Below are 46,102 nucleotides of genomic sequence, written 5' to 3'. Positions count from 1 at the left end.
CCGCATCCGTTCGATTTGGGAGTGCAAAGGTAAGTACTTCGTTTTCTACTTTCCAAACCAGCTGAAAACTTTTTTTTCGAGCGGTTCTTCCAGTGTCTGTCGCCCCGCCTCCGTTCGATTTGGGAGTGCAAAAGTAGGAAAGAGCATGGAAAATCCAAATCACCAGCCCGTCTTTTTTCTGATTCTACTTGCAGTTTTTTTCTTACGCTCAACTACTGTTGGCGGAATGAGCTGACAATCAAAAAAGTAACATACCCTTACCGCTGTATGTACTTATGGTCAGCGGACCTTCTTTTTCAATAATGAGGATCTGTTCCAGTTCTGTAGCTCTGTAGGTAGTGGTGTGTAAAAAGCCGTCAGCCCCCGATTTAGTAGCTCAGGAGTACTAAATCGGAGGCTGACGGCTTTTCAATTTCGAGGGCGGAATCGATGATAATAGAGCCGTGGCCTATTAGACAGGGCTCTATTATAGTGGTAGGTCCTTAGAAATCGGCTTTAACTCCCAGGCCCAGCACCAAGATTTGGCCCAGACTGAGGCCTTTGGTATTGGTAAGGTAGCTGTGCAGGTACAGATCGTTGGAGCTTAGGTCGTAGTAGAGCGACACGTTGCGGGGGCGACCATTAGCCTTGGCAGGCCGAACGTAGGTGATGCGGCCGCCGGCTAGGGGGCCGTAACGGGTATCGGAAGAAAACCAGTAGTAGTCGCGGGTGTACTGGCCACGCTCTTCATCGTTGAGGGTGCCGTGGGTGTAGCTGAAGTAAGCACCCACGGAAACGGGCTTCAGCTGCCACTTATCGGAGAAGCGGATGGTGAAGGGCGAATACAGGAACTTGGCCGACGCCAGCGTAAGGGTGGACCCAGCGTACTTCTTGGGCACGTAGCCCAGCAGGATGTCCGTATCGACTTTGTCGTTGAAGTAGGTATAGCCCGCGCCGGCCGAAATCATGCCTAGGCCACCGGCCGTTTGGAGCACCACATGCCGGGGGCGGTACCAGGGCTGGGGATTGTCGGCGGGGGGAGCAGTGGGAGACTCGGGCTCGGAAGCCAGGACCAGGCTGGGGGCAAGCAGGGCAGCAGCCAGCGCAACGGGGGTAAAAAGGCGCGGTAGCATTAGAATTTGATCTGTTTTACGCGAAACTGCTTGTCGCCCCACACGGACACGACCATGTAGCGGCGCTCGGAGAAGGCATCGGAGTTGACGTACCACACGCCGTCGTTGTAGGGCTGGGTGACGCTGGAGCTGTGCCGGTGGCCGTTCATTTCGAAGACCAGGTTTTTGGCTTCGCGCAGAGCTTGCACGTAGGGAGCCCGCACGGCCGGATCAAAGTCCTCGTCCTGGGGTGGCACGTGCGTAATCATGATCTGGCGGCGGGCACCCTGCAAGTCGGCCAGCTGCTGGTTGACCCAGGGCATGCTGGGAATGTGCCCGTCGAAGTTGTACTCACGGCCGTTGGTGTCGGTCATGATGAACTTGGTGTCGCCGTAGATAAACGAGTAGTTCAGGGGGCCGAAAATCTCCTGGTAGGCTTCGCGGCCGTTGCCGACGGAGTCGTGGTTGCCGATAACGGTGACGTAGGGTACCTTCAGCTTGCGCAGCTTTTCATTAACCCAGCGCATTTCCTTGGCAAAGCCGAAATCGGAAATGTCGCCGGCTACTATAAGGAAGGAGATGCCGGGCTGCTGGTTGACGCTGGCGACCAGGTCGTCGGCATCGTCGTAGTAGCGCTGGGAGTCGCCGGTGAACACGAAGCGGAGCGTATCGCCGGCGGGCAGTGGCAGCTGGCGGAGCTTGTCCAGGTTTTTAGCCGTCAGGTCCCGCTCGTCGGCGGGGGCCCGGTAGTCGTTGGGGCTAAATTCGAGCAGGTCGCAGCTACTAATCGAGAAAGCAGCGGCTAATAAGAGGAGGGAAGAGTGGGTTCGGGAGCGTAGCGCTTGTAACATGGCCTCGGCACAGTAACGGCAAAAGTGGCCTGTTCAACGGCGAATAGGCACGGCGCTATATACTGCGGAACGCGGCGGCGTGTTTTGCCCCGGCAAGCTGAACCGTGCTGACCGGGGCAGACCGTTTCCTGCTTCCACCGGCTAAGACAAGCTTTAGGCCCGATAAAAGCCTTTTCTGGCAGTCGAACAGATTCTGTTCTTTTTCTGAGTTTCCTCGGAAAACCGCCGAGCCGGCCCTTACCAGGCCCTATGGTTTACTCATCCAGGTACTGGTGCACGAATTTGATGGCCATCGACCCTTCGCCCACCGCCGAGGCCACCCGGGCCATAGCGCCGGCCCGACTGTCGCCGGCGGCGAAGATGCCGGGTACGCAGGTTTCGAGCAGGTAGGGCTCCCGGCTGTGCTTCCAGCTGGTGGCGTAGCGCGGGTCGGCGACCAGGTCGCGGCCGGTGAGCAGGAAGCCTTTGGCGTCGCAGAGGGCCAGGTTGCAGATCCACTCGGTGCTGGGCTTGGCCCCGATGAACACGAAGAGGGCCCGGGCGGGGCGGGCTTCCACCTGCCCTTTGCTTTCCAGGACTACCTCCTCCAGATGATCCTGGCCGCGCACTTCCCGCACCTGAGTGAAGGGCAGAATCTCGATGTTGGGCGTCTGGCTGATCTGCTCGATGAGGTAGGCCGACATGGAGGCGGCCAACGACTCGCCGCGGATGAGGATAAACACCCGGCGGGCGTAGGAAGCCAGGTACATGGCCGCCTGCCCGGCCGAGTTGCCGCCCCCTACTATATATACGTCTTGCTGGTCGCAGGAGCGGGCCTCGGTGCGGGCGGCCCCGTAGTAGACGCCCGCGCCGGTGAGGTGGTCGATGCCGGGCACTTCGAGGGTGCGGTAGCTGACGCCCATCGTCAGGACGACGGCGCGGGTGCGCACCTCGCTGCCGTTGGCCAGGGTCAGGACTTTGTAGCCATCCTGCACGCACATGCTGACGACTTCCTGCGGGGCCAGCAGCTCGGCGCCCAGCCGGATGGCCTGGCTCCAGGCGCGGTGGGCCAGCTCGGCCCCGCTCAGGCCGGTGGGGAAGCCCAGGTAGTTTTCGATGCGGGAGCTGGTGCCGGCCTGCCCACCCGGCGACTGCCGCTCGATAATCAGGGTTTTGAGCCCTTCGGAAGCGCCGTACACGGCCGAGGCCAGCCCCGACGGGCCGGCGCCCACGACGACGACATCGTACAGATCTTGGGAAGCGGTGGCGGCCAGGCCCATGTGGGCGGCCACGTCGGCGCGGGCCGGGCGCGAGAGGGCCGTGCCGTCCTCGAACACCACGACGGGCAAGTCGGCGGACGTGAAGCTGGTCGTGCTCAGTAATATCTGGGCTTCGGGGTTGGCTTCGAAATCGAGCCACTGGTAGGCGGCCATGTAGCCGGCCAGGAAATCCTTGAGCTCGTGGGAAAGCGGCGACCATTGAAAGCCGATGAGGCGCAGGCCCTGAAACCGGGGCCTGTACTGGGCCTGCCAGGCGGCCAGCAAGTCGTGGAGGGTGGGGTAGAGCAGCTCCTGGGGCGGGTCCCAGGGCTTCATCAGGTAATGGTCGAGGCGGGCGTTGTTGATGGCCCGGATGGCGGCTTCGGTATCGGCGTAGGCCGTGAGCAGCACCCGCTTGGCGTCGGGGTAGATGCTACGGGCCTTTTCCAGCAGCTCCACGCCTTCCATTTCGGGCATGCGCTGGTCGGCCAGGATCAGGGCCAGGGGCTCTTCCCGGGCTTTCAGCTCGCGCAGGGTAGCCAAGGCCTCAGCCCCCGACGACGCCCGCAGCACCCGGTAGTCGCGCCGGAACTCGCTGCGCAAATCCCGGTCGATGGCCCCGAGTACCTGCAAGTCGTCATCGACGGCAAGGAGAATAGGTTTCTTTTCCATGGTAGGGCGGCTACTTGAAGTGCCGGTGGCTTTCTTGTTTTTGTTTTATTTCTAGCCTGTTGCGCAAGCTAATTCGGAAGAAAGGCTCCCGTATAGCTTCCGTATAGGCACTGTATAGGCACCCTTTACCCATTCTGGACTTATGCTGAACGGGGCCTATCGGGAAATTACTATTAAGACATCGTGTCATTGCGAGCAGAGCGAAGCAATGATACACCTTCACTCATTCACTATCTCACCACTTCACCGCTGGGCAGCCACACGCAGAACTCGGTGCGGCCGGGCTGGGAGTGGACCTCCAGGCGGCCGCCGTGGTTGCGCACGATGCGCTGGGCAATGTCGAGACCGAGGCCGGTGCCCTCGCCGGCCTGCTTGGTGGTGTAGAAGGGCTCGAAGATACGGGGCAGCACCTCGGGCGCGATGCCGGGGCCGTTGTCGATGACGAAGACCCGCACGAAATCACCTTCCACGGCGGTGCGCAGCGTGATTTCCCCGCCGCTGGGCAGCACGTCGATGGCATTGTCGAGCAGGTTGGTCCAGACCTGGTTGAGGCTGCTGACCTGCCCATGAATGGCGGGCAGCTGGGGGGCGTAGTCGCGCACGAGGCGGATGTTCTTGGCCCGCAGCGCGTAGCTGAGCATGTTCAGGGTGCTTTCCAGCCCGGCTTTTACGTCCAGCTGGGCGTAGTCGCCGCCCCGGTCCATGTGGGAGTAGGTTTTCACGTTCTGGACCAGCGTGCTGATGCGGGAGCCGCTTTCCTGCACGTCGTGAATCAGGCGCAGCATGGTGAGCTGGCCTTCCAGCCAGGCAAAGGCGGCGGGCAAAGCGGCCGGGGGCAGGGCCGCGCCCACGGGCCGGAGCTGCTCCAGGGTCAGGCCCGCCTCCATCAGGCCGGCGGCGAGGCGGTAGCCGTCGGGCACGCCCTGGGCTTCCAGCCAGTCGGCTATTTCGTCTTCCCGGTCGGCGCAGGCCAGTGCCGACAGCAGGCCCGTGGGCGACTGGCCCGGCACCGACAGGGCCGTAAGCGCCTGCAAGGCGGCGGGCGAGGGGCAGTGCCGCACCAGGTCGACGAGCAGGCCGGGCTTGGCGGCAGCCCGCTCGCGCAGGGCTTCGGCCCCGCGGGCAATGGCGGCGGCGGGGTTGTTGAGCTCGTGGGCCAGACCGGCCGAGAGCTTGCCTAGGGCCCGCAGCTTTTCGTCGCGCTCCTGGGCGCGGGCCTCGTCGCGGGCCCGGTCGCTCATCAGGCTCACCAGGCGCTGCACCAGCTCGGGGCTGGCCTGTTCGAGCTGGGGAAACAGGTCGCGGTGCAGCAAGTACAGCACCGTGGGGCCCACCGCCAGGCCATAGCCGCTGATGGTGCGCAGGCGGGAGTAGGGCAGCACCCCGCTCACGCTGCCCGCGTCGATGCGGAAGCGGGGCTCCCGGTTGCCGTTCAGCACCGAGTAGAACTGGATGCCGCCCTGCAGCACGGCCATCATGTACTCGGCCACGTCGCCGGGCTGCACCACGGCTTCGCCGTCGGCTACCTCGCGCCGCTCGCCGTGCGCCAGCAGCCAGGCCAGCGTGTCGGGCGGCAGGTCGTTGAAAATCGGAATGACCAGAAGGTCGGCCGGGGTGAGGGCAGCAGGCATGGCAGCGGGTCGTTAGCGGGAGGGAATATAGGAGAAACCACCTGGATGGGCCCCGGGTTTGGCCGCCCGCCGGTAGCCAAGCGCACAGCGAAACGCCCGCGGGGCGGGAGGCATTGGGCACGGTGCCGTTGCGTCGGCCGCCCCCGCCGGCCAGGACGGGAAAGCCGGCTAAAAACTCCGTTCTTGCCAAACTATTTAGCCGCGCCCCGCATTTCTTTAGTTTACCCTTCCGCTTCTTCTTCATGGCCAAACTCAAGACTCTTTATTTCTGTCAGAACTGCGGGGCCCAATCGGCCAAGTGGATCGGGCGCTGCCCCAGCTGCGGCGAGTGGAACACCTACGTGGAGGAGGTCATCCAGAAGGAAGACACCCAGGCGGCCGGCTCCTGGAAGCCGCCCACGTCGAGCCCCGGCGGCAAAACCGTGACCAAGCCCCGGCCCATCGGCGAGATTCACTACGAGGAGGAGTCGCGCTTCGACACCAACGACGGGGAGCTGAACCGCGTGCTGGGCGGCGGCCTCGTGCCCGGTTCCCTGGTGCTCATCGGCGGCGAGCCGGGCATCGGCAAAAGCACGCTGATGCTGCAGATTGCCATGAGCCTGCGGCAGATGAAGGTGCTCTACATCTCGGGCGAGGAAAGTGAGCAGCAGATCAAGATGCGGGCCGAGCGGCTCGGGCCCCAGCACCCGCAGTGCTACATCCTGACCGAAACCAACACCCAGAACATCTTTAAGCAGATTGATCAGCTCCAGCCCAACGTGGTCATCGTCGACTCCATCCAGACCCTGCACTCGGGGCTGGTCGAGTCGGGGGCGGGCTCGGTGAGCCAGGTGCGCGAGTGCACCGCCGAGCTGCTGAAGTACGCCAAGGAAACCGGCGTGCCGGTGCTGCTCATCGGCCACATCACCAAAGACGGCTCCATTGCCGGCCCCAAGATTCTGGAGCACATGGTCGACACCGTGCTGCAGTTTGAGGGCGACCGGCACCTCTCCTACCGGATTCTGCGCACCACCAAGAACCGCTTCGGCAGCACCTCGGAGCTGGGCATCTACGAAATGCAGGGCACGGGCCTGCGGCAGGTGAGCAACCCGTCGGAAATTCTGCTCAGCCAGCGCACCGAAAGCCTGAGCGGCATGGCCATCGGGGCCACCCTGGAAGGCAACCGGCCGCTGCTGGTGGAAGTGCAGGCCCTCGTGACGCCCGCCACCTACGGCACGCCCCAGCGCTCGGCCACCGGCTTCGACGCCAAGCGCCTGAACATGCTGCTGGCCGTGCTCGAAAAGCGCAGCGGCCTGCGCCTGGGCCAGCACGACGTATTCCTCAATATTGCCGGCGGCCTGCGCCTCGACGACCCGGCCCTGGACGTAGCCGTGTGCGCGGCCGTGGTGTCGTCCTTGAACGACTTGCCGATTCCGGGCAACGTGTGTCTGGCGGCCGAAGTGGGGTTGAGCGGGGAAATCCGGGCGGTGAGCCGGCTGGATCAGCGCCTGTCGGAAGCCGAGAAGCTGGGCTTCCGGGAAATGTACATCTCCCAGTTCAACGCCCGGGGCCTGGATCTGGCCCGCTACGGAATCAGAGCTCAACCGGTAGGCCGCCTGGATGAAGTCCTGAGCGGATTATTCGGGTAAAACCTTCAAAACGTTGGCTCTGAAGGTGCGCTACGAAAAAAGCCAAAATCTGGATTGGACTTTCTCAACCTGAATGCCGTATCTTCGGTATAAGAATTGGCTTTTCCCGCGAAAACCTATGGTTGCACGGTTTTTACCAACGCCGGCTGGGTTAAAGCTAATTCTTTGCATGACTAGCCCTTGATACCCCCCCCTACCGATGGCATATTCTTTCCGCTTCTATAAAACTGGCTTGCTCGCCGCGGCGCTGCTTGCGTTGCCCCTGGTGGGCCGGGCGCAGGGCACCGTGACGCTGACCGGCAAAATCAGTAGCAAGACCAACGACACGGTGGCCGTGTCCGTGCGCGAAAGTCCGCTGGACCCCAAGGAGCAGATTACCTACGCCCGGGTGGACAACCGCGGGGAGTTTCGGCTGGCCCTGACGGTAAACGGCCCCACCAAGGCCGACCTGGTGTACGGCGACGACGTGGCCAGCCTGTTTCTGGAGCCCGGCAACGCCATGGAAATCCGCTTCAAGGGCAAGGACATGTCCTCGTCGGTCAGCTTCAAGGGCAAGGGGGCTGAGGCCAATACCTACCTGGCCGAGCTGGATGAGCGGTTTGTGGAAAACGACGGTTTTCAGGTGCTGCCCGACAACATCAACCTCTACGAGGCCCCGTTCCTGTCGTTTCTGGACTACCGCCGCAAGGAGGAAAAGAAGTTTCTCGAGAACTACGCCCAGGACAACCCGCTGAGCCCCGCCTTTAAGGAGTATGCCAAGGCCGAAATCGAGTACAGCTACGCCAACGACCGGCTTACCTTCCAGGATCTGCGGGAGCAGGTGGTAGCTACCGAGGGCCGGCTGAAGATGACGCCGACCTACTACGAATTCCTCAACGACAAGGCCCTGGTGAACAACCCCGGCGCGCTGCAGAACGAGCAGTACCAAGAGTTCCTGATCAACTATATTCACTACCTGGCCGTTGCCAGCAACCACCAGCGCTCCGACCCGGACTTCTACCAGGTGTGCTACGACATGGCCAAGAAGCAGCTGGCCGACCCGGTGCGGGCCATCATCATGGGGCGGGTGTTGCAGGAGTCGTTCCGCTTTGGCCACGTGAAGCAGTCGGCGGCCATGCTGGAGAACTACCGCAGCATCGACGCCCAAAACCAGTTTTACCCCGTGCTGCAGCACGACTTCGAAACCCACAAGGCCTTTGCCATCGGCGCCCCGGCCCCGGCGTTCAAGCTCGTGTCGGCCACCGGCGACAGTGTGACGCTGCGGCAGTTTGCCGGCAAGCTGGTGTACATCAACTTCTGGCGCACCACCAGCGGCCTGTGCCTGCGCGACCTGCCCTACGCGGCCGACCTGGCGAAAAAGTTTGACGGCAAGAACATCGTGTTTCTCAACGTGGCCCTCGACGAAAACGAGCCGGCCTGGAAGCAGCTGGTTATCGGCAAGAAGCTGCCGGGCGTGCACGTGCGGGCCACGGGCGGCATGCGCTCCGCCATTGCCCGGGCCTACGCCATCCAGGACGTGCCGGCCTATTTCCTGCTGGCCGAGGATGGTACCTTCCTCAATACCAAGCCAAAGCGCCTGAGCAGCCGCGCCGCCGTCGACGAAATCAAGGAGTCGTTTGGCAAGGCCTCGACCTACAGCAGCACGCTACCGGCCTCGGCCGGCAAGTAACGCCCGGCGCCCTTCTCATCAGTCTTTAAAACGCCTTCCGGAGAAACTCCGGGAGGCGTTTTGCCTTTCCGGCCCGACGAATACCGGTTGGCGGCCAAACTCTTTTGCCCGCGCCGGAGTTACTTGCCGCACTTCGGCTGCTGTTGCCGACCTTTACCGCGCATGGCATCCACTCTCACCGACGGTCTGAATTTCCTTTCCAAGCTCACCCCGCGCCGGGCCCTGAATACGGCGCAGGTGGTGGGCGGCTACGCCCTGAGCAAGCTCACGGGCAAGGCCCGGCACTGGGGCCTGCCGCTGGCCCTGAGCTTTGAGCCCACCACCAGCTGCAACCTGCGCTGCCCGGAGTGCCCCAGCGGCCTGCGCAGCTTCACGCGCCCCACCGGCATGCTGCCCGACGCGCTGTTCAAGCGCACCATCGACGAGCTGCATAAGCGCCTGTGGTACCTGATTTTCTACTTCCAGGGCGAGCCGTACCTGCACCCCAACTTCCTGGACTTGGTGAAGTACGCCGCCGACAAAGGCATCTACACCGCTACCAGCACCAACGCCCACTACCTCAACGACCAGAATGCCCGCCGCACGGTGGAGTCGGGGCTCGACCGGCTGATTATCTCCCTCGACGGCACCACCCAGGACGTGTACCAGCAGTACCGGGTGGGCGGCAAGCTCGACAAGGTGCTGGAGGGCACCAAAAACGTGGTAAAGTGGCGGAAGGAGCTGAAGTCGAGCACCCCGCGCATCATCTTCCAGTTCCTGGTGGTGCGGCCCAACGAGCACCAGATTGAGGACGCCAAGCAGCTGGCCAAGGACCTGGGCGTGGACGACGTGTGGTTTAAAACCGCCCAGATCTACGATTACCAGCAAGGCTCCCCCCTCATCCCGACCATCGACTACTACTCGCGCTACGAGAACAACAACGGCACCTGGAGCATCAAGAACAAGCTGGTGAACCACTGCTGGAAGATGTGGCACAGCTGCGTCATCACCTGGGACGGCCTGGTGGTGCCCTGCTGCTTCGACAAAGACGCCGAGTACCGGCAGGGCGACCTGAAAACCGAAACCTTCCGCCAGCTCTGGCACGGCCCGAAGTACCAACGCTTCCGCGCCTCCCTGCTCAAAGGCCGGGACCAGATTGACATGTGCCGCAACTGCACCGAAGGCACGAAAGTGTGGGGATGAAGTGAGGTGGTGAGATAGTGAAATGGTGAGCCGACGTCCCGGCGGCGCAGGTGGCGCGCTCGGAATGTCAACTCACCATTTTATTAGGCAGGTATTAAGTCAAATAGGAAGTGGTGAGCCGATGTTCCAGTAGCGCAAATAGCGTATGCGGCACTGTAACTCACCATTTCACCACTTCACTACTTCACCTACTTGTGCGCCTTCTTCAGGTTCTTGCCCAGATCATCGACTTTGCGCAGGAACTCGTCCGTATCGGCGTCGGCGTAGGTGCCGAAGGAGTTGGAGATGGTGCCCCGCACGCCGTCGGCGCACTCAATGGCGTAGAGAATCGACATGTCGTCGGGGTCACTTTCTCCCTCGAAGCGGTAGAAGTCCACGATGGTTACTTCCTCGGGGCCGTAGCTTTTCTTGGAGTCGTTGTTGATGGTTTCCAGGCGGCCTTCGCACACGTTAAAATCCTGCGTGAAGCCGTCGGCATTCAGCTTTTTCTCCACGTTGATCAGCGAGCGTTCTTCTTCTTTGTCTTGCATGGTAGTAGGGGTTCGGGTTGGCAGGGCGGCGTTTGGTGGTTGGGAAAGGAACGGAAAAACAAAGCCCCCGTGCCCGCTATACGCAGCAGGCACGGGGGCAGGTTGTCCGAAGTTGAAAAGGCCGAAGCGGGCTAGTGAGCCGCGGTCTGAGCAGCCGCCTTTTCAATCGTTTTTTGCAGCCGGTCGACGTCGATGGTACCGCAGGCCCCGCCGCAGCCTTTGGCGCAGCCGGTAGCGGTTTTGACAAAGAAAGCCCGCCAGAAGATGCGGCCCACGTAGAACGTAGCCGCTAGGAACAGCAGGGCAATGATGGTGTATTGCAGAATCATAACGAGCACAAAACTACGATGCTGACGGAAAAGTTTGCGGGCAATATGCTAATGTGCTAATGTGGGAAATGTGCTGATGTGCTAATGTGGGAAATGTGCTGATGTGCTAATGTGGGAAATGTGTTTATGTGAGGAATGCGCTAATGCGGGGAATTAGCACATCAGCACATTCCTCACATTAGCACATTAAAAAACTACCGCCAGAACTCCCCGATGGTTTGCTGCATCTGCTCGTGCACGAGGCCGTTGCTGGCTACCACCTGGCGGCCGAAGAGTGGGTCGCCGTCTTCCAGGAACTGCGTGACGCGGCCCCCGGCCTCGCGCACCAGCAGGATGCCGGCCGCCACGTCGTAGGAGTTAAGGTTGAACTCGAAGAACCCCTCGAAGCGGCCGGCGGCTACCCAGGCCAAATCGGCGGCGGCCGAGCCGACGCGGCGCACGCCGTGGGTGCGCTGCATGAAGGCGCCCAGCACCTGTAGGTACTCGTCGAGCCGGCCGAACTGGGTGTAAGGGAAGCCGGTGGCAATGAGGGACTCGCCCAGCGTGGCCGCGTCGGAAACCCGGATGGGCTGCTCGTTGCAGAAGGCCCCGCCGCCGCGCACGGCCCGGAACGTCTCGTCGCGGGTGACTTCGTACACCACCCCGGCCGCCAGCTCGCCGTGGTGGAGCAGGGCCACGCTCACGCAGTAGCAGGGCAGGCCGTGCACGAAGTTGGTGGTGCCGTCGAGCGGGTCGATAATCCAGGTGTAGTCGGTGCCGGCGCTGGTGGCCTGGCTGCTGCCGCCGGTGGTGCCTTCCTCCGTGATAAAGCCCGCCTCGGGCAGCAGCTCGCGCAGGCCGGCCACCAGGCGCCGCTCCGTTTCCTGATCCACGTAGGAAACCAGGTCGTGCTTGCCTTTCGTTTCGACGCGGCTCCGGTCGAAGGCGGCGGCTTCCTGCCGGATAAACTGGCCGGCGCGGCGGCATACGTCGGCCAGGCCGAGGCTGAGTGGGGTGAAGTCGGTCATGAGGAAGCTATACTATTCCGGGCCGGAGCCGGCGGTTTGATGGAAGGCAAAGGTTAGCGCAGCTGCACCAGCAGCAGGGCCGAGTAGGCGGCCACGATGATGATTACGGCCCGGCGCATGGTGCGGCCGGTGGTGGCCCGCCACTGGTCGTCGACGTTCGGCCGGGGCTTACCCAGCAGGTCTTTGCCCTCGGCCATGCGGTAAAACCAGAACATGAGGGTGTAGAAGAACAGCGGCAGAAAAGGCTCCATCGGGGGCGCGGAAAAACGAGAAAAGAGAAAGACGCAGCCGGAAACCCCGTCTACGCCGGCCGGGCCACCGACTCCTGAGCCTCCACCGGCTTGGTGCCAAACCGCCGGTTCAGCGCCATTACCAGCAGGCCGATGAGCAGCAAGACGGCCAGTACCTGCGCGGCCGGCCCGATCAGCTCGCCGTGCCGCACGTAGAACGTCTGCTCGGTATTGAGGTGCACCACGCCCCGGCTGGCGGCCGGCACCCAGGCGGTTTCGCGCTGAAACAGCTCACCCTTCTGGTTGATAAAGCCGGTGAAGCCCGTGTTGGCGGAGCGGGCCAGGTCGCGGCGGGTTTCGATGCAGCGCAGGGCGCCGTAGCGCAGCAGCTGCCGGTAGCCGGGCGAATCGTGCCACCAAGCGTCGTTGGTAAACAAGCCCAGCAGCGTAGCGCCGCGCTGCACGTATTCGGCCGTGAAGTCGCCGTAAATCGACTCGTAGCAGATCAGCGGGGCCACGCGCAGGTCGGGGGCGCCGGCGGGAGCGGCAAACACGGTGCGCTCATCCTGGCTGCCGTAGCTGCCCACGGTGCCGCCCAGGTCGATGTGGGCAATGAGGGAGGTGAGCAGGGGCGGAATCTTCTCCACGCCCGGCACCAGGCGCGACTTATGGTAAAACTCGATGGGGGCCACCGCGTCGCGGAAGTAGGCCCCGCTGTTGAACACGTCGTAGTAGCCCATGTCGTCGCGGTGCCGGGCTGTGACGCTGGCCGCCGCCGCGTTGGGGTACATCACCACGCTAGTAATGCCCGTGAGCAAGGCCACGCCAGGGTGCTGCGCCAGCCACTGCCGCACCCGTACGATCTTGGGGTTGGCTTCAATCTGCTGCTCAAAGTAATATTCTTCCAGCGCCGTTTCGGGCCAGATAACCAGCCTAGTGTTGGGCGTGAGCTTCTGCTCGGTGAGGCGCAGCAGGCGGGTCAGCTGCTCGTCGTAGGGCACGAAGTTGGCCTTGCCCTGAAACTTCTCAGTGTAGGGGTCCACGTTGGGCTGCACCACCACCACTTCCAGGGCCGGGCCTTCTTCCTGCCAGCGGCTCCCGATAAACCACGACAGCAGCAGCGGCAGCCCCGCGGCCAGCGCCGCCGCGCCCAGCAGACCGGGCCGGAAAGACCGGGCGGCGGGCACGTTGCCCGACCGGCCCCAGATACCCAGAAACACCAGCAGGTTCACGGCCCAAATCCAGACGGAGCCGCCCAGGAAGCCGGTGTACTCGTACCACTGCACGAAGGCCGTGGCCTCGGCAAAGCCGTTGCCCAGCGTCAGCCAGGGCCAGGTGAGGTCCCAGTGCAGGTGCAGCTGCTCGAAGGCAATCCAGTAGATGGGCAGCGACAGGTAGCCCAGCCGGGGCCCCAGCAGGCGCTTGGTGTGGTAAAAGGCCATCAGCGGCGCGCTCATCATCAGGGCGTTGCAGACGACGGCCGTGATGCCCCCGCCCAGCGTGGCGTAGCTGACCCACCACGTCACGAAGGCGTTCCAGAGCACCAGCGTGAGGTAGCTGTAGCGAAACACCTTCCAGCCGCTACTCCCCCGCGCCACCAGCAGCTGCTCCAGGCGCAGGTAGGGCACCCAGGCCACCAGCAGCAGCAAGGCCAGCGGGGCCGGATGCACCGGCCAGCCAATCCACAACAACACGGCCGTGAGCAACGCCAGCCCCGCCGGCGCCCACGGGCTATTCCCGGTTTCCTTGTACGACAACAACGATTTCGCCTTTAATAGAGGTACGACCCGCAAACTCGGCGGCCAGCTCGGCCAGCGTCCCGTTCACGGTTTCTTCAAATAGTTTGGTCAGCTCCCGGCTCACGGAAGCCAGTCGCTCGGGCCCGAACGCCTCGCTGAGCTGCTCCAGCGTCTTGACGATGCGGTGGGGCGACTCGTAGAAAATCATGGTGCGGGTTTCGGGCTGCAACTCCCGGATGCGGGTCTGCCGGCCTTTCTTCACCGGCAGAAAGCCTTCGAACGTGAACCGCTCGGCCCCAAACCCGGACTTAAGCAACGCCGGCACGAAGGCCGTGGCCCCGGGCAGGCACTCCACCTTCAGCCCCCGGGCCAGGCACTCGCGCACCAACAAAAAGCCGGGGTCAGAAATTCCGGGCGTGCCCGCATCCGATACCAGGGCCATTTTCTCGCCCTTCTCGATGCGGTCCAGCACCCGCTGCACGGTCTGGTGCTCGTTGTGCAGGTGGTAGCTGAGCATGGGCTTTTTCAGGCCCAGGTGCTGCATCAGCCGGCCGCTGGTGCGGGTGTCCTCGGCCAGTACCACGTCGACCTCGCCCAGAATGCGGATGGCCCGCAGGGTAATATCCTCCAGGTTGCCGATGGGCGTGGGCACGAGGTACAGAACGGTAGGCGTTTCAGACGGGTCAGACATAAAGGCAAAGGTAACACGCCGCCGCGCTCCGCCCCGCCCCCCGGCTTTCTATGCACGAAAGACGGTTTTCAATACATCTTAACCTACCACCGATACACAGGACTGGCACTTATATACAACGAAGTCCCATTTATATGCACGGAAGCCGGATTTATATGTACGGAAGCCAAACTTAGATGCACGGAAGCCGAACTTAGATGCACATAAGCCGAACTTAGATGCACGGAAGCCAAATTTGTATACAGCGAAGCCGAACTTAGATGCACGGAAGCCAGATTCTTATATAGCGAACCTACTCTTAGATAGATCGAAGTCAAACTTATATACATCGAAGCCACACTTAGATATACCGAAGCCCTTTTTCTATACACGCAAGCAGCAGGCCCACACTACGCTACGCCGTGCCGCGCGGCCACGGCATCAATGGCGGCGGCCAGCCGATGGTCGCGCGGCGTGACGGTATTGCCCGCGTCGTGGGTGCGCAGGCGGAACTCCACCCGGCCGTACTCGTTGGCCCACCACGGATGATGGTCCAGCCGCTCGGCCTCGGCGGCCACGTCGGTCATAAAGGCCCAGGCCGCCGTGAAGTCGGCAAACTGGAACGTGCGGGTCAGGCTGTTGTCGTGTTCGGTCCACATGCGGGCAAGGGAGTAAGAGGTGAGTTGGTGTACACGCTGTAGAGACGCAACATCTTGCGTCTCGTCGTTGAACGACTCGCGGAAGGATTGTTCACTGATATCGTTCAACGACGAGACGCAAGATGTTGCGTCTCTACCTCCGCTACCAGGCCTATACACTACCCTGGCAATTGCTCTAAGCAGTTAGCAGGTCGCGTACTTCCATCAGGGCAAAGCCCAGCAGGTTGAGCCCGCGCCACGTCTGCGGCGTAGCGGCGTCGGGGTGGTCCTGGGCCAGGCCGATGCCCCAGATGGCATCCACGGGGCTGGCCTCGACCAGCACCCGGCTGCCCGTGGTCAGCAGAAAATCCCGCAAGGCCGGGTGTTGGGAAAACTTGGCCACGTTGCCCCGCACCACGATGCCAAACCGCTCCGCCAGCCAGGTTGCCTCGTCGAAGTTCCGGATCTGGCGGCCCAGGCGTTTGGCATCGTTGGGGTGGCTGGCGGCAATAACGGCGGCCCGGGTAGCTTCGTCGCCGAAGAGGCGGGCTTTTTCGGCCATCATGTAGTGCTCGGCAGTGGCGTAGCGGTGGTCGGCGAGCTGGAAAGCCGCCGGGTACCATTGGCTGAAGCACTCCTTGCCGACGCTGCCCGCGCTGCCGGTGTGGCCCCAGAAATACAGGTATTTAAACGACTGGCCCGCTTCGAGGTCGGCCACCAGAGCCGGCAGTTCGGGCGGGGAAGGGGAGAAAATGGAATTTATCATAGCACCCGCAGTTTACACCGATTTGCGGCAGCACAAAGCACAACCCTGGGCCGGGAAACCTAGTACACTTCCCTACCACCCGATCTTCCCCTTAACCAACCGACCCTTATGGCTATTGACCCCAATGACCGCCCCGTGCGGGTCATCAACGACGACACCACCAACGAGGAGTTTCAGGCCGGCCACATCATTCCCGGCGCTGATCCGCCCAAGAACGAAGCGGCCCGCGGCGGCTTCGGCAACCGCGACGGCAAGGAAGGCTTCGGCACCGACAGCGGCAACGGCAGCACGGCCGTGTCGGTCAACGAAGACGCTGACCGCCCCGACCACCCCGCCGACAACATCCGCACCGCCGACGAAGGTGCCGACCAGCGCCCCAACCAGGACTTGCCCTCCGACGACGACCTCGACCAGCGCCGCGTGGCATCACCCGCCGACGAGCTGGACGCCGACGACCGCCGCGGCCGGGACGAAATGCAGAACCCCAACTCGCGCGTCGGCATGGGCCAGATGGAGCAGGTGCAGCCCGACCCTTCGAAAGTAGGTGCCACCACCCAGACCAACGCCGAGCTGACCGACCCCAACGCCACCGACACGGCCATCGACCAGTAACCCGATGCGCTGCTAAGTCGCCCTACGGCTAAGCCGTAGAACTTACTACCCGACCACCCGCCCAATGCGCCTGGCCCACGAGTATTCCTCGTGCGTCAGGCGCATTGCCGTTTCCGGGCCCTGGGTTTCGGGTCGCCGGTTTATCACCCGAAACGGGGTGTTGGTGTAATAAACTTTCCGGCCCTGCGCTTCGCCCTAATCTTTACGGCATACCTCTATCCCCAATCGGTCTGTTGCAAACCGCCCTTTCTCATCTACTGGTTGCCTTATGAAGCTGAAACACCTACTCCGCCCCTTACTCGTTGCCGCCACAGTAGCCGGCGTGACCTCTGCCGCCCAGGCCCAGGAGCTGAAAACCTACGCGCCCAACTCGCACATGTCGCTCACGCTGGGCTCGGCTTTTTCCACCAACCTGTGGAGCACGTCCTACATCGGCTTCAACCTCAACAAAAGCGGCCTGTGGAACAGCGACTGGCGCACCGACTCGGACGGCACCAGCAACGGCGCGGGCGGCATCGTGGGCCTGAATAACGGCACCCTGGCGTTTTTGGCCGTGCCCGACAACAACCCAGCCGGCGGCGGGCGTATCCTGTCCGACGTCAGCATGCCTTCCTTCATCAAGATGCGGCTGCACCCCTCGGGCATGCTGCAGCTCGGCGACAAAACCGCCCAGGGCATGCACCAGGATGCCAAGCTCTCGGTGTACGGCAAAATCACGGCTAACTCGCTCTACATCCTGGCCGACAACCCCACGAACTGGGCCGACTACGTGTTTGCCAAAGGCTACAAGCTCACGCCCCTGCGCGAGCTGGAAGCCTACGTGCAGAAAAACCAGCACCTGCCCGAAATCCCGACCACGGCCGAGGTGACGGCCAACGGCGTGAACCTGGGCGAAATGAACGTGCTGCTGCTCAAGAAAGTGGAGGAGCTGACCCTGCACCTGATCGAGATGGACAAGAAGCTGGAAGCCCTGAGCGCCCAGCAAGCTGGCAAGCAATAATATTTCGGACACCAGTCATCACATAGTCAACATTCCGATGAGGTTTCGTACTAAACTAGCCCCCGCGCTGCTGCTGTTGTTGCTGGCGGGCGGCCGGCCGCAGGCCCAGGCCCAGCAGCAATGCCCTACTATTGCCTTAGGCCAGATGGTCACCCAGTTCTCGCAGTGGGACTGGACGGTAGCGCCCTCGCACGCCGACTATTGCCGCAACTGGACCGTGCGGCGCCCTAATACGGGCATAGCGGCCGTAAACGCGCCCTGGGTAAAGCCCGCGACGACCAGCGCCCTGGAGCTGCAGATCGACAAGGACTATACCCGGGAAAAAGGGTGGGAGCTGCTCCGCATGGACTTTGGCGCCCAAACGGCCATTCAGACGCCGTATTTTGCCCTTTACAACAAGTATACGAGCGTCATCCGGGTGTTCTTCTACATGGACAACAGTCAGGGCACCTACACCAACGGGGCGCTGATTTCGATGACGAACACCCCCGTGGGCAGCAGCCGTATTTCCTCTGTCTCTACACTGGCCAACAACCTGCTGAAAAGCAGCGACACGTACCAGCAGGGCACGGCGGGCGGCGCGGAGGTAATGACCTACGTGGCCGAAATGCCGGCCGTCAGCTGCTGGGTCATGGGCGAATTCAACATGGGCTACGACCCCATGATTGGCAGCAGCGTGTATCGGGGCAGCGCTTTGCGGTTTGAGCTGCAAGGCATTACCAGGAGCACCGTCGACCTCAAAGGCTCGATGGAGTGGAAAACCGATGCTCAGGAAGGCTACGGCGTAACGGGCAAGAAGTCGGCCATCGTAAGCGACGTACAGGCCCCGACCAACAACAACCCGGCTACCGGCGTCAAGAACTTCCTGGTGCAGGGGCAGAAGGTGCTGGGCAAGGTGTCCAAGAAGGACGTCGACAAGTTCCTGGAGCAGGCCGCCCAAAAAGCCCAGAAGGCCAAAGACCTCTTCGCGGTGGGCTCCACGGCCAGCTCGACGAAGCTGAAAGTGGCCGACCAGATTATCAAGCTGGCCGGGGAAGGCTCCAAGCTGCCCGGCACCATCAAGAAAATAGCGGAAATAGCGGGCGGCGCCAACATTGCGTTTGGCATTCTGGGTAGCGTCATTGGCTTTTTGTGGCCCTCCGACGACGAGAGTACCCCGCAGGCCCCCACCTTCATTCCCACCGTGTCGACCGGCACCCTGGCGCTTGCCGGCACCATCACCACCACCTACCCGCTGGCCTCGGTGCTGATGCAGACGCCCGGCTCCCAGCACCTCGGCGACGGCAGCACGGAGCCCTACTACGACTGCGGCCTGGGGCTGTTCACCCTGAAGAACACGCCGGTGCTCAACCAGAAGTCGTTTCACAACGGCGACCTGATGAGCTATTTTCCTTCCTTTCGTATGTATAGCTCTTACCAGGTGGCCAACGACCTGATTCCGAGCTATAACAAAGCGGCCGGCCTCCGCCTGCTTTCGACCCAGGCGGCCATCGTTGTCGAAGATCCGTTGCCCCTGCCGACGAGCTTCCTGTCGTCTTCCGTACCCGACGGCGACATCGTGGCGGCCGACGACAAAAAGGTGACCTACCAAAGCGAGTTTGTGGACCTGTCCTGCTTCAAAAACATGACATTAACCACGAATGAGCGTTTAGGCGCGGCCGGGTACCGGGTGTTTGTTCGGGTAAAGGCCATTCTGCAGCGCGAGAATGCGCCCTTGCTGCCTCCCATCTACTTCGTGCAGGACTACGAAGTGCAGGTCAACCAGAACGCGGCAGCGACCAACCCCGGCTTCGACCCCAACAGCAACTACACCGTTGCGCCCTACTCGAATATTCCGGAGCCGCTCAACTCGGGCTATGAGCATTACGCCCGCGAAGGCGTGAATGCCGTACCGGTCCTGACGTACGACGGTTACCTGTCCGAGGGTAAGTTTGAGTTTCCCTTCCCCACGGTCACTATTGGTACTACCGTATTTCCGGGCAGCGCCCCCGGTGCCGTTATGGCCTTCGACCACCCCCAAACTACCACGACCTCGTATATTATGGCGAGTGAAGGAGCTATTTTTGGCCCCGGTTTCAGCGTAGCGCGGGGCACCAGCTTCGTGGCCACCACGTCGCTGCTGGCTTACCGGAACCAGCTGTTCTGCGGCGGCCCGGTAGTTCCCGACCCCACGGTAGTACCCTGCGCTTATAACTCGGCGGCGTGGCGCGCCCCCACGGCCCTGAGCCAGGTGGAAGCCAAGGCCAGCGGCCCGCAGCTCAGTGTGTATCCCAACCCCAGCACCGGCGAAGTGACGGTCGTGACCGACGGCACCGGCGAAAACGCGGCCCTGGAAGTCTACGACTCCTTTGGTCGCCAGATCCAGCGGATTCCGCAGCTGCCCGCCGGCAAGCGCGAGCAGAAAGTAAACCTAAGCGGGCTGGCCCCGGGCATCTACATTATCCGGCTCCAGCTGCGGGGCAACAGCCTGAGTCAGAAAGTAGTGTTGCAGTAACTCAGCCCCTTCCGTTACCGCTCCTTACCAAAGGCCTTCCCGCACGGGGAGGCCTTTTGCATGCATACGGGCCGGGCGCGGCACTTACACCCGAAAACCACAACCCGAGGCGGCCCCGTATAGCAAGCGGCGCGCCGCTTGATTCCCGGTTTGCCCCGTTGCTATGGCCCGTTACGTTACCACCGATTTGCACGGCTGCCTGACCACCTTCCGACACCTGCTGGAAAACGTTATCCGCCTGCAATCCACCGACGAGCTCTACCTGCTGGGCGACTACGTGAACAAGGGCCCCGACAGCCGCGGCCTGCTCGACTACCTGATGCAGCTGCCCGGGCAGGGCTACCAGGTGCAGTGCCTGCGCGGCAACCACGACCAGGAGCTGCTCGACGCCGCCCGGGGCCGCCGGCACTTGGCCTGGGCTTCCCAGGCCGACCGTACTCTCACGCTGCAAAGCTTCGGGGTGAAAGCCACGGAAGACATTCCGGAGCCCTACCTGCGGTGGCTCGACGCGCTGCCCTACCAGCTCGACATTCCCGGTTTCACGCTGGTCCACGCCGGCTACGACTTCCGCCTGCCCCCCGACCGGATGCGCACCGACTGGCACACGATGCTCAACATCAAGCAGTTCACCTTCGATGCCTCCCGCCTACAAGGTCGGCGGCTGCTGCACGGCCACGTGCCCACGCCCACGGCCGAAGTAAAGCAGCAGGTGAAAAAACGGGCTGGCTCTATCTGCCTCGATACGGGCTGCGTGTACCGCCTGAACCCCGAGCTTTCCCACCTGGCCGTACTGGAGCTCGACTCGTTCGAGCTGACGTTGCAGCCCAACATCGAGCCGCCCTACTTTATCATGCAGCGCTGAGCAATGCCTTGCCGCAAGCGTGAGTCTGCTTATTCCTCGCCTTGCAGCACGTTGGCCGCCAATACCTTGCGGGCGGCCTGCCGATAGGGGTTCAGCGAGTCGGCGGCTACTTCGCGGAAGGCGGCGCGGGCTTCGGGGCGTTGCCGGGCCTGCCAGTAGGCTACTGCCAGGTGGTAGCGGGCCTTGCGCGCGAGGGCCGAGCCGGGCTGCTGAATGACGCGGCGCAGGTAGGGCCGGGCCGCGCTGCCATCCCCTTGGCTCAGCAGAAAAATACCGTTGTAATACAGCAGCGTATCGGCGCCCAGGTTGTCGGTGGGCACGCGGCGCAGAATGTGCAGGGCAGCCGGGTACTGGCCCTGCCGATACTTTTCCATGGCTTCGGCCAACAGCGGCCGCCCCTCTTGCGTGACTGATGCAGGCAGGCCGGGGTCGGCCACGTAGTAGTTTTCCCAGGCACGGCCGCCGCGCGGGCCGGCGGGGCGCAGCAAAAACCACAGCCCCAGCAGCAGCAGCACGGCCACCGTGAAGATGGTGCCCCAGCGGGTTTGGGCCCGGCGCCGCTGCCGCTTGATGCGCAGCAGCGCCGTTTGGCGCTGGTCGAGGCGCCGGTCGAGGGTGAGCAGGCGGTGGCGGAGGGTTTCGTGGCCGGCCACCCAGCGCAGGTCGGCGGTAATCTGCTCGAAGGCTTCGTAGGCTTCGCGCAGGGCGGGTTCCTGCTGCATACGCTCCTCAAAAGCGTCCTGCTCGGCTGCCGTCATTTGGCCATCGGCAAAGCGTTCCAGCTCATCCAGAAACGGGCGCAGCTCAGCGGGCGACATCATGCAAGTGTGAACAGGGAAAACGAAGAAACAACCAAAGGTAGACCGGAGCCGGCACTAAGCTACGCAGAATCAGACGGCGGCGGCTGAAGCGCCGGCTTCGGCCCCGCCGCCGCTCAGCAGCCGCGCCTGAAGGTCAAGGAGTTTGCGCAGGCAGCTGGTTTTCTGAATGCGGGCCACGGTGGCGTTGGCGAAGCCCATTTTGCCGGCCACTTTCTCGAAGTTGTAGCCCCGGAAATAAAAATACATCAGCACCTGCTGGCAGTCGGGGCCCAGCTGGCTGAACACGCGCAGCAGCAGCTGGCGGCGGCCGGCTTCCACTTGGGGCAATTCGGCGGTGGTTTTCTGGGCCTGAATCTGCTCCTGGGCCATGCCGTAGAGGTAGTTGCGCAGGTCGGGGGGCAGCTTGGTGAGGCGGCCGTCGGCTACCTGGTCGTAAAAATCGACCAGCACGCCGCGCAGCAGCTCGTGGGCCGCGGCCGGCTCGAGCTGGTGCTGCCGCCGGGCCCAGCGGGCAAAATGGTCCCGCTGCTCCTCATAAAACGTAATCAGGAACGACTGATTGCCCATCCGCAGATGGGTCAGGGCTTCGGCCAGGGGCTGGTTCATGCTTCAAGTAACAACTAACAAAGGAGAATACGTGAGAAGGGCGGCAAAAAGCGAAATCCAGCTTTCCTGCGTCCGCACTCGTAAGTTCGCACCGGCGAGCCGCCGGCCCCGGCCTACCTACGTAACTCCGGCCGATTGTTGCCACCCACTTGTTCGCTGATAATCGATTCACCCGTACCTTTGAACCTATGGAAATTCGCACTGCCCCCATTGCCCAGGACACGGTCCTGTTCGACCTCATCCGCCAGGAAAAGGAGCGTCAGACCCACGGTATTGAACTGATTGCCTCGGAAAACTACGTTTCCGAGCAGGTGATGCGGGCGCAGGGCTCCATCCTGACCAACAAGTACGCCGAGGGCCTGCCCGGCAAGCGCTACTACGGCGGCTGCGAAATCGTGGACCAGATCGAGCAGCTGGCCATCGACCGGGCCAAGGAGCTGTTTGGCGTGGAGTGGGTGAACGTGCAGCCCCACTCCGGTGCCCAGGCCAACGCGGCCGTGATGCTGGCCGTGCTGAATCCCGGCGACAAAATCCTGGGCTTCGACCTGAGCCACGGCGGCCACCTCACCCACGGCTCGGCCGTGAACTTCTCGGGCAAGCTCTACAAGCCCAGCTTCTACGGCGTGGAGCCCGAAACCGGCCTCATCGACTGGGAGAAAGTAAAGGAAACCGCCCGCCGCGAGCAGCCCAAGCTCATCATCTGCGGGGCCTCGGCCTACTCCCGCGACTGGGATTACAAAGCCCTGCGCGAAGCCGCCGATGAAGTAGGCGCCCTGCTGCTGGCCGATATTTCCCACCCCTCGGGCCTGATTGCCAAGGGCTTGCTCAACTCGCCCTTCGAGCACTGCCACATCGTAACCACCACCACCCACAAGACCCTGCGCGGCCCCCGCGGCGGCCTGATCATGCTGGGCAAGGACTTCGAAAACCCCTTCGGCCTGAAAACACCCAAGGGCGAGCTGCGCATGATGTCGGCTTTGCTCGACTCGGGCGTATTCCCCGGCACCCAGGGCGGGCCGCTGGAGCACGTTATCGGGGCCAAGGCCGTGGCCTTCGGCGAATGCCTGAGCGACGCGTACACCGAATATACCCAGCAGGTTATTCGCAACGCCCAGGCCCTGGCCAAGGGCTTCGTGGACCGCGGCTACCAGATCATCAGCGGCGGCACCGACAACCACCTGATGCTCATCGACCTGCGTAGCAAGGGCCTGACCGGCAAGCTGGCCGAAAACACCCTCATCAAGGCCGACATCACCATCAACAAGAACATGGTGCCCTTCGATGACAAGTCGCCCTTCGTGACCAGCGGCATGCGCATCGGCTCGGCCGCCGTGACGACCCGCGGCCTGCGCGAGGCCGACATGGCCCGCATCGTGGAGTTTATCGACGACGTGCTGATGCACCACGCTGACGAGGCCCACCTGCTGAAAGTGCGCGGCCAGATCAACGAATGGATGCAGCAGTATCCGCTTTTTGCTTAAGCAGTGAAATGGTGAGATGGTGAAATGGTGAGTTTTTCACCGTCCTCCGGCAACCAGCATCCTGTTGCCAGGGTTTTTCGTTTGTTTCTCCACCGGTATTTGTCTGCATGACAACTCACCATTTCACTATCTCACCATTTCACCTCTTCTCTTGAACACTGACCAACCCAATCTGGGCGAAGTACACGAAATGTCCTTCATCGACCATCTGGAGGCCTTGCGGTGGCACATCATCCGCTCGGCCATCTCGATTGTCATCTTTGCTACCGCCGCGTTTTTTGCCAAAGACTTCTTGTTTCACGACCTGATTCTGGGTCCGTCCCGCGCCGACTTCTGGACCTACCGCATGTTCTGCAAGTTTGGCCAGTGGATCGGGGCGCCGGATTTGTGCATGGACAAGGTGGGCTTCATCATCCAGAACCGGGAGATGAGCGGACAGCTGACGATGCACATCAGCACTTCCTTTATGGTGGGGCTGGTGCTGGCATTTCCGTACACGTTCTGGGAAATCTGGCGCTTTATCAAGCCCGGCCTGTACCCGCACGAGCAGAAAAACTCCCAGGGCGCGGTGTTTTTCGTGTCGGTGCTGTTTGCGCTGGGCCTGATGTTCGGCTACTACATTGCCGCCCCGCTGAGCATCAACTTCCTGGCCTCGTACACCGTCGACCCGACCATCGAAAACCAGATTGACCTGCAGAGCTACCTAAGCACGCTCACCACGATGTCCATTTCCACGGCCTTCGTCTTTGAGTTGCCCATGATAGTGTTCTTCCTGGCCAAAGCCGGCCTGATTACGCCCGAAATCATGCGCTTGTACCGCAAGCACGCCATTGTGGTCATCCTTATCATTGCCGCCGTCATCACGCCCCCGGACATTTCGGCCCAGATCATCGTCACCATTCCCATCCTGATTCTCTACGAGCTGAGCATCAACATTGCCCGGGTGGTGGCGCGCAGCCGCACGGCCACCCTGAATGCCCAACTGGCCGAGAACAACGGAGTATCTTCCTAATGTACTCAAGTGCTAATGTGGGGAATGTGCTAGTGGCTGGTCCAACTTCCTATTGGAAAGCAGTACCCTCCCCACATTTTTCACATTCACTACATTAACAAGACATTAGCACCTGAGCACATTACCCCATGAGCACATTGAAAAACAGACTCGCCATCGGCTCCGACCACGCCGGCTTTGCCTATAAGGAAATGCTGGCCCACTGGCTGCGCGACAACGGCTACGAGGTACAAGACTTTGGCACCTACTCCACCGACTCGGTAGACTATCCGGACTTTGTGCACCCCGTGGCCAACGCCATTACCGCCGGCGAGTTTGAGCGCGGCATTCTGGTCTGCGGCTCGGCCAACGGCGTGGCTATTACGGCCAACAAGCACCAGGGCATCCGGGCGGCCATTGCCTGGGCGCCGGAGCTGGCCGAACTGGCCCGGCAGCACAACAACGCCAACATCATCTGCGTGCCCGAGCGGTTCGTGACCGAAGAAGCGGCCCGGGAAATCGTCAGCAAGTTTCTGAACACCGCCTTCGAAGGAGGCCGCCACCAAAACCGCGTGAGCAAAATCGACTGCTAAACGCTACCCTCTTTTACCAGAAAGCCCTTTCCCGCACGAGCAGGAAAGGGCTTTCTATTTCAGAGGGCTAAGCAAATTTTAGAGGGCAGATAGCCGCGTGATGACAAATGATTAGCACATTCCCCACATCAGCACCTGAGCACATTAAAACCACCTATTTCCGCTGGTAGACTTTCGGAATCCGGGTGGGGTGGTAGTGGCTGAAGACGGCGGGCACCTTGTACTGCAGCTCCGGCAGTAGGCCGGCCTCGTCAATGATGTACTCCGGGGGCAGCTGGGCGAAGTTGTGGTTGAGGCGGAAAATGGCGGCGTACTCGTTTAGGTGCCCAAAGTCAACCTGGGCCAGGCGCCAGTCGAGGTAGGGAGTAGCCAGGCGGTTTTGCACGTAGGAGCGCCGGTCGGGGCCCAGCACCAACAGGCGGTGACCCTGCAAGCTGGCGTAGGCGGGGTTGGGCTGCACGGCGTAGCGCTGCTCGGCCGGAATCTGCACCACGGCCTCCAGGCCCAGCGTCGTGCGGTAGCGCACCACCACCACCGCCCCGATGATGAGCAGCAGCAGCACTTCGGGCACCCAGGCCCGCGCGGCTTTCTGCCACAGATACAGGCAGAAGTAGGTAATGGGCGGCAGCACCAGCACCAGCGTGCCGGGGGCCATGCCGCGGCCGGCAGCCCCTATAGCCACGGCCACCACCAGCCACACCAGCATCAGCTGCTGAAACTTCACCTGAAAAACCAGGCCCAGCGAGGTGGTGAACGTGCGGAACAGCGCCAGCACCAGCACGATACCGGGCAAAATCAGCAGGCGCAGCTGCACGAACAACGGCAGCCCGTCGGTGCCGGCCACCAGGCCAGTCAGCACGGGCTTCAGGTGAAACTGGGTGAAGCTGGGCAGCGACTCGGTATACAGAAAGAAGGTGCTCACCGCCGCGTAGGGAAACAGAAATCCGCAGATCAGCAGCAGAAAGCTCCGGAACGAGTTGGCGGCGAAGATGATAACGGCAAACAGGCCCACGAGCAGAAACAAGGCCAGCGGCAGGTAGCACAGCGCGGCCACCCCAATCAGAAACCCGGCCCGGAACAGGCGGCGGTTGTCGTAGCCCTCCCGCGAGGTGGGCAGCAGGGCACTGAGGGCAATGATGTTGAACGTGTGCCCGATGAGCAGGGGCGAAAGAGTATCCAGGTCGGTGGTGACGCTGGCCAGGAGCAGGTACGTCAGCGCGGCCACGTAGCCCCGGTCGGGGTGCACGTCGGCCCGGTTGAGCACCAGGTTGAGCCGCAGGGCCTGAAACACGAGCAGCAGCAGGGCCAGAATCCGGTAGAGCCACAGCGGCCGGCCCAGGCCGGCATCGAGAGCCCCAAAAAACAGGGCCGCCAGCGGCGCGGTGCTGTCGTAGATGTCGCGGTAGAGCAGGGCGCCATCGTGCAGCCGTTCCCCGATGAGCAGGGCCCGCAGCTCGGCCGCCGTCAGGGGAATGCCCAACCAGAGCAGCGGCAGGCGCAGGGCCAGCACCAGCACCAGCAAGGCCACCAGGCGCGTGGGGAGCGAACTTTTGAAGAAGCGAAGCAAGGGAAACCGGGGTTCGGGAAGGCTAGGAATCAGGGAAGACAAACAAAGGTACGCGCATCCGGCCAAGCCCCGCCGCCTTTCCGCCCCAGCCCGCCCGGCAACCTTCTGCCGCCCCGGCCGCTAACTTCCTGAGTCCTCAAGCCCCTAACTTCCTATCTTTGCTGATTCATATGGAAAGTAAACGACAGCAAAAGTTTGCCAGCCTCCTGCAGCAGGATCTGGCAGCCGTCTTTCAACGCGACTTACCGCACCTGTTTCCCGGCTTGCCGCCGGGCATCAGCACCATTCGGGTGTCGCCGGATCTGGGCGTAGCCCGCGTGTATCTGAGCAGCCTGCTGGCCAACACCGGCCCGGCCCTGCTGGAACTGGTGCGCGACAACAGCAAGGAAATCCGGCAGGCCCTGGCCAAACGGATCCGCCAGCAGGTGCGCATCATCCCCGAGCTGGTGTTCTTCCTCGACGACAGCGCCGAATACGCCGCCCACATGGACGCCGTGCTGGGTAAGCTCGACATTCCGGCCGAGACGCCCGAGGATACCACCGACCCCAAAACCGACGACAAAGGCCCCGCCGCCCGCCCCAAGCTGTTCGCCGACGAAGACGAATAGGGAGTTGGTGAATCAGCGACTTAGTGAGTTAGTGAGTTTTGAGTTCAATACCGCACCAGTAGCGCAAGCCGAACATCAACCTCACTAAGCGACTAAGCGACTAACTCACTAACTCACCATATCACTAAATCACCGTTTCCCTTGTATTACGACCCGATTAAAAAGTCACTGGGCCAGGTCTTTAACCGTACCCCGTGGCTGCGCCGCCTGTTTTACACGATGCTCGATCTGCTGCTGCTGCGCACCTGGCACGTGCACCGCGAGCTGCGCAAGTGGGCCGCCGGCCGGCAAGACGAAAGCCTGACCATCCTGGACGCCGGCTCGGGCTACGGGCAGTATACCTACTGGCTGTCGGGCCTGAGCAAGAAGTGGAGCATCCTGGCCGTGGATGTGAAGGACGAGCAGATTGCCGACTCCAACCAGTTCTTCCGCCAGATCGGGCGGCGCAACGTGCAGTTTGCCGTGCAGGACCTGGTGCTGTACCAGGAGCCCAACTCCTTCGACCTGGCTTTGTCGGTCGACGTGATGGAGCACATTCTGGAAGACGTGGAAGTGTTCCGCAACATTCACGCTTCCCTCAAAGACGGCGGCATGCTGCTGATTTCGACCCCCTCGGACCAGGGCGGCTCCGACGTGCACGCCGACGGCGAAACCAGCTTCATTGAGGAGCACGTGCGCGACGGCTACAACATTCACGAGATTCAGCAGAAGCTACGCACCGCCGGCTTCGAGCGGATTGAGGCCCAGTACAGCTACGGCGAGCCGGGCCAGGTGTCGTGGCGCCTGAGCATGAAATACCCCATTCTGATGCTGGGCGTGTCGAAATGGTTCTTCGTGCTGCTGCCCTTCTACTACCTCATTACCTTTCCCTTCTGCCTGCTGCTGAACTGGATTGACTCCACCACCCGGCACGACTCGGGCACCGGCCTGATCGTCAAAGCCTGGAAATAGCCGCGGCGCCCTGCCGCGGGCCGGTTGGCGTTGCGCTTAATTGCGTTTGGGCCGTTATCTTGCCTGCTAAACGCCCGAAGTACAGGGCGGAAATACGGCTTTCTGCCGCCGCCTTCGTACAAGTGCTTCGTGTTACCCTCGACCTGCCCTTTGTCCCAACCCTAACCAGCGCCCTGCATGAACGTTTCTCTGCTCATCGCCCGGCGTTATTTTTCGTCCAAGAACAAGCGCAACATCATCAGCATCATCTCCAACATCTCGATGGTGGGGGTGGCCGTGGGCACCATGGCGCTGATTATCGTGCTGTCGGTCTTCAACGGGCTGGAGGACTTGGTGCGCACGCTCTACGGCAAATCGGACCCCGACCTGCTGGTAACGGCCGTGCAGGGCAAGTCCTTCGAAACCAACGAGCAGCTGTTGCAGCGCATCCGCACCACGCCCGGCGTGGGCTTGCTCACCGAGGTGATTGAGGACAACGCCCTGCTGCAGTACCACGACCGGCAGATGGTGGTGAAAATGAAGGGCGTCAGTGAAAACTACTTTGCCCAGAGCGACATCGACTCGGCCATCGTGGAAGGGGACCACCGCCTGGTGCGCGGCGGCGAAAACTACGCCCTGCTCGGGGCCGGCGTGCAGCACGAGCTCAGCATTGCCCTCGACAACCGCTTTGCCCCCCTGCACCTGCTCTACCCGCGCAACACGGGCAAGAAAACGCTGTCGATGAACCCGGAAACGGCCTTCAGCCAGCAAACCATCATTGCCGGCGGCGTCTTCCTGATCGAGCAGCATATCGACGACAGCTACATCTTCGTGCCCATCGACTTCGCCCAGCGCCTGCTCAACTACGGCAGCCGGCGCACGGCCCTGGAGGTAAAGGTCAGTGAGAGCCGCACGATTGAGGAGGTAAAGCAGGATTTGCAGCGCGTGCTGGGCGACAAATTCCACGTGCACGACTCCGACGAGCAGCATGTGAGCCTGCTCAAAGCCATTAAGGTGGAGAAGATGTTCGTGTTCATCACCTTCGCCTTCATCCTGCTCATTGCCTCGCTCAACATCTTCTTCTCGCTCTCGATGCTGGTGCTCGACAAGAAGAAGGACGTGGCCATCTTGCGGGCTATGGGCGCCACCAGCCGCATGATTCGCAACATCTTCCTGCTGGAAGGCGCCATTGTGGCCCAGGTGGGCGCCATTACCGGCCTCACGTTTGGCGTGGCTATCTGCTGGGCCCAGCAAACCTTCCACATCGTGTCGATGGGCATGGCCACCAGCGTGGTCGACTCCTACCCGGTGAAAATGCAGCTGTCCGATATTATTCTCACGGGCATTGCCATTATCGTCATCACCATCACCGTTTCGATCCGGCCCGCCCTGAACGCGGCCCGGCTCGATTTGCGCGAGAACTTGTAACACTTTCGCGGTTGTAGGAGTAGTTCATCTACTCTATAGCCATGTTCGTCCGTCATTGGGAGTGTCTCTGTCTTTTAAATTTAACTATTTCAATAATTAATTTTACTTTTCACGAAACCTCATCCATTCTAGTATTTGTCCTTACTTTCAATGCCTTATTCAGGCTTCCCATCCGACTATGAAGGTTTCTACTTCACAGCCTTTCCAGATCGTCTATTCGTTACTTGAGCACGAATATCTGGGCTATCTATTTGAGTCTTACGTGGTTCAGCGTAATGCTCGGGGCCAGCTTACGCTCCAGCACCAGACGGTTTCGGCCAAAAACGCCCCGGAGTTTGCCGACGGCCTCGACGAAACCGACTTCGAGCTAATTGCACTTACCGACCAGATCCAGCAGGACACGGTTATCAAGGAATTTTGGGCGAAAAAAACCACACCCGCCGATTTCTTCCTGAAGATATACGACCCCGAGAAAGGGGATAAGGGGCTGCAGGACGCCATCTGCCGCTACGTGCAGGACCGCATGGGCCAGATCCTGGAGCGGCTGCACGGCAAGTGCGTCTTTATTATGGGCAAGGACGGGGAGCCCACCTGGCGCGAGATGAGCGTGGCCCCGGAACCGGCTTCCGTGCTGTTTCACTTCCGGCGCAACGAGGACAGCACCCACTATTTCCCGACCATCCAGTACCAGGGCCAAAGGCTCGACTTCCAGTTTAAAAATGCCGTGATGGTCTGCTTCCAGCCCGCCTGGATGCTGCTGAACGACACGCTGCACAACTTCCGCAACGACGTGGACGGCAAGAAGCTGCAGCCCTTCCTGAACAAGAAATTCATCGTCATTCCCCGGCAGGTGGAGGACAGCTACTTCCAGCGCTTCGTGGCGCCCCTGGTCGAGTCGTTCGACGTGCACGCCCGCGGCTTCGACATCCGCTCGGAGCGGTACGTAGCCCGGCCCCAGCTCACGTTTTCCGACACGCCCGGCGCGGTGGTTGTGGCAGCCGAGGAGCGGAGCCGCCCGGTGGCACGCCGCAACGGCAGCAGCGAATCAGCCACGGCCGTTATTACGGCCCCGTCCGAGCACATCCACTTCGACCTGTCGTTCCGTTACGGCGACCATACCGTGCACAACAGCTACGACAAGCGGGTGTGCGTGAAGCTGGAAAAGAACGAGGACTCCTACATTTTCCACCGCCTGATCCGCAACCTGGACCGGGAGCAGGAAATCATCCGGGAGCTGGCCGACCGCGCCCTGGAAGTGCGCAACGGCCGGGCCGTGCTGGAAAAAGCCACCGCCTTCCGCTGGCTGCACAGCCACGCCGAAGAGCTGGCCCGCATGGGCTTCACGGTGCAGCAGGGCCACACTTCCAGCAAAGACTACTTCATCGGGGCCGTGACGGTGCAGGTCGGCATTACCGAAGGCAACGACTGGTTTGACGTGCACGGCACGGTGAGCTTCGGCGAGTTTGAAATTCCCTTCATCAAGCTGCGGCCCTACATTCTGGGGCGGCGCCACGAGTTCCGGCTGCCCAACGGCCAGATTGCCATTATCCCGGAGGAGTGGTTTACGCAGTACCTGGAGCTGTTTGCCTTTGCCGAGGAGCACCACCACACTCTCACGCTGCGCAAGCACCACCTGGCGTTGGTGTCGGACTTGCAGAACGGCAACCTGGCGACCGTGACGATGTCGCGGAAGCTGGAGCGCCTGCGCGGCTTCGAAATGGTCGAAGACCAGCCCATGCCGCTGGGTTTCATGGGCGAGCTGCGGCCCTACCAGAAAGCGGGCTACAACTGGCTGCACTTCGTGAAAGACTACCACTTCGGCGGCTGCCTGGCCGACGACATGGGCCTGGGCAAGACGGTGCAAACGCTGGCGTTGCTGTTGCAGCGCAAGGAAAGCGGCGAGTCGAAAGGCGCGGCTTCCTTGCTGGTGATGCCGACTTCCCTGGTGTACAACTGGCTGAGCGAGGCTACCAAGTTTACGCCCGGCCTGCGCATTCTGACCTACACCGGCACCTACCGCGACAAAAATGTGGCCCAGTTTGCCGACTACGACGTGATTCTGACCAGCTACGGCATCGTGCGGCTGGACGCGGAAATGCTGCGTACCTACGGCTTCGACTACGTAATTCTGGACGAGTCGCAGGCCATTAAGAACCCCAGCTCCACGACCTCGCAGGCCGTGCGGGGCCTCCGCTCCCGCCACCGCCTGATTTTGACCGGTACGCCGGTGGAAAACAGCACGATGGACCTATGGTCGCAGATGTCGTTTATCAACCCGGGCTTGCTGGGCACCCAGACGTTTTTCCGCAAGGAGTTCCTCAAGCCCATCGAGAAAGGCAAGGACGAAGTGCGCACCCGCAAGCTCCACGCCCTGATCAAGCCCTTCATTTTGCGCCGGCACAAGGCCCAGGTAGCCAAAGAGTTGCCCAGCAAGATTGAGCACCTCAGCTATTGCCCCATGACCGAGGAGCAGGCCCAGTGCTACGAGGAAACCAAGAGCTACTACCGCAACAAGATCCTCAAGAACATTGAGGAGCACGGCACGGCCGGCACCCAGTTTATGCTCTTGCAGGGCCTGACCAAGCTGCGCCAGATTGCCAACCACCCCCGCATGGCCCACGAGGACTACGAGCACGAGTCGGGCAAGCTGCGGGAGGTGATTCGCATGATTCGCAGCGTGGTATCGGAAGGCCACAAAGTTTTGGTGTTCAGCCAGTTTGTAAAGCACCTCGACATCGTTCGGGCCTCGCTCGACGAAAAGCAGATTGAGTACGCCTACCTCGACGGCAACACCCGGGACCGGCACAAGGAAGTAGGCCGCTTCCAGGAAACGGAGGAGCTGCGCGTGTTCCTGATTTCGCTGAAAGCCGGGGGCGTGGGCCTTAACCTCACCGCCGCCGACTACGTCTTCATCCTGGACCCCTGGTGGAACCCCGCCGTGGAAGCCCAGGCTGTCGACCGGGCCCACCGCATCGGGCAGCAGCGCACGGTGTTTACCTACAAGTTCATCACCAAGAACACGGTAGAGGAGAAAATCCTGGCGTTGCAGAACAAGAAGATTCAGCTGGTAACCGACCTGATAACCACCGACGAGGCCATCATCAAGAGCCTGACCAAGGAGGATATCGAGGAGCTGCTGGGGTAGCCCCGACACTGGCCGGTACCAGGTAGCCGGGCATGAGTTCCGTGGTAAAACGACAGAACGTCAGCGCAGGCATACTTTCAGCCACCACGAACCCCGTTGCCCCGCCGCGACGGGGTTCGTGGTTTTCAGCGGGCTATGTTGGCTGCCGGACCGGGGCTACAGTGGGCGCAGCTGCTCGCTCACCAGTTGCATAATAAACTGCTGCCTGGTAGCAGGATGCTCCGCAAAGCCCGCCAGCCAGCCCGAGCCCGGGGCGGCCAGCTCGGCGTGGCTACTTTGGCTGAACCCCATGGACCAGTCCGGAAACATCCGCTGGGTCAGGCTTTCCTGGGTAAGCAGGGTTACCTCGGTATGCCGGTTGTCACGGCGGATGCGCTCAAACAAGGCCAGCACGGTAGCCTCGTCGCCCTCCAGCACCTGCACGAAGCGGTTTTCGCTGTAGAGCAGCACGCCCGTAATGGCATGCTGGCGGTTGTAGGTCCGGGACTGCACCAGCAAAGCCAGCAAGCCCTCCTCATCCAATTCCGGCGTTGCCCGGCTCTGGTAGCAGAGGTGAAAGAGGTTCAGGCTGAGCGTAACAAAAGACATACAACAGGAAATTAACCAGGCGTCTGCACAAGGCGACGAGTAATTTACTAACTACTATCCTATTTACAGTGGTAAGTATGCAATATAGCTTGCTACTGCTGAAAGCCCGAGCCGCCGCCGCGGCGTTTCCTTTCGGCCCGGCCCCCGCACGAAGTATTTCAGCAGGGGGCAAAATATTAATTTAGTTCAACTTTAAGCCCTGCTCAAACTCCGAGCTTTGCGCCTAGTAAGTCTGACTAAAGCGCTTCAATACCACGCCTTTAGTTTCTTACAGATGGGCAGCTGTCGGCCAAAACAGACCGGCGGCAGGGTGCGGAACCGGTTTTTATACTGTTCCGGACTATCCCATCGAGTATTGAATTATTCCCATTTTCCGGGTAACCGTTCCACCGTCCGGCTGGGCTGTTGCCGGGGCCGTCGGGCCTCCATCCCTATACCCCATTTGCATGATAACACCTTTCCTCTCTGTTTCTACCCTTCGGCCCCTGCGGTTGGGGCTCACGCTTCTGGGCGGCATCAGCCTAGCGGGCCACGCACGGCCGGCGGCAGCGCAAGCCCCAACCGACGAAGCGGGCCAGGTATCGGGCATCACGTTTACCAAGTTCAAGTCAACTGTCCAGGCGGGGGCGGTGCAGCTCAGCTGGAGTACGGCCCAGGAATATCAGGCCACGCATTTCGAGGTCCTGTTCAGTTCGACGGGCGCCAGCTTCGCCGTCATCGGGCAGGTAGCGGCCACGGGCAACTCCATACCCACTACCTATACCTTCCGCGACCCGAAATACCCGGCTTATTGCGGTACCGTGTACTACAAGGTCCGGCTGGTGCTGGACAACGGCGCCACCGCCGATACTCCCGTGAGGGCTGTGGTCAGCGCGCCCACCTCGTTGCTACAGCTGCAAGCCAGCCCCAACCCCTTCGGCCAGCAGCTCCGGGTGCAGATCAGCGCCCGGCAGGCCGGAGCCGCAGCCTTGTCGCTCACAGATACCCGGGGCAAGGTAGCCTGGATGCAGCCCTTGCAACTGACGGCCGGCCTCTCCACGGTAGAGGCGGCTCCGCTGGTTCCGCCCGGCGTCTACTGGCTGCGCCTGCAGCAGGCAACGCAGGTGCAGGTAGTGCGCCTGATCTGCCAATAGGGGCGGCCTGCCGCCCGCCCCGCGGCGGTTTGCCGCCAGCTCTTCTTTTGTCTTTTTCCTATTGTCCATGTCCCGGCCTATCATCCGCGTCTCCGAATCTGCTCTGCTTCGGGTGCCAATCAACCACGTTTTCCCTCGCCTCCTGAGCCCGGCAACCCAGGCCAAGTGGGATTTCTGCTATTCCGGTGGGCTGCTGATCAGCCAGCCGAAAGGCCAGCTGCTGTACGAAAAGGTCCGGCAGGCTCCGGACCTTACCAGCGGCTCCTGCCTGCGTATTTTCCGGGTGCTCTACCTCGGGCGGGTGCAGCAGAAGTACTCCCTTGCCGCTCACTACGGCATGACTATTTTTACCCAGACCCTGTACATCGAGTTCCGGGGCCTGAGTGCCCTGTTCAGTCGCTTTATCGAAACCCGGGTGCGCCAGCGGCTTTACCAGAATATAGCTACGCTGAAGTGTGACCTGGAGGACGCGGCAGTGCTGCCCCAGGATTTTATCCAGAGCCAAGCGGCCTGAAGCAAGCGTTGAGCTTGCCCACTACTTTCCCATTTTGGGAATTTCTGTTTTTTCTTTCCATCCAGTGCATTTTCATTTTTTATTCATACTCCTCTTTGGCCTTCTTATCAACAGCCACTTACATCATCTATTGCGCAATAAACGACACCTTTTTCGCGGTTTCCCAATTTGAAAAGTACAATATTTACTTTGTTCCCGGGGTGAACAACCGATACTTTTGCTTTGCTTTTACCCGGGGCCTCCCGATAAAACCTGCCCAATCGAGCCTGATTTGATGGGGGTATTTACTGGCCGTAGTGGGTTCCACTCGCGGCTTTTCCGCTCTTCCGCTCCATTTCCTACCCACCCGGTTTTTTCCCAGGTGGCCGCCTTATGCATCACCCATTCGTTAGTAGCCCCTTTTTTTCCTTCGACCTTTTATACTCATGTTTAACCAGTTTTTCGAGACTATTAAGCGCTTCGTTCCCCTTAGCACCGATGACCAGGCGGCCATTACGGCAGCGTTCCGGGTTTGTCAGCTGCGCAAGAAGGAGACGCTGCTACTTCAGGGTAGCATGTGCATGTCAGCTAGTTACATTGTTAAAGGGCTGCTGCGGGTGTACCACGCCGACCCCCAGGACAACCAGTTCGTGCTGAAATTTGCCACCGAGAACGAGTGGGCTGTCGATTTGGGCAGCTTCTTCAACCAGCAGGCCGCCATCGTGACCATTGAGGCGGTAGAAGCGACCAAAGTGCTGTATACCGACCACCGCAGCCTGCTAGCCCTGTTTGGGCAGGTCCCGGCCTTCGAGCGCTACGTCCGGCTGATTCAGCAGCAGGCCCTGGTAGACATGCAGCAGCGCCTGCTGTCGGTGATGCGGCAAACGGCCGACCAGCGCTACCTGCAATTTATCATGACCTATCCGGCGCTGGTGCAGCGGCTGCCGCAAAAGCAGATTGCCTCCTACCTGGGCATTTCACCGGAGTTTCTGAGCAAGCTGCGCGGGCAGATGAGCCGCGGCGCTACGCGGCACGCCATGCCCTTCCTGGCCCAGGCCTGACTCCAGCCTGTCTGTTCTTCAACGGCCCGGCGCCGCTACTCAAAACCGTTTGGCTGCTCAGCCGAACGGTTTTGTTGCATTAGCCCCCCGGCCAGGCGGAAGCTTAGGGTGCGGGTTGCCGGGCGGGCGCGGCGCGGGGGCCGAGTAGCGGCGCCGGCCAGCAACAGCAGCAGCAAAACGATGGTACGCAGGAGGGTAGTGGTCATGGAGCAGGCAGCAACGGGCTTAATTGCGGCTGCAAGTACCACGGCTATTTTCCTAATTTTAATAACTCACCTTAATAATTAACCAGCCCTAAAACGATACACTGCAATTACTTCGCAGGCCCGTCGATTTATTAATCTAGTTCAACCAGAACTGAGTCTGCACGCCGGAACTTTGCCTCGTTAATATTCTACTTGTCAGCCACTTATTTACCGGCAAGCAGAATGATAGCGAGGCTGTTTTTTCTTCCGAGTGCAATTACATGAAATTAACGACTACCTTTTTTCTACTGCCGGCAGTGGCTGCAACCCTGCTTGGCACCGCGGCCCGGGCGCAGTCTTTTACGACCAAAAACCGCTATACCACGGTCGACGTTAGCCTGAATGCCATGAACTACTTCGGCGACGTGGTGCCCAAGGTGACGATGTCCAGCCTGCGCGCGGGTGCTTCGCGGCCCAACGTGGGCATCAGCCTCACCCGCCGCCTGACGACCCGTTTCTCGGCCCGGGTGGCCGTGGCGTACGGACGCATTTCGGGAGAAGACTCCAAGGCCGCCGACCCGCGGGACGACAATGCCCGGTTTCGCTACCACCGCAACATGAACTTCCGCAACGACATTGTGGAAGTATCGGCCGTGGGCCGCCTCGACCTGTTCCGGAACCACTACAGCTACCTGCGGCGGCCAAACCTGATGCCGTACGTGTTCGGCGGCATTGCCCTGTTTCACCACAATCCGAAGGGCTACGTGCAGGGCGGCACCATTCCCAAGTCGTTGGCGGAGGGCAGCTACGTTGCCCTGCAGCCTTTGCGCACGGAAGGCCAGGACCAGTCGTACAACCGGACGCAGCTGGCTATTCCGTTCGGCTTCGGCGTGCGCTACCGCCTGAGCAACAACCTGGACCTGGGCCTGGAAATCGGCTGGCGCAAAACCTTTACCGACTACCTCGACGACGTGAGCGGCAACTACACCGACGTGGCCAACCTGACCAGCGACGCGGCCCGCTACTTCGGCCACGACGTCACGCGCACCGAAAACCCCGACGCATTCGTCAACTTCAATGCGCCCGGCAGCATGCGCGGCCGCAGCACCATGCAGGACTGGTACATCGTCACCGGTCTCTCCGTCAACTACATCCTGGTCAAGAAGCAGAACGGCGGCAAATTCCGCTAGTGGCGGCTTCCACCCGGCACCGCCCGTGCCGATTCCTTGCCTACCACCTTCCCACTACTCGCGACTCATGCTTACTTCTACCTTTTGCCGGGCGGTGGCCGCCTCCGGCACCGCGGCCCGCTTGCGGCCGGCCCTGATCGGACTGCTATTGGGCGCGGGGCCCGCCGCGCAGGCGCAGCAGCCCGCCTGGACCTGGCGGCTACACACGGCCGAGAGCAGCCCAGCCAGCGTGCAGCAGGTAGCCCAAGATGCGGCGGGCAACAGCTACGTAACCGGCTGGTTTACCCGCCAGCTCCAGCTGGGCAGCCACACCCTGCAAAGCGCGGGCGGCACCGACATCTTTATTGCTAAAATCTCGGCGGACGGCCAGTGGCAATGGGCCGTAGCCGCCGGCGGCACCAGTTCCGATGCGGGCCAAGGCATCGCCGTGGCCGCCGATGGCAGCATTACCGTGGCCGGCTCCTTTGCCGCAACGGCGCAGTTCGGCCCCCTGACCGCGCAGAGCAACGGGGGCGACGACGTCTTTGTGGGCGTGCTCTCGGCCAGCGGCGAGTGGCGCACCCTGACGACGGCCGGCGGCCCCGAGCAGGACCAGGCTACGGCCCTGGCCCTGGATGCCCGGCAGCAGGCCGTGGTGGCCGGCCGCTTTCGGGGCAGCGCGGCTTTTGGGGCCACCACCCTCAGCAGCCAGGCCGATTCCGAAGCCTTTCTGGCGAAGCTGAGTCCGCAGGGTGGCTGGCAGTGGGCCCGGCAGTCGGTGGGTCAGGAGCAGACCGTCATCAGCAGCCTGGGCCTCGACGCAGCCGGCAGCGTGTATGCCGCCGGCTACTTTGCCGGTACCACCCGGTTCGGCCATGCGGCCCTGACGACCAGCGGCACCCACGATGCCTTCGTAGCCAAGGCCAGCGGTGACGGCCGCTGGCAGTGGGCTACGGCCGCGGGCGGCCCCAGCACCGACTACGCCCAGGCCATTGCCGTGAGCCCGCAGGGCAACGTCTTCGTGACGGGCTCCTTTTCCGGGCAGGCTTCCTTCGGGAGCCTACAGCTGAGCAGCCGCGGCGGCGACGATGCCTACGTAGCCCGCCTCAGCGCCCAAGGCGGCTGGCAATGGGTACAGACGCTGCAAGGCCCGGCGCTGGAGGAAGGCCGGGCCATCTGCATCGGCCCCGGCGAAAGCCTCTACGTGGCCGGCCGGTTCAGCGCCGCCGCCCGCTACGGCCCGACGGGCGCGCCGGCCTGCCAGGCGGGCACCGACGGCTTCGTGGCCCGGCTGACCAGCGAGGGCCAGTGGCTGGATTTCCTCGGTACGGGCGGCCCCGGGGCTGATGCGGTCCGGTCGCTTACCCTGGGCTTGCGCGGGCAGGTGCTGGTCGGGGGAGTAGCGGAAACGGCGGCAGAGGCCACTGCCGGGGGCGCTACCCGCCTCCGCCTCTTCGCGGGCAGCATCATCTTCCCCGTGCGCATTACTGCCGATACGTATTAGGTCAGGACCGACTTTGCTTTGCCGCGTGAGGGTCGGGGCAAAACAACTGGCTGGCGAAGCCCGTTTCTTCCGGAAACGGGCTTCTTTGCTTTCCTCTCAAACCGCTGCTCATGCACCTCACCCTTCGCACGCCCGTCGCGCAGCCGCCGGCCCAGGTCATGGCCGGCTTCACCCGGGAGCTGTTTCTGGCCCTGGCCCCACCATTTCCCAGCTTCCGCCTCCACCGCTTCGACGGCTGCCGCACCGGCGACCAGGTGGAAATTGAGTTAATAACCGGCCCTGTGCACCAGCACTGGACCAGCCTGATTACCGGCCACGGCCAGCTTCCCGACGGCACTCACTACTTCATCGACGAAGGCCAGCGCCTGCCCGCGCCCCTGCGCTACTGGCGGCACCGCCACCTCGTCGAGCCGGGCCCCCAGGGCGGCAGCGTCATCGTCGATGCCATTGAGTACCGGACGGTTTCCCCGCTGCTCGACGCGCTGCTGTACCCGGCCCTGTGGGCGCAGTTTGCCTACCGCAAGCCTATTTACCGGCGAGTGTTCGGAGCCATCAGTTCCCGCTGACCCGGGCGGCGGGCGGCGGGGCGGCGGCCGTTGCCGTATACAACTTGCCAAGTCCGCTTTTCCTGCTGCTCCCTTCCGTCTTTGCTTATGCCTCTTCCCGCTACTCCTGCCCGCCCCGCGCGGTTTGTTCCCTTGCTAGTCGTTGGGCTGCTACTGCTGCTCAGTGGCTGCGGTACCAGCCGCTCCGCGTTTCAGTTTCGGCCGCCGGCCGTGGCGCGGGCAGTAGCGCCGCCAGTTGCCGCCCCCGCGCCGGTAGTACCCCCGGTGGCCGCAGTGGCCCCCGTCCCGGTAGTGGCCCCGGTAGTCAGGCGCTCTGCCGAAGCCCGGCCACCGACCAGTCATGTAGCCCGGCGGCCCCGCCCGACGCCCCTGGTGACGGCGCGCTACGCGGTTACCCGACCGGCCTTGCGGGCGGCCGTGAAGCAGCTGACCACGGCTCCGCAACACCACACCGAGGCGGCCGAAGCCGGATTGGGTACGACGGTGCTGGGCGTGCTGGGCCTCGTTGTGCTGCCCGTTTCGCTGCTGGGCCTGCTGATCTGGGGCGGCCCGGTGTGGGCGGTGCTGGCCGGGCTAGCCGCCGTTGCCATTTTGGTTGCCTACCTCGACCCGTTTCAATAACGGCAATCCGGCGGAAGCGGGGCCCCGCTTTCGCTGAGCGACGCGGGTGGGGAAAACCGGTGCCGGCCACAAAATCCGGCCAATCCGGCCAATCCGAAAAATCCGGGAGTTACCTTTGCAGTCCGCTTTTACTTTTCCTCTGCTTATGCCCGCCATTGTCACCCTCAAACCTGGTAAAGACCAATCCTTGCGCCGCCGCCACCCCTGGGTGTTTTCGGGCGCTATCGGCCGTATGCAGGGCGAGGTGCTGGAAGGCGAGGTAGTAACGGTGCAGGCCGCCAACGGCGAAGTGCTGGGCGTGGGCCACTACGCCCCCGGCTCCATTGCCGTGCGCATGCTCGACTTCGGCACCGAGGCCCAGCAGCCCGACGCGGCGTTCTGGGAAGGCCGCATCCGCAACGCCTACGAGCTGCGCAAAGGCTTGCAGCTCACGGGCCAGGGCAACACCAACGTGTACCGCCTTACCCACGCCGAAGGGGACGGGCTGCCCGGCCTCATCATCGACGTGTACGGCGACGTGGCCGTGGTGCAGGCCCACAGCGCGGGCATGTACAAGGCCCGCCCGCTGATTGCCGCCGCCTTGCAGGCCGTTATTCCGGGCTTGCGGGCCATCTACGACAAGAGCGCCGAAACCGTGCCCGCCAAGGCCGCACCCGGAGCCCAAAACGGCTACCTGTTCGGGGAAAGCAACGGGCAGGAGCACATCGTGCACGAAAACGGCCACCCCTTCGCCGTCGACTGGGAAACGGGCCAGAAAACCGGCTTCTTCATCGACCAGCGCGACAACCGCAGCCTGCTGGCCCGCTACGCCCCCGGCCGCCGCGTGCTGAACACGTTCTGCTACACCGGCGGCTTCAGCTCCTACGCCCTGCAGGCCGGCGCCGAGCTGGTGCACTCCGTGGATAGCTCCAAGCGCGCCATTGAGCTAACGGAGCGCAACGCGGCCCTCATCGGCCTCGAAAGCCGGCACGAAGCCTACGCCCAGGACGTGTTCAGCTTCCTCAAGGACCGCCACAATCAGTATGACCTCATCGTGCTCGACCCGCCGGCCTTTGCCAAGCACCTCTCGGCCCGCCACAACGCCCTGATGGGCTACAAGCGCCTGAACGTGGCCGGCATCAAGCAAATTGCCCCCGGCGGCCTGCTCTTCACGTTCAGCTGCTCCCAGGTGGTGTCGGCCGAGCTGTTTGAGGGCGCCGTGCTGGCTGCGGCCATCGAAGCCGGCCGCCCGGCCCGCATCCTGCACCGCCTCACCCAGCCCGCCGACCACCCCGTGAGTTTGTTTCACCCCGAAGGCGAATACCTGAAGGGCCTGGTGCTGGCCGTGGAGTAAACAGCTTTGCGCGGCAGCTGTTAAGACGAGGCGAAGACGACAATCCGCGTCTTGTAGTATCTGGAGGACGATTGGAGTTGGCTTAGGGCACCGTATCAGCCTTACCCAAACAACCTGGTTCTTCGCACTGGTTTTAGCCCGACATGCCCCGAAAAAAGTCTGTAGCATCTTCTGTCAAGCAGCCGGCCGCCATTATCGGGGCCGGTATTGCCGGCATTGCCACCGCCGTGCGGCTGGCGCTGAAAGGTCACGCCGTCACGGTATTCGAGGCCCAGGACACGTTTGGGGGTAAGATGCACCAGTTTGAGCTGGCCGGCGGCTACCGGTTCGATGCCGGCCCCTCGCTGTTTACGCTGCCGGCTTTGGTGGATGAGCTGTTCCGGCTGGCGGGCCGCAACCCCCAGGACCACTTCCGCTACCAGCGCCTCGACCCCATCACCCAGTACTTCTTCGCCGACGGCACCCGCCTGACGGCCTGGGCCGACGAAGAGAAGTTTGCCCACGAAATAGAAGCCAAGCTGGGCGTGCCGGCCGCCGCCGTCACCGGCTTCCTGAAGCGCAGCGGCGCGGCCTACCAAGCCACCGAAAGCACGTTTCTGCATAAGTCGCTGCACAAGGCCGGCACCTACCTGAGCAAGGACGTGCTGGGGGCCCTGGCCGCCCTGCCCAGCCTGGGCCTCACCGGCACCATGCACCAGCGCCACGCCAAGGCATTTGCGGACCCGCGCCTGGTGCAGCTCTTCGACCGGTTTGCGACCTACAACGGCTCGGACCCCTACCAGGCCCCGGCCACGCTCAGCCTGATTCCGCACCTGGAGCACGGCATCGGCGCGTTTTACCCCGAGGGCGGCATCTACAGCATCGCGCGCAGCCTGGTCGGGCTGGCCGAGGAGCTGGGCGTGGAGTTTCGCTACAACGAGCCGGTGGAGGAAATCCTGACGGCGGCCGGGCAGGTAACGGGCGTGCGTACCGCGCAGGACATCTACGACGTCGGCCTGGTGGTCAGCAACATGGACGTGGTGCCCACTTACCGCCGCCTGCTGCCCACCCAGCCCGCCCCCGAGCGGACTCTGGCCCAGCCCCGCTCGTCGTCGGCCCTGATTTTCTACTGGGGCCTGGCCCACGAGTTTCCGGAGCTGGGCCTGCACAACATCTTCTTTTCCCAGGACTACCGCCGGGAGTTCAAGGCCATTTTCGAGGAGAAAACCGTGACCGACGACCCGACGGTGTACGTCAACATCACCTCCAAGCACACGCCCACCGATGCCCCGCCGGGCCACGAAAACTGGTTTGTGATGGTGAACGTGCCCCACAACCAGGGCCAGGACTGGGACGCGCTGATCCAAAAGACGCGCCGGGCCGTACTGGACAAGGTGAGCCGGGCCCTGGGCGTGGCCATCGAGCCGCTGCTGCGGGCCGAGCAGGTCTGGGACCCGCGGGGCATCGAGCAGCGCACCTCCTCGTTTGGCGGGGCCCTCTACGGCAGCTCCTCCAACAATCCGCTGGCGGCCTTTCTGCGGCACCCCAACTTTTCGGGGAAGCTGCACGGGCTGTACTTTTGCGGGGGCAGCGTGCATCCCGGCGGCGGCATCCCGCTGTGCCTGCTTTCAGCCAAGATTGTGGCTGGTTTAATTGATTAGTAATGAGCAATCAGCAATTAGGCATTAAGCGGCGGCCCGTCCTTAATTCTTGATTCCTGATTATTAATTCTTCCTGAGTGTCTGCTTCCGAATCGACCCAACATCTGCCCCCCGCTCCCCCGCTAATACCCGACACCCAGCAGCGGCGCCTGCGCGTGGCCCAGGGCGTGCTGCTGCTGTTCCACGTGACGGGCTTTCTGGGGCTGGCTTTTTCCAAAGACCCGGACTTCTACCTGCAGTTTGTGCCCCTGAACCTGCTGCTGACGGCCGTGCTGCTGTTCTCGTTTCAGCGCGACCGGAACATGGCCTTCTGGGCCTTTTGCCTGACGACGGCCGCCGTGGGCTTCTTCGTGGAAGTAGTAGGCATCCAGACCGGCAAGATCTTCGGGCAGTATGCCTACGGGGCCACCCTGGGCTTCAAGTGGCTGGGCGTGCCCCTGATTATTGGCCTGAACTGGCTGATGCTGACCTACTCCACCGGTATTCTGGCCCGCTACCTGCCCATTAACGGCTTTCTGCGGGCCGTGGTGGCCGCCCTGCTGCTGGTCGGCATGGATATCTGCCTGGAGCCCGTGGCCGTGCGCTACGACTTCTGGACCTGGGCCTTCGACGTTATTCCGCTCCAGAACTTCAAGGGCTGGTTTGCGGTGGCCCTGATTCTGCAGGTGTATTTCAACCGCACCGACTTCGAAAAGCGCAACCCGCTGGTGCCCTTCGTGTACTTGCTGCAGCTGCTGTTTTTCTTCGGGCTGGGCTGGTTTATTCGCTAACTTGAACCAGTTCTTCCCCGTGTCCGGCCCGCTATGAATCCAACTCTACGCACTACTTTACTCGAAGAGGCTCATCAATTATTTCAAAGCCAGGGCATTACCAACCTGCCCCTGGAACAGATCATGAGTCACCTGGACGTGTCGCCGACGACCTTCCGGGAGATGTTCCACGACAAGAACGACCTGGTGCTGCAAGTCACCCGGCACGATATTGAGCGGCAGAAGCGCGAGCACCAGGAGCTGTTTCAGCAAACCACCAACGCCGTGGGCCGCCTGCTGGGGCTGCTGGAAATGGGCATCCGGGACCTGCGCCGGGTCAAGTCGCCCGACTACTTCGCCGACCTGATCCGGGACTTTCCCCAGGCCTGGGAGCTGGGCCAGCAGCACCTGGCCGAATACTCCTACCCCCAGATTCATAACCTGCTCAACGAGGGCATTTTGCAGAAGACCCTGCGCGGCGACATCAACATTGCCCTGGTCAGCAAAATCATCATCGAGCAGCTCTACATGGTGCTCAACGAGCAGATTTTCCCACCCAGCCGCTACGACATGGCCGAGGTGTTCCGCAGCGTGTACCTCTACTACATGCGCGGCCTGTGCACCGACGACGGCCTGAAAGCCGCTTCGGCCTACTTTGCCCGCATGTAGCCGCTGCGGCAGCACCCAACAAACAGAGAGAGGCGCCCCTACGGGGCGCCTCTCTCTGTTTACTATATTACCAGACAGCTGGTTAGCTGATGGATACGCGCACCTTGTTGGTGTACTCGCGCAGGGCGTTCTTGAACTCCGAGCCGTGGTCCTTCATGTGGTTCAGAATGAAAATGGCGGCAAACACGTGGGTCAGCTGCTCACCTTCGTCTTCACCTTCCACTTCGAAGGCCGGGGCGCGCTCATCGAGCAGGGCTTCTTCGGCGGCCACCAGGCTTTCCAGCGTCTGCGACTCTACCAGCCGCTTGATTACGGGGATTTTCATGTGCTCAGCCGGCCTTAGTTCAAACGATTAATCAGGTCGGCTACGGCTTCTTCCTTGCTGGCCGAAACGGTATCGACCAGCTCGCCATCCTTGAAAATGGCGAAGAAGGGCAGGGTCGTCACGTTGGCCAGCTTGCGGGCCGCCGGGCTGGTTTCGGCATTCACGTCCAGAAACTTGATGTTCTGGTTCTGCTCGGCCTGGGCCAGGCGCTTATACTTGGGCGAGAACAGGCGGCAGTTGCCACACCAGTCGGCGTAGTACTTCACTACTACTTTCTCGTGCGTGTCAAGAAATTCTTGGAAATCGGAGTCAGTTGCTTTCGTGACGGGCATTATAAGGAGGCGTTTGGATAAACATGAAGCAGCCAGATAAGAACCATTCTTATCTGGCTGCAAATCTAAAGCGCTTTTCGGGCAAAAAGGTTTAATCCGCCATTAATTTCCTGCCGCGGCCCGCTTATTCGCGCACCAGGCGGGTACGCAGTACTTGCCCGTCGATGACGGTCGTGAGTAGGTACACGCCCACCGGCTGGGCCGCCGTGAAGGTAGCGGGCAGCTTGTTCTCGCCGGCTTGCAGCGCCACCGGCTGCTGGCTCACCAGGCGGCCCAGCGCATCGTGTACTGACAGCTGCACGGTCTGGGCCGTGGCGGCCGTCAGGTAGATGGTGTAGGCGCGCTGCGCGGGGTTGGGCGCGGCGGCCAGGCTGCTGAAGCCCGGCCGGGCAAACGCCACGGTGCGCACCGGCGAATAGCTGTCCGTGCCGTTGGTGTCGTGCTGGCGCAGGCGGTAGTACTGGAGCTGGCCGCGCTTGGCCGCGCCGGCATCCGTGAAGCGGTACTGCTGGGGGGCGGTAGTCGTGCCTTTGCCGGCCACGAAGCCCACGCGCTGGAAGGTCTGGCCATCCAGGCTCACTTCCACGAAAAAGCCTTCGTTGTGCAGCTCCGAGGCCGTCGACCAGCTGAGCAAGGCATCCGTATCCTGGGCCCGGGCCGCAAACTCGCGCAGCTCCACCGGCAGCGGGTTGTTCTGGTCGGCGGCCGTGAAGATGCCATAGGTG

At 62.1% G+C, this 46,102-nt stretch carries 46 protein-coding genes (1 of these 46 running past the window's edge); 26 read left to right on the top strand and 20 right to left on the bottom strand.

The genetic code is table 11. The features are described from left to right. Positions 1-235, top strand: a 235-nt coding sequence (locus E5K00_RS23005; protein ID WP_210114357.1) for a hypothetical protein, incomplete at its 5' end; no start/stop codon positions are given. A 247-nt stretch (positions 236-482) separates the two neighbouring features. On the opposite strand, the gene E5K00_RS22665 is transcribed toward E5K00_RS23005, so the two are convergent. The 4 genes from E5K00_RS22665 to E5K00_RS22650 all read right to left on the bottom strand — a co-directional run bounded on the left by E5K00_RS22665 (position 483) and on the right by E5K00_RS22650 (position 5,483). Next, a complete protein-coding gene (locus tag E5K00_RS22665) occupies positions 483-1,112 on the bottom strand; it encodes a hypothetical protein (RefSeq protein WP_135465582.1) in 630 nt (209 codons plus the stop codon). Then, complete coding sequence (locus tag E5K00_RS22660) at positions 1,112-1,942, bottom strand: metallophosphoesterase family protein (RefSeq protein WP_135465581.1); 831 nt, start codon at positions 1,940-1,942, stop codon at positions 1,112-1,114. The genes E5K00_RS22665 and E5K00_RS22660 overlap by 1 nt, the downstream gene beginning before the upstream one ends. Before the next feature lie 254 nt (positions 1,943-2,196). Beyond that, the gene (locus tag E5K00_RS22655; protein WP_135465580.1) at positions 2,197-3,852 is read right to left on the bottom strand and encodes an FAD-dependent oxidoreductase; all 1,656 of its coding nucleotides are present in this window, start codon (positions 3,850-3,852) and stop codon (positions 2,197-2,199) included. A 230-nt stretch (positions 3,853-4,082) separates the two neighbouring features. Next, positions 4,083-5,483, bottom strand: coding sequence for a sensor histidine kinase (locus tag E5K00_RS22650; RefSeq protein ID WP_135465579.1), 1,401 nt, complete (start codon positions 5,481-5,483; stop codon positions 4,083-4,085). Between the two features lie 242 nt (positions 5,484-5,725). Here E5K00_RS22650 and radA point away from each other — a divergent pair, with 242 nt between their 5' ends. The 3 genes from radA (at position 5,726) to E5K00_RS22635 (ending at position 9,962) form a co-directional block, all read left to right on the top strand. Then, on the top strand, positions 5,726-7,111 hold the full coding sequence (gene radA, locus E5K00_RS22645) for a DNA repair protein RadA (RefSeq protein ID WP_135465578.1): 1,386 nt from the start codon (positions 5,726-5,728) through the stop codon (positions 7,109-7,111). 199 nt (positions 7,112-7,310) lie between these two features. After that, on the top strand, positions 7,311-8,780 hold the full coding sequence (locus E5K00_RS22640; protein WP_135465577.1) for a TlpA family protein disulfide reductase: 1,470 nt from the start codon (positions 7,311-7,313) through the stop codon (positions 8,778-8,780). Positions 8,781-8,942: 162 nt separating this feature from the next. Further along, entirely contained in the window at positions 8,943-9,962 is a 1,020-nt protein-coding gene (locus E5K00_RS22635; protein ID WP_135465576.1) for an SPASM domain-containing protein, read from the top strand. A 188-nt stretch (positions 9,963-10,150) separates the two neighbouring features. Here E5K00_RS22635 and E5K00_RS22630 read toward each other — a convergent pair whose 3' ends face one another. The 8 genes from E5K00_RS22630 to E5K00_RS22595 form a co-directional block, all read right to left on the bottom strand. Beyond that, the gene (locus tag E5K00_RS22630; protein ID WP_135465575.1) at positions 10,151-10,492 is read right to left on the bottom strand and encodes a hypothetical protein; all 342 of its coding nucleotides are present in this window, start codon (positions 10,490-10,492) and stop codon (positions 10,151-10,153) included. A 131-nt stretch (positions 10,493-10,623) separates the two neighbouring features. Then, a complete protein-coding gene (locus E5K00_RS22625) occupies positions 10,624-10,821 on the bottom strand; it encodes a FeoB-associated Cys-rich membrane protein (RefSeq protein WP_210114356.1) in 198 nt (65 codons plus the stop codon). 194 nt (positions 10,822-11,015) lie between these two features. Continuing rightward, on the bottom strand, positions 11,016-11,828 hold the full coding sequence (locus tag E5K00_RS22620; protein WP_135465574.1) for an inositol monophosphatase family protein: 813 nt from the start codon (positions 11,826-11,828) through the stop codon (positions 11,016-11,018). Positions 11,829-11,881: 53 nt separating this feature from the next. Continuing rightward, on the bottom strand, positions 11,882-12,079 hold the full coding sequence (locus E5K00_RS22615; RefSeq protein WP_135465573.1) for a hypothetical protein: 198 nt from the start codon (positions 12,077-12,079) through the stop codon (positions 11,882-11,884). 50 nt (positions 12,080-12,129) lie between these two features. Next, positions 12,130-13,752, bottom strand: coding sequence for an apolipoprotein N-acyltransferase (gene lnt, locus E5K00_RS22610; RefSeq protein ID WP_245328403.1), 1,623 nt, complete (start codon positions 13,750-13,752; stop codon positions 12,130-12,132). A gap of 37 nt (positions 13,753-13,789) precedes the next feature. Then, positions 13,790-14,488, bottom strand: a complete 699-nt coding sequence (gene rsmI / locus E5K00_RS22605) for a 16S rRNA (cytidine(1402)-2'-O)-methyltransferase (RefSeq protein ID WP_135465571.1) — start codon at positions 14,486-14,488, stop codon at positions 13,790-13,792. 389 nt (positions 14,489-14,877) lie between these two features. Next, the gene (locus E5K00_RS22600; protein ID WP_135465570.1) at positions 14,878-15,126 is read right to left on the bottom strand and encodes a 4a-hydroxytetrahydrobiopterin dehydratase; all 249 of its coding nucleotides are present in this window, start codon (positions 15,124-15,126) and stop codon (positions 14,878-14,880) included. A gap of 175 nt (positions 15,127-15,301) precedes the next feature. Then, positions 15,302-15,871, bottom strand: coding sequence for an NADAR family protein (locus E5K00_RS22595; protein WP_135465569.1), 570 nt, complete (start codon positions 15,869-15,871; stop codon positions 15,302-15,304). A gap of 108 nt (positions 15,872-15,979) precedes the next feature. Between E5K00_RS22595 and E5K00_RS22590 the strand changes: the two genes are divergently transcribed. The 4 genes from E5K00_RS22590 to E5K00_RS22575 all read left to right on the top strand — a co-directional run bounded on the left by E5K00_RS22590 (position 15,980) and on the right by E5K00_RS22575 (position 20,839). After that, positions 15,980-16,483 (top strand): hypothetical protein, encoded by a 504-nt coding sequence (locus E5K00_RS22590; protein WP_135465568.1) that lies wholly within the window; start codon positions 15,980-15,982, stop codon positions 16,481-16,483. 268 nt (positions 16,484-16,751) lie between these two features. Next, entirely contained in the window at positions 16,752-17,483 is a 732-nt protein-coding gene (locus E5K00_RS22585; RefSeq protein WP_135465567.1) for a hypothetical protein, read from the top strand. Between the two features lie 37 nt (positions 17,484-17,520). Then, positions 17,521-19,977 carry a T9SS type A sorting domain-containing protein gene (locus tag E5K00_RS22580; protein ID WP_135465566.1) on the top strand — a complete coding sequence of 819 codons (2,457 nt, stop codon included), beginning with the start codon at positions 17,521-17,523 and terminating at the stop codon, positions 19,975-19,977. Between the two features lie 163 nt (positions 19,978-20,140). Beyond that, the gene (locus E5K00_RS22575; RefSeq protein WP_135465565.1) at positions 20,141-20,839 is read left to right on the top strand and encodes a metallophosphoesterase family protein; all 699 of its coding nucleotides are present in this window, start codon (positions 20,141-20,143) and stop codon (positions 20,837-20,839) included. Between the two features lie 29 nt (positions 20,840-20,868). On the opposite strand, the gene E5K00_RS22570 is transcribed toward E5K00_RS22575, so the two are convergent. Both E5K00_RS22570 and E5K00_RS22565 read right to left on the bottom strand, forming a co-directional pair. Further along, positions 20,869-21,660, bottom strand: coding sequence for a tetratricopeptide repeat protein (locus tag E5K00_RS22570; RefSeq protein WP_135465564.1), 792 nt, complete (start codon positions 21,658-21,660; stop codon positions 20,869-20,871). Between the two features lie 69 nt (positions 21,661-21,729). Then, positions 21,730-22,266 carry a sigma-70 RNA polymerase sigma factor region 4 domain-containing protein gene (locus tag E5K00_RS22565; protein WP_135465563.1) on the bottom strand — a complete coding sequence of 179 codons (537 nt, stop codon included), beginning with the start codon at positions 22,264-22,266 and terminating at the stop codon, positions 21,730-21,732. Between the two features lie 188 nt (positions 22,267-22,454). Here E5K00_RS22565 and E5K00_RS22560 point away from each other — a divergent pair, with 188 nt between their 5' ends. The 3 genes from E5K00_RS22560 to rpiB all read left to right on the top strand — a co-directional run bounded on the left by E5K00_RS22560 (position 22,455) and on the right by rpiB (position 25,331). Then, positions 22,455-23,747 (top strand): serine hydroxymethyltransferase, encoded by a 1,293-nt coding sequence (locus tag E5K00_RS22560; RefSeq protein WP_135465562.1) that lies wholly within the window; start codon positions 22,455-22,457, stop codon positions 23,745-23,747. Positions 23,748-23,898: 151 nt separating this feature from the next. Continuing rightward, the gene (gene tatC, locus E5K00_RS22555) at positions 23,899-24,759 is read left to right on the top strand and encodes a twin-arginine translocase subunit TatC (RefSeq protein WP_317128886.1); all 861 of its coding nucleotides are present in this window, start codon (positions 23,899-23,901) and stop codon (positions 24,757-24,759) included. Between the two features lie 128 nt (positions 24,760-24,887). Beyond that, positions 24,888-25,331 (top strand): ribose 5-phosphate isomerase B, encoded by a 444-nt coding sequence (gene rpiB, locus E5K00_RS22550; protein WP_135465561.1) that lies wholly within the window; start codon positions 24,888-24,890, stop codon positions 25,329-25,331. Between the two features lie 154 nt (positions 25,332-25,485). Here rpiB and E5K00_RS22545 read toward each other — a convergent pair whose 3' ends face one another. Further along, entirely contained in the window at positions 25,486-26,898 is a 1,413-nt protein-coding gene (locus E5K00_RS22545; protein ID WP_135465560.1) for a hypothetical protein, read from the bottom strand. A 170-nt stretch (positions 26,899-27,068) separates the two neighbouring features. On the opposite strand from E5K00_RS22545, the gene E5K00_RS22540 reads away from it, so the two are divergent. The 4 genes from E5K00_RS22540 (at position 27,069) to E5K00_RS22525 (ending at position 33,009) form a co-directional block, all read left to right on the top strand. Then, positions 27,069-27,506 carry a ribosome-binding factor A gene (locus E5K00_RS22540; RefSeq protein WP_135465559.1) on the top strand — a complete coding sequence of 146 codons (438 nt, stop codon included), beginning with the start codon at positions 27,069-27,071 and terminating at the stop codon, positions 27,504-27,506. 141 nt (positions 27,507-27,647) lie between these two features. Then, positions 27,648-28,457 (top strand): class I SAM-dependent methyltransferase, encoded by an 810-nt coding sequence (locus E5K00_RS22535; protein ID WP_135465558.1) that lies wholly within the window; start codon positions 27,648-27,650, stop codon positions 28,455-28,457. A 177-nt stretch (positions 28,458-28,634) separates the two neighbouring features. Further along, positions 28,635-29,864 (top strand): FtsX-like permease family protein, encoded by a 1,230-nt coding sequence (locus E5K00_RS22530; RefSeq protein ID WP_135465557.1) that lies wholly within the window; start codon positions 28,635-28,637, stop codon positions 29,862-29,864. 178 nt (positions 29,865-30,042) lie between these two features. After that, the gene (locus E5K00_RS22525; protein ID WP_135465556.1) at positions 30,043-33,009 is read left to right on the top strand and encodes a DEAD/DEAH box helicase; all 2,967 of its coding nucleotides are present in this window, start codon (positions 30,043-30,045) and stop codon (positions 33,007-33,009) included. 156 nt (positions 33,010-33,165) lie between these two features. On the opposite strand, the gene E5K00_RS22520 is transcribed toward E5K00_RS22525, so the two are convergent. Beyond that, a complete protein-coding gene (locus E5K00_RS22520; protein ID WP_135465555.1) occupies positions 33,166-33,597 on the bottom strand; it encodes a BLUF domain-containing protein in 432 nt (143 codons plus the stop codon). 446 nt (positions 33,598-34,043) lie between these two features. On the opposite strand from E5K00_RS22520, the gene E5K00_RS22515 reads away from it, so the two are divergent. The 3 genes from E5K00_RS22515 (at position 34,044) to E5K00_RS22505 (ending at position 36,284) form a co-directional block, all read left to right on the top strand. Further along, complete coding sequence (locus tag E5K00_RS22515) at positions 34,044-34,730, top strand: T9SS type A sorting domain-containing protein (RefSeq protein WP_135465554.1); 687 nt, start codon at positions 34,044-34,046, stop codon at positions 34,728-34,730. Between the two features lie 67 nt (positions 34,731-34,797). Beyond that, on the top strand, positions 34,798-35,244 hold the full coding sequence (locus E5K00_RS22510) for a hypothetical protein (protein WP_135465553.1): 447 nt from the start codon (positions 34,798-34,800) through the stop codon (positions 35,242-35,244). A 425-nt stretch (positions 35,245-35,669) separates the two neighbouring features. Beyond that, a complete protein-coding gene (locus E5K00_RS22505) occupies positions 35,670-36,284 on the top strand; it encodes a Crp/Fnr family transcriptional regulator (RefSeq protein ID WP_135465552.1) in 615 nt (204 codons plus the stop codon). Positions 36,285-36,319: 35 nt separating this feature from the next. On the opposite strand, the gene E5K00_RS22930 is transcribed toward E5K00_RS22505, so the two are convergent. Further along, complete coding sequence (locus tag E5K00_RS22930; protein WP_167857004.1) at positions 36,320-36,490, bottom strand: hypothetical protein; 171 nt, start codon at positions 36,488-36,490, stop codon at positions 36,320-36,322. A gap of 260 nt (positions 36,491-36,750) precedes the next feature. On the opposite strand from E5K00_RS22930, the gene E5K00_RS22500 reads away from it, so the two are divergent. The 8 genes from E5K00_RS22500 to E5K00_RS22465 all read left to right on the top strand — a co-directional run bounded on the left by E5K00_RS22500 (position 36,751) and on the right by E5K00_RS22465 (position 44,720). Beyond that, positions 36,751-37,659 (top strand): DUF6089 family protein, encoded by a 909-nt coding sequence (locus tag E5K00_RS22500; RefSeq protein ID WP_135465551.1) that lies wholly within the window; start codon positions 36,751-36,753, stop codon positions 37,657-37,659. A gap of 67 nt (positions 37,660-37,726) precedes the next feature. Next, positions 37,727-39,142 carry an SBBP repeat-containing protein gene (locus tag E5K00_RS22495; RefSeq protein WP_167857003.1) on the top strand — a complete coding sequence of 472 codons (1,416 nt, stop codon included), beginning with the start codon at positions 37,727-37,729 and terminating at the stop codon, positions 39,140-39,142. A 110-nt stretch (positions 39,143-39,252) separates the two neighbouring features. Next, entirely contained in the window at positions 39,253-39,708 is a 456-nt protein-coding gene (locus tag E5K00_RS22490; RefSeq protein WP_135465549.1) for an SRPBCC family protein, read from the top strand. Between the two features lie 87 nt (positions 39,709-39,795). After that, positions 39,796-40,329, top strand: coding sequence for a hypothetical protein (locus tag E5K00_RS22485; protein WP_135465548.1), 534 nt, complete (start codon positions 39,796-39,798; stop codon positions 40,327-40,329). Between the two features lie 145 nt (positions 40,330-40,474). Further along, positions 40,475-41,662 carry a class I SAM-dependent rRNA methyltransferase gene (locus E5K00_RS22480; RefSeq protein ID WP_135465547.1) on the top strand — a complete coding sequence of 396 codons (1,188 nt, stop codon included), beginning with the start codon at positions 40,475-40,477 and terminating at the stop codon, positions 41,660-41,662. 143 nt (positions 41,663-41,805) lie between these two features. After that, positions 41,806-43,302: a 1-hydroxycarotenoid 3,4-desaturase CrtD gene (gene crtD / locus E5K00_RS22475; RefSeq protein WP_135465546.1), complete on the top strand. Its 1,497-nt coding sequence runs from the start codon at positions 41,806-41,808 to the stop codon at positions 43,300-43,302. Between the two features lie 77 nt (positions 43,303-43,379). Further along, on the top strand, positions 43,380-44,072 hold the full coding sequence (locus tag E5K00_RS22470; protein ID WP_135465545.1) for a carotenoid biosynthesis protein: 693 nt from the start codon (positions 43,380-43,382) through the stop codon (positions 44,070-44,072). A 33-nt stretch (positions 44,073-44,105) separates the two neighbouring features. Further along, positions 44,106-44,720, top strand: coding sequence for a TetR/AcrR family transcriptional regulator (locus E5K00_RS22465; RefSeq protein ID WP_135465544.1), 615 nt, complete (start codon positions 44,106-44,108; stop codon positions 44,718-44,720). 82 nt (positions 44,721-44,802) lie between these two features. Here E5K00_RS22465 and E5K00_RS22460 read toward each other — a convergent pair whose 3' ends face one another. From E5K00_RS22460 to E5K00_RS22450, 3 genes are all read right to left on the bottom strand, one after another. Further along, the gene (locus E5K00_RS22460) at positions 44,803-45,045 is read right to left on the bottom strand and encodes a DUF6952 family protein (protein WP_135465543.1); all 243 of its coding nucleotides are present in this window, start codon (positions 45,043-45,045) and stop codon (positions 44,803-44,805) included. Positions 45,046-45,059: 14 nt separating this feature from the next. Then, complete coding sequence (locus E5K00_RS22455) at positions 45,060-45,377, bottom strand: thioredoxin family protein (protein ID WP_135465542.1); 318 nt, start codon at positions 45,375-45,377, stop codon at positions 45,060-45,062. 124 nt (positions 45,378-45,501) lie between these two features. Next, positions 45,502-46,102 carry the 3' portion of a T9SS type A sorting domain-containing protein gene (locus E5K00_RS22450; RefSeq protein WP_135465541.1) on the bottom strand. Its footprint extends 914 nt past the window's final position, so 601 of the gene's 1,515 nt are visible here — the last part of the coding sequence; the start codon falls outside the window, past its right edge — the gene reads right to left on this strand; it ends in the stop codon at positions 45,502-45,504.

It is taken from the genome of Hymenobacter aquaticus, assembly GCF_004765605.1.
In the GTDB taxonomy this organism is placed as follows: Bacteria; Bacteroidota; Bacteroidia; order Cytophagales; family Hymenobacteraceae; genus Hymenobacter; species Hymenobacter aquaticus.
Note: the sequence above shows the minus strand (reverse complement) of the source record. Positions and strands in the feature narration are given on the sequence as shown.

Bases quoted from the DNA above. Each gene is read 5' to 3' on its own strand.
- E5K00_RS22500 (WP_135465551.1), top strand. From the start codon at position 36,751: ATGAAATTAACGACTACCTTTTTTCTACTGCCGGCAGTGGCTGCAACC.
- E5K00_RS22665 (WP_135465582.1), bottom strand. From the start codon at position 1,112: ATGCTACCGCGCCTTTTTACCCCCGTTGCGCTGGCTGCTGCCCTGCTT.
- E5K00_RS22635 (WP_135465576.1), top strand. From the start codon at position 8,943: ATGGCATCCACTCTCACCGACGGTCTGAATTTCCTTTCCAAGCTCACC.
- E5K00_RS22630 (WP_135465575.1), bottom strand. From the start codon at position 10,492: ATGCAAGACAAAGAAGAAGAACGCTCGCTGATCAACGTGGAGAAAAAG.
- E5K00_RS22530 (WP_135465557.1), top strand. From the start codon at position 28,635: ATGAACGTTTCTCTGCTCATCGCCCGGCGTTATTTTTCGTCCAAGAAC.
- E5K00_RS22480 (WP_135465547.1), top strand. From the start codon at position 40,475: ATGCCCGCCATTGTCACCCTCAAACCTGGTAAAGACCAATCCTTGCGC.
- E5K00_RS22580 (WP_135465566.1), top strand. From the start codon at position 17,521: ATGAGGTTTCGTACTAAACTAGCCCCCGCGCTGCTGCTGTTGTTGCTG.
- E5K00_RS22600 (WP_135465570.1), bottom strand. From the start codon at position 15,126: ATGTGGACCGAACACGACAACAGCCTGACCCGCACGTTCCAGTTTGCC.
- radA (WP_135465578.1), top strand. From the start codon at position 5,726: ATGGCCAAACTCAAGACTCTTTATTTCTGTCAGAACTGCGGGGCCCAA.
- E5K00_RS22650 (WP_135465579.1), bottom strand. From the start codon at position 5,483: ATGCCTGCTGCCCTCACCCCGGCCGACCTTCTGGTCATTCCGATTTTC.
- E5K00_RS22615 (WP_135465573.1), bottom strand. From the start codon at position 12,079: ATGGAGCCTTTTCTGCCGCTGTTCTTCTACACCCTCATGTTCTGGTTT.
- E5K00_RS22485 (WP_135465548.1), top strand. From the start codon at position 39,796: ATGCCTCTTCCCGCTACTCCTGCCCGCCCCGCGCGGTTTGTTCCCTTG.
- E5K00_RS22595 (WP_135465569.1), bottom strand. From the start codon at position 15,871: ATGATAAATTCCATTTTCTCCCCTTCCCCGCCCGAACTGCCGGCTCTG.
- E5K00_RS22625 (WP_210114356.1), bottom strand. From the start codon at position 10,821: ATGATTCTGCAATACACCATCATTGCCCTGCTGTTCCTAGCGGCTACG.
- E5K00_RS22655 (WP_135465580.1), bottom strand. From the start codon at position 3,852: ATGGAAAAGAAACCTATTCTCCTTGCCGTCGATGACGACTTGCAGGTA.
- rsmI (WP_135465571.1), bottom strand. From the start codon at position 14,488: ATGTCTGACCCGTCTGAAACGCCTACCGTTCTGTACCTCGTGCCCACG.
- E5K00_RS22465 (WP_135465544.1), top strand. From the start codon at position 44,106: ATGAATCCAACTCTACGCACTACTTTACTCGAAGAGGCTCATCAATTA.
- E5K00_RS22575 (WP_135465565.1), top strand. From the start codon at position 20,141: ATGGCCCGTTACGTTACCACCGATTTGCACGGCTGCCTGACCACCTTC.
- E5K00_RS22455 (WP_135465542.1), bottom strand. From the start codon at position 45,377: ATGCCCGTCACGAAAGCAACTGACTCCGATTTCCAAGAATTTCTTGAC.
- E5K00_RS22515 (WP_135465554.1), top strand. From the start codon at position 34,044: ATGATAACACCTTTCCTCTCTGTTTCTACCCTTCGGCCCCTGCGGTTG.
- rpiB (WP_135465561.1), top strand. From the start codon at position 24,888: ATGAGCACATTGAAAAACAGACTCGCCATCGGCTCCGACCACGCCGGC.
- E5K00_RS22490 (WP_135465549.1), top strand. From the start codon at position 39,253: ATGCACCTCACCCTTCGCACGCCCGTCGCGCAGCCGCCGGCCCAGGTC.
- E5K00_RS22540 (WP_135465559.1), top strand. From the start codon at position 27,069: ATGGAAAGTAAACGACAGCAAAAGTTTGCCAGCCTCCTGCAGCAGGAT.
- E5K00_RS22930 (WP_167857004.1), bottom strand. From the start codon at position 36,490: ATGACCACTACCCTCCTGCGTACCATCGTTTTGCTGCTGCTGTTGCTG.
- E5K00_RS22460 (WP_135465543.1), bottom strand. From the start codon at position 45,045: ATGAAAATCCCCGTAATCAAGCGGCTGGTAGAGTCGCAGACGCTGGAA.
- E5K00_RS22590 (WP_135465568.1), top strand. From the start codon at position 15,980: ATGGCTATTGACCCCAATGACCGCCCCGTGCGGGTCATCAACGACGAC.
- E5K00_RS22505 (WP_135465552.1), top strand. From the start codon at position 35,670: ATGTTTAACCAGTTTTTCGAGACTATTAAGCGCTTCGTTCCCCTTAGC.
- E5K00_RS22570 (WP_135465564.1), bottom strand. From the start codon at position 21,660: ATGATGTCGCCCGCTGAGCTGCGCCCGTTTCTGGATGAGCTGGAACGC.
- E5K00_RS22640 (WP_135465577.1), top strand. From the start codon at position 7,311: ATGGCATATTCTTTCCGCTTCTATAAAACTGGCTTGCTCGCCGCGGCG.
- crtD (WP_135465546.1), top strand. From the start codon at position 41,806: ATGCCCCGAAAAAAGTCTGTAGCATCTTCTGTCAAGCAGCCGGCCGCC.
- E5K00_RS22495 (WP_167857003.1), top strand. From the start codon at position 37,727: ATGCTTACTTCTACCTTTTGCCGGGCGGTGGCCGCCTCCGGCACCGCG.
- E5K00_RS22520 (WP_135465555.1), bottom strand. From the start codon at position 33,597: ATGTCTTTTGTTACGCTCAGCCTGAACCTCTTTCACCTCTGCTACCAG.
- E5K00_RS22525 (WP_135465556.1), top strand. From the start codon at position 30,043: ATGAAGGTTTCTACTTCACAGCCTTTCCAGATCGTCTATTCGTTACTT.
- E5K00_RS22510 (WP_135465553.1), top strand. From the start codon at position 34,798: ATGTCCCGGCCTATCATCCGCGTCTCCGAATCTGCTCTGCTTCGGGTG.
- E5K00_RS22660 (WP_135465581.1), bottom strand. From the start codon at position 1,942: ATGTTACAAGCGCTACGCTCCCGAACCCACTCTTCCCTCCTCTTATTA.
- E5K00_RS22565 (WP_135465563.1), bottom strand. From the start codon at position 22,266: ATGAACCAGCCCCTGGCCGAAGCCCTGACCCATCTGCGGATGGGCAAT.
- E5K00_RS22620 (WP_135465574.1), bottom strand. From the start codon at position 11,828: ATGACCGACTTCACCCCACTCAGCCTCGGCCTGGCCGACGTATGCCGC.
- E5K00_RS22585 (WP_135465567.1), top strand. From the start codon at position 16,752: ATGAAGCTGAAACACCTACTCCGCCCCTTACTCGTTGCCGCCACAGTA.
- E5K00_RS22560 (WP_135465562.1), top strand. From the start codon at position 22,455: ATGGAAATTCGCACTGCCCCCATTGCCCAGGACACGGTCCTGTTCGAC.